General features: G+C 64.2%; 50 protein-coding genes and 1 pseudogene (1 of these 51 running past the window's edge). 16 read left to right on the forward strand and 35 right to left on the reverse strand.

All coding sequences use genetic code 11. The annotated features are described in order from the left end of the window. Together PQR02_RS19170 and rpsT are read right to left on the reverse strand one after the other, a co-directional pair. On the reverse strand, positions 1–205 hold a 205-nt coding region (locus PQR02_RS19170), incomplete at its 3' end, for a hypothetical protein (protein WP_408234181.1). 19 nt (positions 206–224) lie between these two features. Further along, complete coding sequence (gene rpsT / locus PQR02_RS19175) at positions 225–503, reverse strand: 30S ribosomal protein S20 (protein ID WP_367837942.1); 279 nt, start codon at positions 501–503, stop codon at positions 225–227. A gap of 537 nt (positions 504–1,040) precedes the next feature. On the opposite strand from rpsT, the gene murJ reads away from it, so the two are divergent. Further along, positions 1,041–2,591, forward strand: coding sequence for a murein biosynthesis integral membrane protein MurJ (gene murJ / locus PQR02_RS19180; protein ID WP_408234185.1), 1,551 nt, complete (start codon positions 1,041–1,043; stop codon positions 2,589–2,591). A 5-nt stretch (positions 2,592–2,596) separates the two neighbouring features. Next, entirely contained in the window at positions 2,597–3,439 is an 843-nt protein-coding gene (locus tag PQR02_RS19185; RefSeq protein ID WP_408234423.1) for a SirB1 family protein, read from the forward strand. 108 nt (positions 3,440–3,547) lie between these two features. Here PQR02_RS19185 and PQR02_RS19190 read toward each other — a convergent pair whose 3' ends face one another. From PQR02_RS19190 to lpxK, 5 genes are all read right to left on the reverse strand, one after another. Continuing rightward, positions 3,548–4,306 carry a 3-hydroxyacyl-CoA dehydrogenase gene (locus PQR02_RS19190; RefSeq protein WP_408234188.1) on the reverse strand — a complete coding sequence of 253 codons (759 nt, stop codon included), beginning with the start codon at positions 4,304–4,306 and terminating at the stop codon, positions 3,548–3,550. Positions 4,307–4,577: 271 nt separating this feature from the next. After that, entirely contained in the window at positions 4,578–5,243 is a 666-nt protein-coding gene (gene adk, locus PQR02_RS19195; protein WP_408234191.1) for an adenylate kinase, read from the reverse strand. A 222-nt stretch (positions 5,244–5,465) separates the two neighbouring features. Further along, on the reverse strand, positions 5,466–6,275 hold the full coding sequence (kdsB, locus tag PQR02_RS19200; protein WP_408234194.1) for a 3-deoxy-manno-octulosonate cytidylyltransferase: 810 nt from the start codon (positions 6,273–6,275) through the stop codon (positions 5,466–5,468). 138 nt (positions 6,276–6,413) lie between these two features. Beyond that, a complete protein-coding gene (locus PQR02_RS19205; RefSeq protein WP_007180583.1) occupies positions 6,414–6,617 on the reverse strand; it encodes a Trm112 family protein in 204 nt (67 codons plus the stop codon). Then, positions 6,598–7,614 (reverse strand): tetraacyldisaccharide 4'-kinase, encoded by a 1,017-nt coding sequence (gene lpxK / locus PQR02_RS19210; RefSeq protein ID WP_408234197.1) that lies wholly within the window; start codon positions 7,612–7,614, stop codon positions 6,598–6,600. The genes PQR02_RS19205 and lpxK overlap by 20 nt, the downstream gene beginning before the upstream one ends. Before the next feature lie 643 nt (positions 7,615–8,257). Here lpxK and xseA point away from each other — a divergent pair. From xseA to PQR02_RS19225, 3 genes are all read left to right on the forward strand, one after another. Next, positions 8,258–9,637, forward strand: a complete 1,380-nt coding sequence (xseA, locus tag PQR02_RS19215; RefSeq protein WP_408234200.1) for an exodeoxyribonuclease VII large subunit — start codon at positions 8,258–8,260, stop codon at positions 9,635–9,637. A 219-nt stretch (positions 9,638–9,856) separates the two neighbouring features. Next, positions 9,857–10,435, forward strand: coding sequence for a superoxide dismutase [Fe] (gene sodB / locus PQR02_RS19220; RefSeq protein WP_149671869.1), 579 nt, complete (start codon positions 9,857–9,859; stop codon positions 10,433–10,435). Between the two features lie 948 nt (positions 10,436–11,383). Beyond that, positions 11,384–11,953: a glycine zipper family protein gene (locus PQR02_RS19225; protein ID WP_408234204.1), complete on the forward strand. Its 570-nt coding sequence runs from the start codon at positions 11,384–11,386 to the stop codon at positions 11,951–11,953. A 465-nt stretch (positions 11,954–12,418) separates the two neighbouring features. Here PQR02_RS19225 and PQR02_RS19230 read toward each other — a convergent pair whose 3' ends face one another. The 3 genes from PQR02_RS19230 to clpP all read right to left on the reverse strand — a co-directional run bounded on the left by PQR02_RS19230 (position 12,419) and on the right by clpP (position 14,794). Continuing rightward, positions 12,419–13,876, reverse strand: coding sequence for an NYN domain-containing protein (locus PQR02_RS19230; RefSeq protein ID WP_408234207.1), 1,458 nt, complete (start codon positions 13,874–13,876; stop codon positions 12,419–12,421). A gap of 70 nt (positions 13,877–13,946) precedes the next feature. Further along, positions 13,947–14,090, reverse strand: coding sequence for a hypothetical protein (locus PQR02_RS19235; protein WP_408234210.1), 144 nt, complete (start codon positions 14,088–14,090; stop codon positions 13,947–13,949). A gap of 56 nt (positions 14,091–14,146) precedes the next feature. Beyond that, entirely contained in the window at positions 14,147–14,794 is a 648-nt protein-coding gene (clpP, locus tag PQR02_RS19240; RefSeq protein WP_408234213.1) for an ATP-dependent Clp endopeptidase proteolytic subunit ClpP, read from the reverse strand. Between the two features lie 262 nt (positions 14,795–15,056). Between clpP and PQR02_RS19245 the strand changes: the two genes are divergently transcribed. Beyond that, positions 15,057–16,058, forward strand: coding sequence for a sigma-70 family RNA polymerase sigma factor (locus PQR02_RS19245; RefSeq protein WP_408234216.1), 1,002 nt, complete (start codon positions 15,057–15,059; stop codon positions 16,056–16,058). On the opposite strand, the gene PQR02_RS19250 is transcribed toward PQR02_RS19245, so the two are convergent. From PQR02_RS19250 to PQR02_RS19260, 3 genes are all read right to left on the reverse strand, one after another. Next, entirely contained in the window at positions 16,014–17,288 is a 1,275-nt protein-coding gene (locus PQR02_RS19250; protein WP_408234219.1) for an EAL domain-containing protein, read from the reverse strand. The two genes, PQR02_RS19245 and PQR02_RS19250, sit on opposite strands and share 45 nt — an antisense overlap. Positions 17,289–17,530: 242 nt before the next feature. Continuing rightward, complete coding sequence (gene mdtD / locus PQR02_RS19255; protein ID WP_408234222.1) at positions 17,531–18,988, reverse strand: multidrug transporter subunit MdtD; 1,458 nt, start codon at positions 18,986–18,988, stop codon at positions 17,531–17,533. 80 nt (positions 18,989–19,068) lie between these two features. Continuing rightward, positions 19,069–20,487 carry an aminotransferase-like domain-containing protein gene (locus PQR02_RS19260; RefSeq protein WP_408234225.1) on the reverse strand — a complete coding sequence of 473 codons (1,419 nt, stop codon included), beginning with the start codon at positions 20,485–20,487 and terminating at the stop codon, positions 19,069–19,071. A 165-nt stretch (positions 20,488–20,652) separates the two neighbouring features. Here PQR02_RS19260 and PQR02_RS19265 point away from each other — a divergent pair, with 165 nt between their 5' ends. Continuing rightward, a complete protein-coding gene (locus PQR02_RS19265; protein ID WP_408234228.1) occupies positions 20,653–20,958 on the forward strand; it encodes a DUF2917 domain-containing protein in 306 nt (101 codons plus the stop codon). A gap of 197 nt (positions 20,959–21,155) precedes the next feature. Here PQR02_RS19265 and PQR02_RS19270 read toward each other — a convergent pair whose 3' ends face one another. Beyond that, positions 21,156–22,397: a citrate/2-methylcitrate synthase gene (locus tag PQR02_RS19270; RefSeq protein ID WP_408234231.1), complete on the reverse strand. Its 1,242-nt coding sequence runs from the start codon at positions 22,395–22,397 to the stop codon at positions 21,156–21,158. A gap of 140 nt (positions 22,398–22,537) precedes the next feature. Here PQR02_RS19270 and PQR02_RS19275 point away from each other — a divergent pair, with 140 nt between their 5' ends. Further along, positions 22,538–23,929, forward strand: coding sequence for a CoA transferase (locus tag PQR02_RS19275; RefSeq protein ID WP_408234234.1), 1,392 nt, complete (start codon positions 22,538–22,540; stop codon positions 23,927–23,929). 134 nt (positions 23,930–24,063) lie between these two features. Here PQR02_RS19275 and PQR02_RS19280 read toward each other — a convergent pair whose 3' ends face one another. Then, positions 24,064–24,810: a GntR family transcriptional regulator gene (locus PQR02_RS19280; RefSeq protein WP_093635740.1), complete on the reverse strand. Its 747-nt coding sequence runs from the start codon at positions 24,808–24,810 to the stop codon at positions 24,064–24,066. Positions 24,811–24,989: 179 nt separating this feature from the next. Here PQR02_RS19280 and PQR02_RS19285 point away from each other — a divergent pair, with 179 nt between their 5' ends. Next, positions 24,990–25,835 carry an aldo/keto reductase gene (locus tag PQR02_RS19285; protein WP_408234237.1) on the forward strand — a complete coding sequence of 282 codons (846 nt, stop codon included), beginning with the start codon at positions 24,990–24,992 and terminating at the stop codon, positions 25,833–25,835. Between the two features lie 56 nt (positions 25,836–25,891). Here PQR02_RS19285 and PQR02_RS19290 read toward each other — a convergent pair whose 3' ends face one another. From PQR02_RS19290 to PQR02_RS19345, 12 genes are all read right to left on the reverse strand, one after another. Next, positions 25,892–26,365 (reverse strand): hypothetical protein, encoded by a 474-nt coding sequence (locus PQR02_RS19290; RefSeq protein WP_408234240.1) that lies wholly within the window; start codon positions 26,363–26,365, stop codon positions 25,892–25,894. 368 nt (positions 26,366–26,733) lie between these two features. After that, positions 26,734–27,552, reverse strand: a complete 819-nt coding sequence (locus PQR02_RS19295; RefSeq protein WP_408234243.1) for a hypothetical protein — start codon at positions 27,550–27,552, stop codon at positions 26,734–26,736. A 283-nt stretch (positions 27,553–27,835) separates the two neighbouring features. Next, positions 27,836–30,031 carry an ABC transporter ATP-binding protein gene (locus PQR02_RS19300; protein ID WP_408234246.1) on the reverse strand — a complete coding sequence of 732 codons (2,196 nt, stop codon included), beginning with the start codon at positions 30,029–30,031 and terminating at the stop codon, positions 27,836–27,838. Next, the gene (locus tag PQR02_RS19305) at positions 30,028–30,894 is read right to left on the reverse strand and encodes an ABC transporter permease (protein WP_408234249.1); all 867 of its coding nucleotides are present in this window, start codon (positions 30,892–30,894) and stop codon (positions 30,028–30,030) included. The genes PQR02_RS19300 and PQR02_RS19305 overlap by 4 nt, the downstream gene beginning before the upstream one ends. Beyond that, the gene (locus PQR02_RS19310) at positions 30,891–31,901 is read right to left on the reverse strand and encodes an ABC transporter permease (RefSeq protein WP_408234252.1); all 1,011 of its coding nucleotides are present in this window, start codon (positions 31,899–31,901) and stop codon (positions 30,891–30,893) included. Before PQR02_RS19310 ends, PQR02_RS19305 begins: the two co-directional genes overlap by 4 nt. Before the next feature lie 31 nt (positions 31,902–31,932). Continuing rightward, positions 31,933–33,600, reverse strand: coding sequence for an ABC transporter substrate-binding protein (locus tag PQR02_RS19315; RefSeq protein WP_408234255.1), 1,668 nt, complete (start codon positions 33,598–33,600; stop codon positions 31,933–31,935). Between the two features lie 340 nt (positions 33,601–33,940). Further along, complete coding sequence (locus tag PQR02_RS19320; RefSeq protein WP_408234258.1) at positions 33,941–34,960, reverse strand: HoxN/HupN/NixA family nickel/cobalt transporter; 1,020 nt, start codon at positions 34,958–34,960, stop codon at positions 33,941–33,943. Positions 34,961–34,978: 18 nt separating this feature from the next. Continuing rightward, entirely contained in the window at positions 34,979–35,494 is a 516-nt protein-coding gene (locus tag PQR02_RS19325; protein ID WP_408234261.1) for a cupin domain-containing protein, read from the reverse strand. 205 nt (positions 35,495–35,699) lie between these two features. Further along, a complete protein-coding gene (gene fusA / locus PQR02_RS19330; RefSeq protein WP_408234264.1) occupies positions 35,700–37,805 on the reverse strand; it encodes an elongation factor G in 2,106 nt (701 codons plus the stop codon). A 298-nt stretch (positions 37,806–38,103) separates the two neighbouring features. Further along, entirely contained in the window at positions 38,104–38,613 is a 510-nt protein-coding gene (locus PQR02_RS19335) for a DUF192 domain-containing protein (protein WP_408234267.1), read from the reverse strand. Positions 38,614–38,758: 145 nt separating this feature from the next. Next, complete coding sequence (locus PQR02_RS19340) at positions 38,759–38,953, reverse strand: hypothetical protein (protein WP_408234270.1); 195 nt, start codon at positions 38,951–38,953, stop codon at positions 38,759–38,761. 424 nt (positions 38,954–39,377) lie between these two features. Then, positions 39,378–39,947 (reverse strand): pseudouridine synthase, encoded by a 570-nt coding sequence (locus PQR02_RS19345; protein ID WP_408234273.1) that lies wholly within the window; start codon positions 39,945–39,947, stop codon positions 39,378–39,380. A gap of 338 nt (positions 39,948–40,285) precedes the next feature. On the opposite strand from PQR02_RS19345, the gene icd reads away from it, so the two are divergent. After that, complete coding sequence (gene icd / locus PQR02_RS19350; protein WP_408234276.1) at positions 40,286–41,542, forward strand: NADP-dependent isocitrate dehydrogenase; 1,257 nt, start codon at positions 40,286–40,288, stop codon at positions 41,540–41,542. A gap of 176 nt (positions 41,543–41,718) precedes the next feature. Here the strand turns inward: icd and PQR02_RS19355 are convergent, their stop codons facing one another. Beyond that, complete coding sequence (locus PQR02_RS19355) at positions 41,719–41,925, reverse strand: cold-shock protein (RefSeq protein ID WP_007180614.1); 207 nt, start codon at positions 41,923–41,925, stop codon at positions 41,719–41,721. Between the two features lie 550 nt (positions 41,926–42,475). On the opposite strand from PQR02_RS19355, the gene clpS reads away from it, so the two are divergent. Together clpS and clpA are read left to right on the forward strand one after the other, a co-directional pair. Continuing rightward, positions 42,476–42,790 (forward strand): ATP-dependent Clp protease adapter ClpS, encoded by a 315-nt coding sequence (gene clpS / locus PQR02_RS19360; RefSeq protein ID WP_006050100.1) that lies wholly within the window; start codon positions 42,476–42,478, stop codon positions 42,788–42,790. After that, positions 42,787–45,084: an ATP-dependent Clp protease ATP-binding subunit ClpA gene (clpA, locus tag PQR02_RS19365; RefSeq protein WP_042321496.1), complete on the forward strand. Its 2,298-nt coding sequence runs from the start codon at positions 42,787–42,789 to the stop codon at positions 45,082–45,084. The genes clpS and clpA overlap by 4 nt, the downstream gene beginning before the upstream one ends. 147 nt (positions 45,085–45,231) lie before the next feature. Here the strand turns inward: clpA and dut are convergent, their stop codons facing one another. The 6 genes from dut to PQR02_RS19395 form a co-directional block, all read right to left on the reverse strand. After that, complete coding sequence (gene dut / locus PQR02_RS19370; protein ID WP_408234279.1) at positions 45,232–45,678, reverse strand: dUTP diphosphatase; 447 nt, start codon at positions 45,676–45,678, stop codon at positions 45,232–45,234. 16 nt (positions 45,679–45,694) lie between these two features. Further along, positions 45,695–46,711, reverse strand: coding sequence for an LLM class flavin-dependent oxidoreductase (locus PQR02_RS19375; RefSeq protein WP_408234282.1), 1,017 nt, complete (start codon positions 46,709–46,711; stop codon positions 45,695–45,697). Between the two features lie 71 nt (positions 46,712–46,782). Continuing rightward, entirely contained in the window at positions 46,783–47,997 is a 1,215-nt protein-coding gene (coaBC, locus tag PQR02_RS19380; protein WP_408234285.1) for a bifunctional phosphopantothenoylcysteine decarboxylase/phosphopantothenate--cysteine ligase CoaBC, read from the reverse strand. Positions 47,998–48,109: 112 nt separating this feature from the next. Then, entirely contained in the window at positions 48,110–48,628 is a 519-nt protein-coding gene (gene lspA / locus PQR02_RS19385; protein ID WP_408234288.1) for a signal peptidase II, read from the reverse strand. Next, a complete protein-coding gene (ileS, locus tag PQR02_RS19390) occupies positions 48,628–51,465 on the reverse strand; it encodes an isoleucine--tRNA ligase (protein WP_408234291.1) in 2,838 nt (945 codons plus the stop codon). The genes lspA and ileS overlap by 1 nt, the downstream gene beginning before the upstream one ends. A gap of 173 nt (positions 51,466–51,638) precedes the next feature. Further along, positions 51,639–52,634: a bifunctional riboflavin kinase/FAD synthetase gene (locus PQR02_RS19395; protein WP_408234294.1), complete on the reverse strand. Its 996-nt coding sequence runs from the start codon at positions 52,632–52,634 to the stop codon at positions 51,639–51,641. A gap of 116 nt (positions 52,635–52,750) precedes the next feature. Between PQR02_RS19395 and purN the strand changes: the two genes are divergently transcribed. The 3 genes and pseudogenes from purN (at position 52,751) to PQR02_RS19410 (ending at position 56,084) form a co-directional block, all read left to right on the forward strand. After that, positions 52,751–53,404, forward strand: coding sequence for a phosphoribosylglycinamide formyltransferase (gene purN / locus PQR02_RS19400; protein ID WP_408234297.1), 654 nt, complete (start codon positions 52,751–52,753; stop codon positions 53,402–53,404). After that, a complete protein-coding gene (locus PQR02_RS19405; protein WP_408234299.1) occupies positions 53,401–54,660 on the forward strand; it encodes an RsmB/NOP family class I SAM-dependent RNA methyltransferase in 1,260 nt (419 codons plus the stop codon). The genes purN and PQR02_RS19405 overlap by 4 nt, the downstream gene beginning before the upstream one ends. A 70-nt stretch (positions 54,661–54,730) precedes the next feature. Then, a pseudogene (locus PQR02_RS19410) lies at positions 54,731–56,084 on the forward strand (mechanosensitive ion channel family protein). Here PQR02_RS19410 and PQR02_RS19415 read toward each other — a convergent pair. Further along, a complete protein-coding gene (locus PQR02_RS19415) occupies positions 56,063–56,209 on the reverse strand; it encodes a hypothetical protein (protein WP_408234302.1) in 147 nt (48 codons plus the stop codon). The pseudogene PQR02_RS19410 and the gene PQR02_RS19415 sit on opposite strands and share 22 nt — an antisense overlap. 78 nt (positions 56,210–56,287) lie before the next feature. Here PQR02_RS19415 and PQR02_RS19420 point away from each other — a divergent pair, with 78 nt between their 5' ends. After that, positions 56,288–57,371, forward strand: the 5' portion of a protein-coding gene (locus tag PQR02_RS19420; RefSeq protein ID WP_408234305.1) for a DesA family fatty acid desaturase. Its footprint extends 113 nt past the window's final position; 1,084 of the gene's 1,197 nt are visible here — the first part of the coding sequence; it begins with the start codon at positions 56,288–56,290; its stop codon lies off the right edge, out of view.

Raw genomic sequence — 57,371 nt, forward strand, 5'->3', positions numbered from 1 at the left:
CGCAGGCTGGCCGGATCCGCAAAAGCAAAAACCCGCAAGCAGCGGGTTTTTTTATGCGTGAAGCGAAGGCATCAGTGGGGCGGCCGGCGCGCAACGCAACGGCCAGGCGCAGCACTTCACGCGGTCCGGTGTCTGCGTCCGGTGCAAAGCAAAAAAGCCCGCCGAGGCGGGCCTTTCCGTGCAGCGGAAACAGGAGGTAGCCCACCGAAGCGGGCTGACCGGAATTACTGCGCTGCGGACGCCTGCAGACCCTTGATGGCTGCGGCGAGACGGCTCTTATGGCGAGCAGCCTTGTTCTTGTGAACGATCTTCTTGTCGGCGATGATGTCGATGGTCTTCGACGACGCCAAGAAGATTTCAGCGGCCTTGGCCTTGTCGCCGGCGTCGATCGCCTTGCGGACAGCCTTGATAGCCGTGCGGAACTTCGAGCGCAATGCCGAGTTGTGCGAGTTTGCCTTGGCGGCCTGGCGGGCGCGCTTGCGTGCTTGTGCGGAGTTAGCCATGACGGTTCCTTATCCTGTTCCTGTTTCCAGTACCTGACCTTCAAGTGGTGAGGTGCTGCTTTTAATCCGAACTCTTGGAAGCGATTGCCCAAGAGCGCAAAAAGTGTCGAAAAATTCGATCGAACTACGCGAAGGCGTGCCTGTGTTTTCAGCTATTCGAGGACGTGGCGAGCCGGCGTTGTGCCAACCTTGGCTAGGTCCTTGAGCGCGTCCGAAAACTGAGCGAGCTTCGAAACCGGCGATTATAGCAACAAAATCAGTCACGTGGCAACGGGAATGCGTGGCCGGACTGGACCGGCCCGTGCGTCGAGGCCGGGGGGCGGTCGACAGCTGCTCGAAGTACAACGTCGCGCGAGTGTGTCTACGCGCTGCCGGAACTCGTGTTTGCGGCAGCGTCTCATGGCAGGCGCCGCGAGCCGGCAAGCCGCAAAAAGTGCGTCGATTTGCCTGCCGGATCGAACGTCTGCGCAGCAAATCGGTCCGATTCGCGTTCCGGCTCGTCGTCCGCACCTGCGGCACCCGTATAATAAGCGCCCCATGAATCTAATCCGAGCCCTGCTGACGGTCAGCGGCTTCACGCTGCTGTCGCGCGTGACCGGACTGGCCCGCGAAACGCTGATCGCTCGCGCGTTCGGCGCCAGTCAATACACTGACGCGTTTTACGTCGCCTTCCGTATCCCGAACCTGCTGCGCCGCATCTCCGCCGAAGGCGCGTTCTCGCAGGCCTTCGTGCCGATCCTCGCCGAGTTCAAGAACCAGCAAGGCCACGACGCCACCAAGGCGCTGGTCGACGCGACCTCGACCGTGCTCGCGTGGGCGCTGGCGGTCCTCTCGCTGATCGGCGTGGTGGGCGCGTCGGGCGTGGTATTCGTGGTCGCATCGGGTCTCGCCCATGAAGGCCACGCCTACGCGCTCGCGGTCACGATGACGCGCATCATGTTCCCGTACATCATTTTCATCTCGCTGACGTCGCTGGCGTCGAGCGTGCTGAATACGTACAAGAACTTCTCGCTGCCCGCGTTCGCGCCGGTGCTGCTGAACGTGGCGTTCATCGTCGCCGCGGTGTTCGTCGCGCCGCGTCTGCAAACGCCGGTCTATGCGCTGGCGTGGGCGGTGATCGCCGGCGGCCTCCTGCAGTTCATCGTCCAGCTGCCGGGTCTGAAGAAGATCGACATGGTGCCGCGCATCGGCCTGAATCCGATGCGCGCGCTCGCGCATCGCGGCGTGAAGCGGGTGCTGTCGAAGATGGTGCCGGCGATGTTCGCCGTGTCGGTCGCGCAAATCAGCCTGATCATCAACACGAATATCGCGTCGCGTATCGGCCCGGGCGCGGTGTCGTGGATCAACTACGCCGACCGGCTGATGGAGTTTCCCACCGCGCTGCTCGGCGTCGCGCTGGGCACGATCCTGCTGCCGAGCCTCTCGAAGGCTCACGTCGACGCCGATGCGGAAGAGTATTCGTCGCTGCTCGACTGGGGCTTGCGCGTCACGTTCCTGCTGGCCGCGCCGAGCGCGATCGCGCTGTTCTTCTTCGCGCAGCCGCTGACCGCGGTGCTGTTCAACTACGGCAAATTCGACGGCAACTCTGTCGTGATGGTCAGCCGCGCGCTGGCGGCGTACGGCGTCGGTCTGGTCGGCCTGATTCTGATCAAGATCCTCGCACCTGGCTTCTACGCGAAGCAGGACATCAAGACGCCGGTGAAGATCGGCATTGGGGTGCTGATCGTCACGCAGTTGAGCAACTACGTGTTCGTGCCGGTTTTCGCGCATGCGGGCCTGACGCTGAGCGTCGGGCTCGGCGCTTGCGTCAACGCGTTGCTGCTGTTTTTCGGCTTGCGCAAGCGCGGCATCTACACGCCGTCGAGCGGCTGGCTCAAATTCTTCGCGCAATTATTCGGCGCCTGCCTCGTACTGGCGGGCGTGATGCGTTGGCTTGCGATCAGCTTCGACTGGATCGCCATGCACGAGCGGCCGGTTGAGCGGATGGTGTTGCTGGGCGCGTGCCTCGTGCTGTTCGCCGCGCTATATTTCGGTATGCTGTGGCTGATGGGCTTCAAGTACGCGTATTTCAAAAGGCGAGTGAAGTGATCACGATGACGCGAGTTCTCGACTATTTCAGTACGCTCGTGGCCGAAGACGATAGCCTGCCGTTGACCGAGACGGCGCTCTCGCTCGCGCAGGACGCTTATCCCGATCTCGACCTGCAAGCCGCGCTGGCCGAGATCGACGAGCTGGTGGTGCGTCTGCAGCGCCGCATGCCGGACGACGCCGACATCAGGCAGAAGGTCGGCATGCTGAACCGGTTCTTCTTCCGAGAGCTGGGTTTCGCCAGCAACCTCAACGATTATTACGACCCCGACAACAGTCATCTGAACGCGGTGCTCAAACGCCGCCGCGGCATTCCTATTTCGCTCGCGGTGCTGTATCTGGAGATGGCCGAGCAGATCGGCATTCCGGTGCGCGGCGTGTCGTTCCCCGGGCACTTCCTGCTGCGCGTGACGACGCCCGACGGCGAAGTGATGCTCGATCCGACCACCGGCCAGTCGCTGACCGAGGCGCAGATGGTGGAGATGCTGGAGCCGTATGTGGCGTCGGCGGGCGAGTCGGTGAGCCAGGCGCTGCGCATGCTGCTGCAACCGGCCACGCGGCGCGAGATCATCGCGCGGATGCTGCGCAATCTGAAGTCGATTTATCTGCAGACGGAGCGTTGGCAGCGCTTGCTGGCGGTGCAGCAGCGGCTCGTCATTCTGCTGCCGGAAAATATCGAAGAGGTGCGCGATCGCGGCTTTGCGTACGCGCGGCTCGATTACCTGCGGCCGGCGCTCGAAGACCTCGAAAGTTATCTCGGCGACCGGCCGGATGCCGAGGACGCGACGGTGGTGGAGTCGCAGTTGCACGAATTGCGCCAACGCACTCAGCACGACGATCACGACTAGCTAAATTGCGCTGCGCACCCCGCTAAACGGAAACGCCAGCACATGATTCATGTGCTGGCGTTTTTCTCGGGCGCGCCGTAATCAGGCAACGCGCGGGAGCGGGCCTCGTTACTTCGGCTGCATGCGGATCGCGCCGTCCAGACGAATCACTTCGCCGTTGAGCATCGGATTGTCGAGAATCTGCTTGGCCAGCATCGCGTATTCGGCCGGTTTGCCGAGCCGCGGCGGGAACGGCACCATTGCGCCCAACGCGTCCTGCACTTCCTGCGGCATACCGAGAAGCATCGGTGTTTCGAAGATGCCCGGCGCGATCGTCATCACGCGGATCGCGTTGCGTGACAGGTCGCGCGCGATCGGCAGCGTCATGCCGACCACGCCGCCCTTCGATGCCGCATAGGCCGCCTGACCGATCTGGCCGTCATAGGCGGCGACCGATGCCGTGTTGATGATTACGCCGCGCTCGCCGAGCGCATTCGGCTCGTTCTTTGACATTGCCACGGCGGCGAGCCGGATCATGTTGAACGTGCCGATCAGATTGATCGCGATGGTCCGCGCGAAGGAGTCGAGCGGATGCGGGCCGTCCTTGCCGACGGTTTTTACGGCCGGTGCGACACCCGCGCAATTGACGAGGCCGCGCAGCGTGCCGAGCCTCGTCGCGGCTTCGACGGCCTGGGTGGCGTCCTCTTCGCGGCTCACGTCGCATTTGACGAACACGCCGCCGAGTTCCTTCGCGAGCGCCTCGCCGGCAGCCTGATCCAGATCGGCGAGCACGACCTTGCCGCCGTTTTCGACGAGAAGGCGCGCGGTGGCGGCGCCCAGTCCCGATGCACCCCCGGTGATCAGGAACGCATTGTCACGAATCTCCATGTCTGCTCCTTTGCTACGGTTGTTCAGTGATGTCTCGATCGAATATCTTTTCGATGGGCGATTGTAGCGGCTATGTTGCAACGCGGAAAGCGACGGTGGTTGAGGGCGCGATCTGCGTGTCGTGTGGTGGATGGTAGTCAACCGATACGGATATCTAACTAATTAATGTCGAGGCGCGCGGCAGACTGTCGATATCATGCATCGCGCACTGCAAGAAAAAACCCGCCGGCACGGGCGGGTTTTGGTACGACAGAAGCAGTCGGCAGCGAGCTTACTTCAACGCGTCGAACGCGCGCGCGCGAATTTCATCGACGCTGCCGAGGCCCGAAATGCGGCGGTACTGCGGCGCCTTCAGCGTGGTCGACGAATCGCCCTTCGTGGCCCAGTTGTTGTAGTACTCGATCAGCGGCTTGGTTTGCGCCTCATACACTTCCAGACGCTTGCGGACGGTTTCTTCCTTGTCGTCATCGCGCTGGATCAGCGGCTCGCCGGTCACGTCGTCCAGACCTTCGACCTTGGGCGGATTGAACCTGACGTGATACGTGCGGCCCGAAGCGGCGTGCGAGCGGCGGCCGCTCATACGCACGATGATCTCGTCGAACGGCACGTCGATTTCCAGCACGTAGTCGATCGCGACGCCAGCCTGCTTCATCGCCTCCGCCTGCGGAATGGTGCGGGGAAAACCGTCGAACAGATAGCCGTTCGCGCAGTCCGGCTGCTGCAGACGTTCCTTCACCAGGTTGATGATCAGTTCGTCCGTGACCAGCTCGCCCGCGTCCATGAAGCGCTTGGCTTCGAGACCGAGCGGCGTGCCGGCCTTGACGGCCGCGCGCAGCATGTCACCCGTGGAAATTTGCGGAATGCCGAACTTTTCCTTGATGAAGTTTGCCTGAGTGCCCTTACCCGCGCCCGGCGCACCCAAAAGGATCAAACGCATGTGATATCTCCAGATCTATGTGAATTCTTTGTTGACGCAGCAACCTCCCACGATTCGCCGAGGGACCCGCATCGGTTGCCGTTGCGGTGCTCGCGCTGCTCGTCGGCATCAATGTGACTACGACGGCGCTGCAAGACTGCGACCGTGCGATCGGGCAAACCCCAAGTTCGTTTGTTACGGGAGGCGCGCTGAACCGTCCGATTATGCCATGGGATTTTGTGCTCAAGACCCGAATAACGCCCGTACGCGCACGAGATCGGCGGGCGTGTCGACGCCGGGCAGCGGTACGTCGTGCGTGACGAGTACCGCGATGCGCTCGCCATGCCACATCGCGCGCAGCTGTTCGAGCGCTTCGGCCTGTTCGATCGGCGAGATCGACAGACTGGGGTAAGTGCGCAGGAATTGCGCGCGATACGCGTACAGCCCGATATGCCGGTGGACCACGGCAGGCGCGGGCGGCGCGGGCATCGACGCGACTTCGGGCCAGTGCGGCAGATAGGCGTCGCGAGCCCACGGAATCGGCGCGCGCGAGAAATACATCGCCATGCCGCGGGCGTCGAGCACGACCTTGACGACGTTCGGATTGAAAATCTCGGCCGGATCGGTGATCGGGTGCGCGGCCGTCGCGATCGCGCAGCCGTGGCTCGCCGCGAGGTGCGACGCCACGCCGCACACCAGCGCCGGATCGATCAGAGGCTCGTCGCCTTGCACGTTGACGACGATCGTGTCGTCGCTCCAGCCGAACTGGGTCGCCACTTCCGCCAGACGGTCCGTGCCCGACGGATGATCGCCGCGCGTCAACACGGCTTCGAAGCCGTGCTCGCGCGCCACATCCAACACCGCTTGCGCGTCCGATGCGACCAGCACCTGCTGCGCGCCCGATTCACGCGCGCGCTCGGCGACCCGCACGACCATCGGTTTGCCGCCGATGTCCGCGAGCGGCTTGTTGGGCAGACGTGTCGAAGCGAGCCGGGCGGGCACGACGGCGACGAACGGAGCCGCGGGAGCAGGGGTGAGATTGGCGTGGGTCATCGAAAAAACGGGCGGCGGTACGAGCGGAGGGGGCGCTCAGCATGCAGCGAGCGCGGCGCAAACGGAAACAACAGCGATGGATGCAAACCAGCGGCGCGGGCCGTGGCGGATGACGCCCGCCCGCGCGTCAAAGCCGACTCAGGCGACCGAGCCCGGATTCAGATCGACCGGCGTGCCTTCCACGGTCTGCCGCGCCTCGTCGACCAGCATCACGGGGATGCCGTCGCGGATCGGATAGGCGAGCTTGTCCGCATTGCAGATCAGCTCCTGCGCGGCACGGTCGTAGCTGAGCGGGCCCTTGCAGATCGGGCAGACGAGAATTTCAAGCAGGCGAGCGTCCACGGACTTTCTCCACAACTAATGCAATGAGGCGATGATCGAGCGCGGCTTCGACCGGGACAACCCAGATGCGCGCGTCGCGCCAAGACCCTAATTTTACCGCATCCTTTTCCGTTATCAGGATCGCATCCGCTTCGGCGTCGGCGAAAGGATTGCGCTCGAATGCATAGTGATCGGGCAGCGCGCGCGTGGCAGGCGTGAGGCCGGCGGCGCGCAGCGTCGCGAAAAAGCGCTCCGGCGCGCCGATGCCGGCCGCGGCCAGCACGCGTTCGCCGCCGAATTGCGCGAGCGGACGGCGCAGAGCGGGGTTGTCGAGATGCCACGCGTCGGCGGGGGCGAGTTGCAGCGCGAACGTGTTCGGCCACGCAGGCAGGGTGCGCGCGTAGGGATCGTTGATCAGCGTCGCGTCGCGGCGGCGCGATAGCGGCTCGCGCAGCGGACCGGCCGGCAGCAGAAAGCCGTTGCCGCCGAGCCGGTGGTCGAACACGACCAGTTCGGCGTCGCGCGCGAGGCGGTAATGCTGCAAGCCGTCGTCGCTGACGATCACGTCGACTTCGCGATGCGCGGCGCACAGCGCCTGCGCAGCGGCCACGCGGTCCGGGCAAACCCACACCGGCGCGCCGGTACGGCGCGCGATCAGCAAGGGTTCGTCGCCGCCGACCCGCGCCGCCGACGCGGGCGTAACCGGCGTCGGCGTCCTCACGCGCGCGCCGTAGCCGCGCGACACCACGCCGGGCGTGAAGCCGGCGGCGCGCAGCGCTTCGACCAGCGCGATCACGGTTGGCGTCTTGCCGGTCCCGCCGACGGTCACGTTGCCGACCACCACCACCGGCACGCCGACTCTCACGGACTTCAACCAGCCTAGCGAGAACGCGGCGCGGCGCGCGGCGGCAATTGCACCGAACACGCAGGCCAAAGGCGTGAGCGACCACGCGAACGGGCCGCGTTGTTGCCACTCCCGCGCGAGGCGGGCTTGGAGACGGTCGTTGAGCGCGTTCATGGGCAAACCGCCCGGATGAGCGGCACGCCGTTTGCAGGAAACGGGCGGCGCGGCGGCGTGGAGGCGCTATGCGCCATACGCGGGGTCAGCATCAACGCGGTCCTCCGGACAATAGTGAGGCGAAAAATCGGGCAGCGCGGCGTTTCGCGCGCTCGTGAAAAATGCGGCGCGCGGCGTGCAACGCCGCGCGTGCGAAGTGGCCATGCACTCGCCGCGCAGATGTCGTGCCATTGCCGCGCCGTTGCCGCTACAGCGCGCCCGGCAGCCGCGCGACATGCCGTCGAACCCGCCACTCTAGCGCGCGGGCGGGCCGCCCGGCAAGTCGCGCGGCGCATGCAAACCGACGAGCCGTGACTTGCGACGCTCCTCATGCCCTGTGGATAACTTTGTGGAGAACCTTCTGTTTAATCGGCTGTGAGGGCCGTGGCGAGCCTTCTGCATCGGTAATCGTTCTCATTGGTGAGACATAAACACCATTTAAATCAATGACATGACGGCCATTTATGGGATGTGGCGGGCGCTCTGGCGGAATTCGTCTGGCCCGTCCCGCCATGTGGACACTTTTAATAATCCAGCGACTACGCTAGACGCCGGTGGCCGCTCGGTCTATCGTCTGTCCGGCCAGTCACCGATACTCCCTCGCATGAATCCCGAAAGTCCCTTTTCCTCGTTGGCGGCGCCCGGCGGTGAAGTCGTCGTTCCCGTTTCCGCGCTCAATCGCGCGATCGGCACGATGCTCGAACGCTCGTTTCCACTCGTCTGGGTGGCCGGTGAAGTGTCGAACTTCACGCGCGCGGCGAGCGGCCACTGGTATTTCTCGATCAAGGACGCGCAGGCGCAGATGCGTTGCGTGATGTTCCGCGGCCGTGCGCAGTACGCGGAGTTCACGCCGCGCGAAGGCGACCGCATCGAAGTGCGCGCGCTCGTCACGATGTACGAGCCGCGCGGTGAGTTGCAACTGAACGTGGAAGCGGTGCGCCGCACCGGTCAGGGACGCTTGTACGAAGCGTTTCTCAGGCTGAAAGCGCAGCTCGAAGCCGAGGGTCTTTTCGCCGCCGAGCGCAAGCGCGCGCTGCCGGTTCATCCGCGTGCGATCGGCATCGTGACGTCGTTGCAGGCCGCGGCGCTGCGGGACGTGCTGACCACGCTGTCGCGCCGCGCGCCGCACATTCCGGTGATCGTGTATCCCGCGCCGGTACAGGGGGTGGGCGTCAGCAGCAAGCTCGCGGCGATGGTCGAGGCGGCCAGCGCGCGGCGCGAAGTCGACGTGCTGATCGTGTGCCGCGGCGGCGGTTCGATCGAAGATCTGTGGGCCTTCAACGACGAAGTGCTGGCCCGCGCGATTGCGGAAAGCGCGATCCCGGTGGTGAGCGGCGTCGGTCACGAAACCGATTTCACGATCGCCGATTTCGCCGCGGACGTGCGTGCGCCAACGCCGACCGGCGCCGCCGAACTAGTCAGCCCGCAGCGCGTGCTGCTATTGCGCGAACTCGACCACCGTCACGCGACGCTCGCACGCGGCTTCGGCAGGATGATGGAGCGGCGCGCGCAGCAACTCGACTGGCTCGCGCGCCGGCTCGTGTCGCCGGCCGAGCGTCTGACGCGGCAACGCACGCATCTGCAGCAATTGAGCGTGCGGCTCGCGTCGGCGGGCGCGCGTCCCGTGCGTGACGCGCGCGCGCGCTTTTCGTTGTTGCAGATGCGCTGGCAGCGCTGGCGTCCGGATCTCGCGGCCCATCAAACGAGGCTCGGCAATCTCGCGCAGCGTCTGGACGCTGCGCTGTTGCGCCAGCATGAACGTCAGGTCGCGCGCATCGATACGCTCGCCGCTCGGCTCGAAGTGCTGAGTCCGCAACGCACCCTGGAGCGGGGCTATGCGGCCATGATCGATGCACGCAGCGGCCGTGCGGTGCGCGCGCCGTCGTCGTTGAAGCCGGGGCGGCGCCTGACGGTGCACCTCGCCGAAGGGTCGGCCGACATCGCACTGGCCGATGTGCGGGAGCGTCTCGCCGACGGTTTCTGACACTTCGCCGACGGCCGCGCGCGCAGTAATTTTGACTGCCTGATGAGCCGGACACGCGTGATGCGAATGCACTAATTACGCTTTGTGCGCGGCCTCTTTGCCGATGCCGGGCATAAAGTCCGTTGGTTTGCGGGGTTATTCCAACTCGCCTACAATCGAGTGCTCTAAAGCGTTATCCGCAGACTCCCCCACAACAGATACAGACAGAAGGAAAGCACCATGGAACATACGCTCCCGCCGCTGCCGTTCGCGAAAAACGCACTCGCTCCGCACATGTCGGAAGAGACGCTCGAGTTTCACTACGGCAAGCATCACCAGACTTATGTGACCAACCTGAACAATCTGATCAAGGGCACGGAGTTCGAGAACCTGTCGCTGGAAGAGATCGTCAAGAAGTCGTCGGGCGGTGTGTTCAACAACTCGGCTCAAGTGTGGAACCACACGTTCTTCTGGAACAGCCTGTCGCCGCAAGGTGGCGGCGCGCCGACCGGCGCGCTGGCTGATGCGATCAACGCCAAGTGGGGTTCGTTCGACAAGTTCAAGGAAGAATTTGCAAAGACCGCGGTCGGCACGTTCGGCTCGGGTTGGGCATGGCTGGTGAAGAAGGCCGATGGTTCGCTCGACCTGGTGTCGACGAGCAACGCGGCCACGCCGCTGACCACGGATGCAAAAGCACTGTTGACGATCGACGTGTGGGAACACGCGTACTACATCGACTACCGCAATGCGCGTCCGAAGTTCGTCGAAGCGTACTGGAATATCGTCAACTGGGAATTCGCTGCGAAGAATTTCGCGTAAGACTGCTGGTTGCCGCGTGATGGAGTAGTTGACATAGCCTAATGAGTTGAGTTGGGGAATTTCGACCATCCGCCGTCATGGCGTTCGGCAATGTCAGTAAAAAAATGAAAGCCCTCGTACGCGAGGGCTTTTTCTTTTTTGGGGCTTGGATAACGAGCGGATTCGGGATCTTTGCACCCGCTGCTTGACGCAGTGACGAATGCGTCTTCTTTTTGAAGATAGCAAGCCATTGGAGACGCAAAGTTGTCACAGTTGGTAACTGCGCCACAGTGACTGAACCTGCGTCACGTGGCGCATTTTCCGCTTGCGCAGATCTTGCATGTGTGCGGATCAAGGTTGCGCCGATGCACCGCTGTCAGAATTGGCCGGCATCTGGCGCTGCCGACGGCCACGGCCGCCCCCCGTGGGCGCTGCCGAACTGGCGGGTGCCGCCGGTGGAGGATGGTTCATGTATTGAAAATTTTGCGCGATGGCGGTACTTGGAAATGTCGTCGCCGGTTGCTGGATCGCGTCGCTCGGCAGGGTCGAATTCGACTGCGCGAAAACGGGCGGGCCACAGACGGCGCAGGCTACGCTCACGGCGCATACGAGCCGGTTCATTGAGTCCTCCTTCATTTCGTCATGGACATGAGTCAAGCTCGGCACTGGCATTCAGCCAATGCGCGCATAGACGCGCAGCCGTGCATTGCCTTTACCACGCCGTGGGTGAGCGGCTTGCGCGATAATGTGCGAAGCCAGTTTAGACGGGCCGCCGTGGAATTTGATTGCCGCCGCACTTACAAGCGTTACCTGCTATGACGCCCGCAATCGCCGCGCCGAACCAACCACGCTCGCGACCACCAGACCAACACGCGTGACAAGGCGAAAAACTTTCTGTAACGATCCGGTAACCATAGTTCGCACCAATTGATCTAACGTTTGAATTCCAATGTTCTGAAGCGCACCAGCATGATCTCCAGCACTAAATCGATATGTATTGCAATACCGGCTGCCGTTGTTGCGCTCGCGCTCGGCGGCTGCGCAGTCGCACCGCCAAGCGCCCCGAGCGTGGTCGCGCTGCCGCGCAGCGGCGAAACGCTCGACCAGTTCCAGCAGAACGACTATGCGTGCCGTGACTACGCATACCGCTCCACTAACTCGTCCGGGGCTGCGCAGGCGGCCACCACGAATAGCGTAAACAGCGCGGCGTTGGGCACGCTCGGCGGCGCGGCGATAGGCGCGCTACTCGGCGCAGCGGGCGGCAATGCCGGCGCGGGTGCGGCGATTGGAGCGGGCAGCGGGCTGCTGATCGGCGGCGCGAATGGCGCGAACGGTGCCCAGTATTCCGCAGCCGGCTTGCAGGCACACTATGACGCCGCCTACGCCCAGTGCATGACCTCGAAGGGGGAAATGATCGCGCAACCGCGTGGTTACTACGCCGCGCCGCAACCGGTTTACGTTGCGCCACAGCCTTATTACGCGCCGCCGCCGGGATATGCGGCACCGCCGCCGGTTATGTATGCGCCTTATCCGTATTGATCGTTGATGTATTGATGACCTTGATCCTGGGGGCGGTTCGTTTGGAGATTCGTATCCGCCGCTTAAGGATGCGGAAGCGATGGCCGTACAGTCGCCCGGCAACGCCTATGTGAGCGGGATGAATGGCGCGGCGGTATTTGGGCTGCGGCGAGAGCATCGTGATGGCCGGCGCACGTTGCGTTCAGTAAAGCTGGAGTGAGTGGTAGGCGTGGGAATCAGTTAGCGTCGCGTGAGAGGTGCTTTCGGGATTGGTCGCGCTCGGCAATAGCTTTCGAGTTCCGTGGCTCTGATGACGTGTAGTCGATACTTCAGCGGGATCGGGTACACAGTGAAGCGGCGAAAAAAGGCCCCTGCTCGTGTTGAGCAGGGGCTTTCTGTTTAACGCTCAGGGTTTCCGGGACACTTGCATCGCCATGGTCGGCGCTGTACACCACCATTCACGACGAAGCACGTCACGTGAGCCGCTCATTCCGCGTCGTTTGTCGTCGCGGTCTTGCGCGGACGACGGCTGCGCGGCGCGGCTTTACGCGCTGGCTTTCTGGCTGCCGCAGGTGCTTCTTCCGCGCTCGCCGCCGACGCTGGTGTTTCAGCTGGCGCGGCGATCTCCGGTAGGTCGTCGATCGTTCGAGGCGTGCTCTTCTTCGCTTTCTTGGCGGCCGCTTTACGCGGTGCGCGCGTCTTTCGGCGCTCGGCCTGTTCGTCTTCCGCTTTCTGAATGTCTTCGTGGACGGCAGCGACCGGTTCCGCGACCTGTTCAACGGCCGGTTCAATCATCGATTCGGCGCCAGCATGATCCGGTCCTGACCAAGTGGCTTCCGGCTGCTCGACAACCGGCTCGCCGGTTGACGGCGTCTGCGCGTCGTCCTCCCAAGATCGCACGTTGCCATCCTGCTCGACCGTAGTTCGCTCTTCCTGAACGGCCTCCTGCTGAGCGCGGCGTGCCTTGCGATTGCCACGGCCCCTGCGACGCGACTCGTGCTTGCCGCTCGGCTCGGCTACGACCGTTTCAGCACCCTGTGCTTCATAAAATTGTTCAGCCGATTCGGATTCGGCAGGCTCATTCACATTTTCTCCAGCCACGTTCGCTGCCGTGCCGCGGTACACATACGCACCGGACTTTTCGTCGCGGCCGAATTCGAGCAGCCCGCGCGCATGCGCCTCTTCCAGCAGGTTGCCGAAGGCGCGAAATCCATAGTACGTCTCGTTGAAATCCGGTTTCCGCCGCTTGATCGCGTTCTTCAGCACGGATGCCCAGATCTTGCCGCTGTCGCCGCGTTCGGATGCGAGCGCGTCGAACGTTTGCACGGCGATCTCGACCGCCTTGGTGCGGCGTTTCTCCAGATCCTCCTTGTGACGGGTCTTGTCTTCATCGGGCGCGCGCTTGGCAGCTTGCTGGGCGGTCTGTTGCGGGCGTGAGGACTCCCGTTTGGCGACCGTGCGCTGACTCTCGCGCACGAGGTCGTCGTAAAAGAAGAACTCGTCGCAGTTCGCGATCAGCAGGTCCGACGTGGATTGCTGCACGCCCACGCCGATCACCTGCTTGGCGTTTTCGCGCAGCTTCGACACCAGCGGTGAAAAGTCCGAATCGCCGCTGATGATGACGAACGTATTGACGTGCGATTTCGTATAGCAGAGGTCGAGCGCGTCGACCACGAGCCGGATGTCGGCGGAATTCTTGCCCGATTGGCGCACATGCGGAATTTCGATCAACTCGAAGTTGGCCTCGTGCATCGCGCCTTTGAAACTTTTGTAGCGATCCCAGTCGCAGTACGCTTTCTTCACGACAATGCTGCCTTTGAGCAGCAGGCGTTCGAGCACCAGCTTGATATCGAACTTGTCGTACTTCGCGTCGCGCACGCCGAGCGCGACATTTTCGAAGTCGCAGAATAGCGCCATGCTGACGGTTTCGTTGGATGACGCCATGTGAATCTCCATTGAAGCGATCGTCGGATTCGACGAATCGCGACCATGATAGCGATTCCAGCGAAGGTGATCACTTTTTGTGTTTCGCGCGCACCGACAGGGATGGCGAAAAGCCGCCGACGGCGTGAAGTATCACGATAGGCGCCAAGTTCCGTTTTGTTTGCGGGCGCAGGGTGCCGTGCCTGAAGGCGTTGAGCGGGATCGACTGGGTCATTGAGTTCGCTTTTAGGTTTCACGTGTTCCAGACGGAAGAGCTTTCGGTCAGCGCCGCTACCTGTCATAGCGGCGAACCACGTCGCCGAGCGCCGCGCGCGTTTCGAGCACTTCGTCGATCAATCCATATCCCTTTGCCTCCTGTGCCGACATGAAGTTGTCGCGATCGGTGTCGCGCACGATTTCCTCGATGGTGCGGCCGGTGCGCTCGGCCATCATTGCATTCAGACGTGCCCGCAGATACAGCACCTCCTTCGCCTGAATCTCGACGTCCGCCGCGGTGCCCTGGCTGCCGCCGGACGGCTGGTGAATCATGATGCGCGCGTTGGGCAATGCATACCGTTTGCCGCGCTGGCCCGCGCTGAGCAGAAACGTCCCCATGCTCGCGGCGAAGCCTGTGCACAACGTCGACACTTCCGGCTTGATGAACTGCATGGTGTCGTAAATCGCGAGGCCGTCGTACACCGAGCCGCCCGGCGAGTTGATATAAAAAGAAATATCCTTGTCGGGGTTCTCGGATTCGAGAAACAGCAACTGCGCGACGATCAGACTGGCTGACTGTTCGTTCACCGGCCCGATCAGAAACACGATGCGCTCGCGCAGCAGGCGGGAGTAAATGTCGTAAGCCCGTTCGCCCCGCCCGGATTGCTCGATCACAGTGGGCACGAGGCCGAGACCGGTGGTGGATGAATATTTGGAGTGCATGGATTTCTCGTCATTGACAGCGTGGCACCGAATGCCCGGAAGCCACGGCCGGTCCAAAAGCCGCGCGCCCCATGCGCCGGTTATTGCTCTTTTGACGAAGCGGCGCGCCGCCGCGTGACAGGAATATTTTTTCGTTCCGCTGTCACATCGTCGAGCGCTCAGACGTCAAGCTGAAAAGGATGCAGACTACGGCGAGCGCCTCGACAATCCGCAGGCAGGCAAGGCGCGCTTTTTTCACCCCGCACGATCTGGAGGTCTACATATGACGGAACAAGGAATCGACAAGGCATCCAGTTTCGAGGCTGTGCGCGCACGCCTGCTCGCGCTGGCCTACCGGATGCTTGGCAGCCGCGCCGAGGCGGAAGACGTGGTGCAAGACGTGTGGCTCAAATGGCATCTGGCCGACACGCAAGCCGTACAAACGCCGGCAGCCTGGCTCACCACGCTCGCCACACGCACGGCGATCGACCGTTTGCGGCACGTGCAGCGCGAACGGGCGTCGCAGGCCATCGGCTGGCTGCCGGAACCCTGGCTGGACGAGGCGGCGCCGTCGGCGGAAGAGGCGGCGGTGCGGGCGTCGGAAATGTCCTACGGCGTCATGCTGCTGCTTGAACGCCTGAAACCTGACGAGCGCGCGGCTTTCGTGCTGCACGAGGCCTTCGATTGCGACTACGCGGAGATCGCAAAAATTCTCGAACGCACGCCGGCTGCTTGCCGCCAGATCGTCCGTCGCGCCAGGACGCGTTTGCAGCGCGCCGGGGCGCCGTTGGAACGCACGGACCCTGCCGCGCATGCGCATATCGTCGAACGCTTGCGCACCGCATTGGAGGAGCAGGATCGAACAGGCCTGTTGCAACTCTTTAGCCACGCGCCTGAAGTCGTCAGCGACGCGCCAGTTGGTTCATCTGTACGCGCACGTCAGCCGGCAGCCGCTGGGTGGGTGGAGACGGTGACGTCGCTTGCGCAACAGGCGAGCAGCGCGGAGGTGGTGTCGGTCGAGGGCGCGATGGGCATCGCCCTGTTCCTGGACGGCGAGGTCGTCGGGGTGCTCGACGTGCGGACGAACGGCGTCGCGGATGGCTCGGCCAAGATCGTCGCGTTGCACATTGTGACCAGCGCGGCGCGTTTGCATGCCGCGAATTGCGTGGTGGGCCGCGCGGCAGTCACCCAACTGCTCACGCGCATCCAGCAGAACCCGCCCACGCCCTCAGTCTCGCCCTCAATTGCGATGAGCCGCGACTTCCCAGTTGATGTCTACGCATAGCACCTGCGTACCGTGCGGCGTATGTGCGGCGATCGAGGCGGTCACACACAGGTGAGCTTCGTTGATCGACAGATAGGGCGGCGTCAGATGCACCTGACCGGGCGTGCGCATCGCCTGAATAAAGTAGGGCCGGCGTTCCCAGCTCGCGCCTTCCGAATGCAGCAGCGGCCGGAAGCGTTTCGCGCGTTGCGACGTGCGTCCCGGCGGCAGCACGTTGTCGCCGATCTGCCGGCCCGAACCGTCGAGCACGAAGCTGCGCGCCGTTTCGCCGAGCGTGAGCAGCGGCGCGGTGGCGTGGGCGATGGACTCGCCGGCAATCAGTTGCGCGGCGGCCGTCTCCAGCGCCCGGACGTAGGGTGCGAGCCGGGCGGATTGTGCTCGTTCACGTGCGGTGACCCGCTCGCGCAGGGCGGCGGAGAGAGAGTCCATCAGTCCGGCAGCCGCTTGCGGTTTCACCGGCTCGACGCTCGGGCCCGCGAAGACTGCGCCCTGCACGAAGTCCACGTTGCATTCGAGGGCGATCAGCGCCTCCCGCTCGGTGCTCAGGCCACCCATCAACACCAGTTGTCCGGATTCGTGCAGCAAAGAGACGATTCCGGGCAGTACACGTTCAATGTGCGAGTGTTCGCTGGCCTGAGCCAGAATGCCGCGGTCGAGCGTGACGATATCCGGACGCAGATTCCACACGCGGTCAATGTTCGAATGTTTCGCGCCGAAGCCGTCGAGCGCAATCAGGAAGCCGGATTTGCGCAGTGCGTCGACGATCTCGGCAAAGCGCGTGGTTTCTCCGCCAGCCTGCTCGGATACTTCGAGCACCACGCGTTGAGGCGACAGACCGAGCGCCTTGAGGCCGGCAAGCAGCGCATCGCCATAGCTGGTGTCCATCAGCGCCGCCGGGTGCAGGCTCAGGAAGAGCCATTCGTCGTGGCTGTCGAACGCGTTGAAGTTGCCGAGATGCAGCGATTCAGCCAATCGGCCGAGTTCCAGCAGATCGCCGCGCCGTGCCGCCTGCGTGAAAACTTCGTGCGACGGCACTTGCTGCGCATGTTCGTCGTGAGCGCGCAGCGACGCGTGGTAACCGATCGCGCGCCGGTGCGACACTGAGAAAACCGGTTGAAAGACGCTGAAAACGGTGTAGCTGCCGTACAGGACGGTGCGCCTGGAGCCTTCGTCGCCGGCCATTGGGCGCGGCGGCTGAAAGCCGGGAGGATCGAGTTCGATCATGCTCATCATGTCGGTCGTGTGGAAGGGGCATCGCGCCTGCATGCTGGAGACGAGAATGCACACGCGCAAAACGAGAGTTTATAGGATAGGTGAGCAAGAACTATGCGCGTGCGGAAACACAGCAGGGGCGGGCAGCAGCCACGCTCTGATACGACGATTGTGCGCCACCTCGGGTGCGAACGTGACGATTCGCACTTTGCTGGTGCGGTGCGCGCCCCGTTCCGGTACGACGGGAGGCGCGGCCCGCGTCAGGTCCGCTCTGACGGATCCGTCTTTTTTGCCGGCGTGCGGATGTCCGGCGAGAGCTGCGCGAAGATCCACGACGAGCACGCGGTGATGATCCCGACACACAGGAACGTCGCATGAAACGCCGGCAGCGAATTGATGGCGGTCACGCGTTGCAGCAGGCCGGTAAAGGTCGCAAGCAATGCGCCCGCCACGGTCACGCCGAGACTCATCGAGAGCATCTGGATCAGCGAAAACAGACTGTTGCCGCTGCTTGCGCCACCGGTGCCCAAGTCCTTGAGCGTCAGCGTGTTCATTGCGGTGAACTGCATCGAATTGACACTGCCGAAGAACGCCAGTTGCACAAGCCGCAGCCACAGCGGCTGATTGACGCTGGTCAGCGCGAAGCTCGCCATGGTCAGCCCGACCATCACCGTATTGACGATCAATACGCTTCGGTAGCTGTACTTCATGATCAGCTTCGTTACCAGGCGTTTCGACGCCATGCCCGCGGCGGCCACCGGCAGCATCATCAGGCCGGCTTCGAATGCGCTATAGCCGAGACTTACCTGCAACAGCAGAGGAATCAGATACGGCATCGCACCGCTGCCAATCCGCGCGAACAGATTGCCGAGCAGGCCGACGCTGAAGGTGTGAATCTTGAAGAGATCGAGCGGGAAGATCGGTGTGGGTTCGCGCACCGCGTGCAACGCGTAGGCGACGAAGCAGGCAAGGCTCAGAATCAGCAGCACCAGTACGGTGGCATGTTGAATGCCGAACTCGGTGCGGCCGTCCAGCGCGAACGAAATCGCCACCATGCCGACGACCAGCAGCAGGTAGCCTTTCAAATCGAACTTGCCGGTATGTTCGTTGCGGCTGTCCGGCATGAAGATGAACGTCGCGATGCAGCCCACGATACCCACCGGCACGTTGATCAGAAAGATCCAGTGCCACGACGCGATCTTCACCAGCCAGCCGCCGAGTGTCGGGCCGATCAGCGGGCCGATCAGCCCCGGAATCGCCACGAACGACAGCGCCGGCAAGTAGCGCTCGGCCGGAAAGGTACGCAGCACCGCGAGCCGCCCCACCGGCAGCAGCATCGCGCCGCCCACGCCCTGCACGATGCGAAAGGTCACCAGCTGATTCAGCGTATGCGCGTTCGCGCACAGCAACGAACCGATCGCAAATACGAGGATCGCGCTGAAGAACACGCGCCGCGTGCCGAGCTTGTCGGCCAGCCAGCCGGACACGGGGATCATCACCGCCATCGTCAGCGAATAGGCGATCACCACAGATTGCATGCGCAGCGGCAATTCGCCGAGGCTCGTCGCCATCGCGGGGAGCGCGGTGTTGACGATCGTCGAGTCGAGCGTCTGCATGAAGAAGCCGGTGGCGACGAGCCACAGCATCACGGTAAGCGAGCGAGCCGAAGGGGCAGAGGGGGCGTTGACAGCGGAGGCGGGCGGAGTCGGGGTGGACATGAAGGGCGGCTGGGCGCGCAGGGGCGGGCTGGGACTCGCTATTCTAGGGAAAAAAGCGCGGCGCCGCGCAGCCGCCACGCTCAGGCATCGCCCGGCAGTGCCGCCGCCGCATGAAAAAATGCCTGCGCTCGCGGCTCGGTGCCGAAGGCCACGTGAATCCTGATCCACGGGGTCGCTTCCATGTTCGGCCGGAAATAGTTGCCGGGCACCACCGTCACGCCCAGCGGCGCGCCGCACGCCACCAGCCGTTCGGCGTCGGCAACGTGCGGTACTCGCGCCCACACGAACTTGCCGCCAACGGGCTTTTCAAAAATCTCCCAGCCGGCATCTTCGAGCGTCTGGATCGTCGAGCCGAGCGCGTCTCGCATCCGACGGCGCAGGCGCTCCAGATATTTGCGATACGCGCCGCGCTCCAGCAGCGACACCGCGACCGCTTCGGCAAAGCGCGAGCCGCCGATGCTCGTCAGCATCTTGATGTCCACCAGGTCCTTGATGATCGCGTGGCTTGCCACCACGCAGCCGATCCGCAGCGACGATGACAGCGTCTTCGACAGGCCGCCCACGTAGATCACGTGTTCGAGTTGGTCGAGGGTGGCGAGGCGGTCGGTGAGATCGGTCTGGAAGTCGGCGTAGATGTCGTCTTCGATGATCGAAAAGCCGTGCTCGCGCGCCAGTTGCAGCAGGCGGAAGGCCACTTGCGGCGCGACCGTGGTGCCGGTCGGATTGTGGAACACCGTGTTGATGAACAGCAGCTTGGGCCGGTGCAACTTGAGCTGCGCCTGCATCACGTCGAGGTCGGGTCCGTTGCGGGTGCGCGGAATGCCGATCAACCGCACGCCGTGCAGCTTCAGCAGGCCGTACAGGTTGTAGTAGCCGGGGTCCTCGACAAAGATTGTGTCACCGGCCTTGAGCATGTAGCGCATCAGCAGATCCAGCGCCTGGCTCGCGCCGTTGGTGATCAGGATCTGCGACGCATCCGCCTGAATTCCCAACTGCGCGATCCGGCTTTGCAGATGCTCGCGCAAGGTCGGATTGCCGAGGGGCGTCGCGTACTCGACCATGCTCGCCGGGTCGGTGCGCGACACGTAGCGGATTGCTTGCGCGATGCTGTCCATGTCGCGCCAGCTTTCCGGAATGAAGCCGCTGCCGAGCTTGAGCGTTTCGCCGGGATGGTTGAATTGCTGGAGCAGATGCCCCGATTCGTCCTCGGCGCGGCGTGGGTCCGACGTGCCCTGGCAATGCGTGCCCGCCGGCTGACGGTCGGAGAGATAAAAGCCCGAGCCGTGGCGCGAATCGACATAGCCGAGCGACACCAGCCGGTCGTAGGCCTCGATCACGGGAAAGCGGCTCACGCCGAAGTCGGCGGCGAACTGGCGGATCGACGGCAGCTTCGAGCCGGGATGCGCGGCGCGCGAACGGATCCAAGCGGTGACGCCCGTGACGATCTGGTCGGTGAGCGGCACGCCGTTGTCGCGATCGAGCAGGATTTCGAGTTTCATGCGCTTGCTTCCTTTGCCGGATGACATGCGGCCGAGCAGCTACCCCAACTGTCCGGCTTTTCGACTGAACAGTTCCGATGAAAGTGTTCGGAACTGTGCATGGGACTTCGATCATCGCACGATCAATAATCGGTACAACAGATAAGCCCTTGAAGGAGAGCGGCGATGCGTGAAGTCCGGATTTTCGAGTTGGAACATGGCGAGCCTGTCGCGGCCTGGCGTGTCGCGCGTCCGTCCACCTTCAAGGTGATTTCGGGCGAGGTCTGGCTGACGATCGAAGGCTACGGCGAAGATCACTGGCTCGCCACCGGCGAGTCGGTCGAGTTGCCGCGTCGCGCGGTGGCGTGGATCAGCGCGGGCCAGGCGGGGGCACGCTTTGCGCTGGCGAGCGGCTCCGAGCGCGACGTGCCGAAGCCGGTGTCGGAGTTGCCGGTATTGAGCCGCTTACCGCGCTGGTTCGGTATGGGCTGACGAAGTTTCGATCCGCGGCCTGCAGCTGAGCGATCAGCGGCGGGCAGGCGGCGGATGAGCGGCGACGGGTAAACGGCAGATGAGCGCCGAAAGGGCAGCGGCTGACGATTGCTCGCACCGCTTTCAACCGTCGTCCGAAGCGCGTTCAACGGGCGTCCAACTGTCGCCCACCGTCCCCGCTCACGCCCCCCAGCAGCTCACCCCAATCCCACCGCCTCATACTCCCCGACATACCGCGCCCGCGGCCGGATCAACCGCCCATCGCTCGCCTGTTCCATCGCATGGGCGATCCAGCCGACCACCCGGCCTACCGCGAAGAGCGTGAACGCAGCGCCAGCCGGCAACCCGAACACCCTTTCCATCGCCGCGAGGGCGAAATCGACAGTCGGTTCCGCGCCAGTCGTGTCGCGCACCGTGCGCGCAAGCCGCAGCACGTCGCCAAGTGGTGAACGGACAGGCGCGCAGTCGGCAAGCCTCTCCAGCAACAGCCGCGCACGCGGATCGCCGTCCGGATAAAGCGGATGACCGAAGCCCGACAGCACCGGCCCCTGCGCGCCATGTTCGTGGCGCGCAAGGCGGTTTGCCAGAAAGCGGTCGAGATCGGCCGCGCGCGACGCCTCGTCGAGCAGCGCGTCGATGCGCACCGTCTCGCCGCCGTGACGCGGGCCCGCCAACGCGGCGAGTCCGCCGGCCACCGCGCCGAACAGGTGCGTCCCCGTCGACGTGATGCAGCGGACCGTGAACGTCGATGCATTCAACTCGTGATCCGCGCAGGCCACCAGCGCCGCGCGCAGCAGCCCGGCCTGCTGCCGGTTGCGCACATGCCAGGCAGAAGCCAGTTGCCGATGCAGCGGTTCGTTCGACGGTGCCGCCGAGATCATCGCGGCGGCCAGCAGCCGCATGACCGCGCACGCGGTGTCGAGTTGCGCGTCGCGGCCGAGCGCCCACACGCGCGGCATGTGCGCCGCGGCGGCGGGCAGCAGCACGAGTGCGCGATCGAGCGGCGTGCTAGCGCTCCACAGCTTGAGCCACGCGGACCACTGAGCCGCGGCGAGCGGCACGGCGGGCGCGCCGGCAATGCGCCGCGCGCTGCATTGCCACAACAACGCGGCGATGTCCTCGAGCGACGCGGTGCGTGCCAGTTCCGTCGCGTCGCGTCCGCGATACAGCAGGCGGCCGTCCGCGACCAGCGTAATCGACGATTCGAGCACCGGCACGCCCCAGTCCAGCACCTTCTGCGCGACCTTGCCGGCGCGCTTGCCGTCCGCCTTGCGACGCGCGAGGCGGCGCACCTCGGCGGCGTCGTACAGGTGGTGCTTGCCTTGCGCATCCGGCGACGAACTCAGCATTCCGCGGCTCACGTATGCATACAGGGTGGGCAAGCTGATGCCGAGGGCGGTGGCGGCTTCGGTGGCGCTCAAGAAAGTCGAGGTCGGCATGGAAACGTGGAGAAACCGAAGAAATCAATATATGTTGATTATCATAATCAAGGTTGATCGCGACGGGTCGAAAATCTAGACTCGGTTCACTTCAGGGTTCACTTCGCCATTCACTGTCCATCTGCTCCGAACCGAACGCTATGACGCCCGAACTCGCTCTCAAACATATCTGGACCGTCGCGGGATGCGACCCGGCCGCGCTGCGATCCGTGTCACTGACCGGCGCGGACCCCGGCTTGCCGTCGGTCTACCGGGTCGGCAGCCTGGCCTCGGCGACCATCGCCGCGACCGGCCTTGCGGCGGCCGAATGTCAGCGCTTGCGCACGGGGCGCAGGCAATCGGTGTCGGTGGAGATGCGGCGCGCATTGGCGGCGTTTCGCAGCGAACGCTATTTGCGCATCGACGACGGGCCGCCGCCTGCGTTGCGCGACCCGGTCACCGGCTTCTATGAGACACGCGACGGCCGCTGGATTCAACTGCACACGAATTTTGCGCACCATCTGCGCGGCGTGCTGAACGTGCTCGGCTGCGACAACGAGCGCGCTGCGGTGGCCACCGCGATTCGCGGCTGGGACGGTGCGGCGCTCGACCAAACACTCGCCGACGCAGGCCTGTGCGCGGCGTTGATTCGCACGCCCGACGAATGGGCCGCGCTCGACCAGGCGATGGCGATTGCGCGGCTGCCGCTGTTCGAGATCGAGCGCATCGGCGATGGGCCCGCCGAGCCGCTCCGCCACGGCGACGCGGACCGACCGCTCGCGGGCGTGCGGGTGCTCGACCTGTCGCGCATCATCGCCGGGCCGGTGGCCGGGCGGGCGCTCGCGCACCATGGCGCGGACGTGTTGATGATCAACGGTCCGCATCTGCCGAACATTGCGCCGCTGGTAATCGACAACGGGCGCGGCAAGCGCTCGGCGGTGCTCGATCTGCGCGCCGCCGCCGGCTGCGAAACCCTGCGCGGTCTGGCTGGCGAGGCCGATGTGTTCCTTCAGGCGTATCGTCCGGGCGCGCTGGCCGCGCGCGGCTTCGGCCCCGAGGATTTGGCGCGGGTGCGGCCGGGGATCGTGTATGTGTCGGTGTCCGCGTATGGACACGAAGGGCCGTGGGCGCGGCGGCGCGGGTTCGATAGCCTGGTGCAGTCGGCGAGCGGGATTGCCTTTACCGAGCGGCAGGCGGCGGGCGGCGCGCAGCCGAAGCATCTGCCATGTCAGGCGCTGGATCACGCGACCGGCTACCTGGCCGCGTTCGGCGCGATGACCGCGTTGACGCGGCGGGCCGCCGAAGGCGGAAGCTGGCACGTGCGGGTTTCGCTCGCGCAAACCGGGCGGTGGTTGCAGTCCTTCGGCCTGCTTGCCGATGGCTGGCGCACCGCCGATGTCGCGCTCGATGACGTGCGCCATTGCATGGCGGGCGTGCAGTCGGAGTTCGGCGGCGTACTGGCGGTGCAGCCGGCCGAGCAGCTAGCGCAGACGCCCGCTTTTTATGCGCTGCCACCGGTGCGGGTCGGCGCGCACGAGGCGAGATGGGAGTGATCGTTTCGGTCTTTGCGGCCGCACGAGTCGTCGCCGAACGAACGCGGCGCGAGCAGGGCGCAAGCGCGAAACAAGCGCGAATCGAGCGCGAAACAAGCAGCACTCGACCCCCGTCACCCGCTACGCCCAACCCGCTACTTCCTCAACTCCGCAACGAAATCGTAGTAATCGTTGCGGCAGTAGGTGTCGGTCAATTCGATCGCCCGCTGATCGGCGGTATAGCCGACGCGGGTGATCAACAGCAGCGCTTCGTTCGGCGCAATGCTCATCTGCTGCGCGATTTCGTCGTTCGCGTTCACCGCGCGAAAATGCTGCAGCGCCCGCACGATCGTCAGTCCGCGATTTTCCAGGTACGTATACAGCGAATCGCCAATCGCCTGCGGGTCCGGGATCACCGCCGCCGGAAACGTGGAGTTCTCCACCGCCATCACGATGCCGTCGGCGAGGCGCAAACGCCGCAGCCGCGTCACCGCCGCGGCCGGCGACAAGCCGAGCTGGATCACCTCGTCGCGGTTAGCCGGCGAGATCTCGCGCGACAACCACTTCGAGCTTGGCGTAAAGCCGCGCCGCCGCAGCATTTCGCTGAAGCTCGACAGACGCGACAGCGGATCTTCATAGCGCGGCGTGATGAAACTGCCCGCGCCCTGAGTGCGGCGGATCAAACCCTGTTCGACCAGCAGCGCAATGGCCTTGCGCGAGGTGATCCGCGATACGCCGAGCGCCTCCGACAGCACGCGCTCCGAGGGCAGCGCTTCGCCGGCGTTCCAGCGGTTTTCGTGGATGGCGCTGCCGAGCTTGCGAGCAAGTTGCAGATATAGCGGCGTGTCGTTTTCCGGGTCCGGGCGCAGGTCGCGCCAGCGGTCTTCCGAGGCAGAGGTCATGGGGCTCACGCAAGATAGGCAAGCGGCAATTCTATGACATCGGCGCGTCGCGTTATAGCGGGCTTTTGCCTGGGGGGCAGTCGGATGCTCATCGAGGCGCTAAACTCCTCGCTAAGATTTTCGTAGCCGGCGCCGCGCGCCATTGCATCCGTTGAATCGAGCCACTTCGAGGAGTCAGCATGACGAGTGATATTGCAAGCGTGAGCTTGCCCGACGGCGAGCGTATTCCCGCACTGGGACAGGGGACCTGGGACATGGGCGAAGTGCCGGCGCGGCGGACGGAGGAAGTCGCCGCGCTGCGTTGCGGCATCGAACTGGGCATGACGCTGATCGATACCGCGGAAATGTACGGCGACGGCGCGACCGAGACGCTGCTCGGCGAAGCGCTGGCCGGCTTGCGCGACGAGGTGTTTCTGGTCAGCAAGGTGTATCCGCACAACGCCAGCCGACGCGGTGTGATCGCGGCCTGCGAACAAAGTCTGAAGCGTTTGAAAACCGACCGGCTCGATCTGTATCTGCTGCACTGGCGCGGTTCAGTGCCGCTTGCGGAAACCGTCCGCGGGTTCGAGACGTTGCGCGCGGCGGGCAAGATCCGGCATTGGGGCGTCAGCAATTTCGACACCGACGACATGGAAGAACTCGTGGCCACGCCCGGCGGCGACACGTGCGCGACCAATCAGATTCTCTACAACATCGCGCGCCGCGGAGCGGAATTCGATTTGTTGCCGTGGCTCGCCGCGCGCAATATGCCGGCGATGGCCTATAGCCCGGTCGATCACGCTCGCCTGCCGAAACGTTCGCCGCTCGACGACATTGCCGGCGCGCGTGGCGTCTCGGTGTTTCAGGTGGCGCTCGCGTGGGTGTTGCTCAAGCCCGGCGTGTGCGCGATTCCGAAGGCGGGCCGCGTCGAGCATGTGCGCGACAACCATCGCGCGTCGCAGCTGCGCTTGACCGGTGATGAACTCGCCGCACTCGACGCTTACTTCAAACCGCCGCGCAGCAAGCGTCCACTCGAAATGCTGTAGCCGCGGTGGCGCTCGCTTGCGGCACGGCGGCACAGTGGCTCAGCGTGCGTGTGGGCTCAGGTGCAGGCGTGATGCATATGCACGGAGCCCAGCACCGCGACTTCGGCGGGGGTGTGCTTGAGGGCATCGTCGTCGACCTGGGCGGCGTCCGCGAGGAAGTCGTCGACGATCGTCGATACGGGTACGTCGCGCAGACACAGCGACACGCGCTGCGTTTCGTTCGCCGGGAGCGCGGTGCGCTGGCCGAGGAACAGCACGCCGTACTGATAGCCGTGAATGATGCCCCGGATCGCGCCGACGCACTGGCCTTGCGCGGCGTTGTCGTTTCTCTGTTTGCAGGTCTGGACGAGGGAGTAGGCCGAGAAGGTGGGATCGACGGGCGGCGCGGCTTGCGACATCGTCGGCGGCATCGGCCGCGCCGCTTGGGGCGCCGGCGTTTGTGCTTGAGCGAGCGATGCGAGGCCCAGCGCGGCAACCATCAGCAGGCCAGTGGCCGCGCGCGCCGCCCAAGGGTGAACGTTTCGTTGCATGTTGTGGGCCCTCATATCGAACGTTGAATTGGATATGAGGCGATCGCCTCGGATTGGTTCCACAACACGTGTGCGCGGCTAGTTGTTTTATGCGCTTTCACGGACTTCGCGCGGCGGGCGCGCTTGACGTATGGTTTACGCGCAGCTTGCGGCAAGTCAAAGCCGCTCGACAGCGGCTTCACTCGGCGTTCGTGGCGATGGTCCGGGCGCTGCCCGCGGCGATCGTCGAAAGCAACCGGCCTCGGGCGGTGACGCTCGACCGGGGATCGAGACATCACCGCCGATGCCGGCGGATCGCGACGGCATGCCGGGAGCGTGTCGCCAGCGGGGGCAGGGTGCAGGGCACTCTGCCTGGGACAGGGCGAGTCCTAGTGCCCGTTCCCTCCGCCATTGCCATTGCCACCGCCATTGCCGCCGCCACCCTTGCCGCCGAGACCGCCGCCGAAGCCTCCGCCGAAGCCTCCGCCAAAGCCTCCGCCGAAGCCTCCGCCAAAGCCTCCGCCAAAGCCTCCGCCAAAGCCTCCGCCAAAGCCTCCGCCAAAGCCTCCGCCGAAGCCGCCACCGAAGCCACCACCAAAACCACCGCCAAAGCCACCGCCAAAGCCACCGCCAAAGCCACCGCCAAAGCCACCACCTTTGCCACCGCCCGGGCCGCCGCCGGAGCCTCCGCAACCGCAGCCGCCGCTCCCGCCGCTGCCATTGCCTCCGCCTCCGCTACTGCCTCCACCGCTGCTGTTTCCCTTGCTGCCGGCGCTCGCTCCGGCACTTCCGCCAGCTCCGCCTGAGCCAGCCGCCACGGCGCCGCTATTGCCGCTCGCTCCCGAGCCGCCATTGCCGGCGCTCGCCGCGCCGTTGCTTCCGCCGCCGCCAGCGTGGCGTCCGCATCCGGCACTCGCGCCGCCGCAGTCACTGGGCATGAATACCGCGGCCGCATCGTCGGCGGCGGTCACTTCGCCGGGCGCGCTGCCTGTCGCCAGCGCGCCTGACGACCCGCCATCGTCCTGCGAGAGTTGCATCGGTGCGTGCTCCGCGTAGCCGGCCACCGACGCATCGGCAAGCACCATCCACCGGGGAATCACCTCGGTCGATGCCGGGTACGCCGCCTCGGTCGCCAGTACCACTACGCCTGTCACGATCATCGCTTGCCGAATAACCCCGCAGTAGTACTGATTGAATCTTGTTTTCATTGCATCTCTCCCCGACCGAACGACGGCGCCTCGTTGCCGCCATCTGTTGTGTCGAAAGCGCGGCGGCGGACCGATCTGAACGCGGGCCTTGTCGCCCCCCCGAATCTGGTTTGCCGAGTCGCTTCACGTATCGTTCGGCTCAACCGTAATTAGCGATATCCATGCCACGGCTCGCGAAGCCTTGCCGCGACACCCGTCAGATAGGGAGATGCGATGCACACGATGAAAAACCACGTGAACGTTTCGGCGATGAAACGCACCACGGAAAATCACGTTAAAACGCTTATACGTTGCGGCCAGCGCTCTGCGGCGCGTTTGCGGAGCGTTCGGGCGAGACGTCGCCAGGGCCTTCGCCCGGCGTGTCGTGTGGGGCGGTTTGCAGCACGCGCAGCGTGGCAACCGGGATGTGGCAGCGGATTCGATGCACGGCCGGCTGCGCCGCGTCGCCTCCCTGACCCGCATCGAGAAAGGGAGGCTCCTGCTGTTCGCAGATCGCGCCGAGCTTGCGCGGACAGCGCGTGTGAAAGACGCAGCCGGAAGGCGGCGACGCCGCGCTCGGCAGCTCGCCGGAAAGACGGATGCGGGCCGGCCCGACGTGTGCGCCGAGCGTCGGCACGGAGGACAGCAGCGCCTCGGTATAAGGATGCTGCGGGCCGTCGAACACCGCGGCGGCCGGTCCGATTTCCAGCAGCCTGCCGAGATACAGCACTGCGATGCGATCCGCGAGATAGCGCACCACGTGCAGATCGTGCGAAATGAACACGTAGCTCACGCCGCGCTCGCGTTGCAGATCGGCGAGCAGATTGAGGATCGCGGCCTGCACGGAGACATCGAGCGCGGAAGTCGGCTCGTCGCAGACCACCACGCGCGGCGCGCCGGCAAACGCGCGGGCAATCGCCACGCGCTGCTTCAAGCCACCCGACAACTGCCGCGTGCGTGACCCGAGATAGCGCTCGGGCAAGCGCACGGCAGCCGTCAGCATGGCGAGCCGTGCGTCGAGCGCGGGGCCGCGCAATGCGGTGACGCGCGACAATGCGCGGCCGATCAGCCGCTTCACCGAATGCGCGCGATTGAGCGCCGAGTCGGGGTTCTGGAACACCGTCTGCAAGGACTTCAACTGCTCGTCGCTGCGCCGCGTGACTCGCGCGGCGAGCGGCGCGCCGTCGAGTTCGAGCACGCTGCCCGCATCGGGGGTGAGCAGCCCGAGCATCAGCTTGGCGAGCGTCGTCTTGCCGCTGCCCGATTCGCCGACCAGACCCAGCGTCTCGCCGCTGGCGAGATCGATCGACACATCGTCGAGCGCACGCAGCGGTGCGCCGGATACGTGGAACGTCTTCGAGAGTTTTTGCGCGCGCAGCACGGGCGTTGCAGGCGAGCCGTCCGGCGAACCGCGCTGATTGCCGGCCAATGCCTGCGGGGTCGCGCGCGGCAATTCGATCGCGCGCTCATGGTAATAGCAGCGCGACATCTGATCGCCGCGCGCGGCGATCAGCCGGTACGGCGGCGGCGCTTCGCGGCGGCAGCGGTCGTCGGCGAGACGGCAGCGCTCCGCGTAAATGCAGCCTTGCGTGACCGAGCCGGGCGGCGGCAGGCCGCCCGCGATCGTATCGAGCCTCCCGTTGTCCTTGTTGCGCCCCACCGTGGGCAGGCAGCGCAACAGTCCGACCGTGTAGGGATGACGCGGTCGTGTGAACACGTCCTCAGTCGCGCCTTCCTCGACCAGCTTGCCCGCGTAAAGCACGCCGACGCGCTCGCACATCCGCCCGATCACCGCGAGATTGTGGCTGATGAAGAGCACCGCGGTGCCGAGTTCCTCGCGCAAAGCGGCGACCAGGTCGAGCACTTCCGCTTCGACGGTGGCGTCGAGTCCGGTGGTCGGTTCGTCGAGAATCAGCAGCGCGGGGTTCGACGCGAGCGCCATCGCGATCACCACGCGCTGCTGCATGCCGCCCGACAATTGATGAGGATAACTGTCCATCACGCGTTCGGGCGACGCGATGCGTACGCGTTCGAGCATGTCCCGCGTGCGCCGCAGCGCATCGTCACGCGCGGCGCCTGCGGCTTCGAAGGCTTCGGAGACTTGTCGCGCGATCGTCAGCGACGGATTGAGCGCGCGCGCCGGGTCCTGATAGACCATCGACACCGTGTTCGCGCGCAGGTTGCGCAACGCATCGGCGTCGAGCTTCTGCACGTCCGCGCCAGCGATCATGATCCTGCCCGCCTTCACCTTGCCGTTGCGCGGCAGATAGCGCAGCGCCGCCATCGCGACCGTCGACTTGCCGCAGCCCGATTCGCCCACCAGTCCATAGGCTTCGCCGCGCCGCACGCGAAACGACACATCCTGCAGCACTTCGCGATCGCGTCCGCGTATCCGGTACGTGACCGTCAGGCCGACCACGGTCAGCGCGTCCGTGCGATCGCTCTTCGACACGTCGAAGGCGGCGAACGGCGTGGCGGGGGTGGGCGGTGCGACGCTCATCGGTCGAGCACTCCCTGCACGCTGTCGGCGATCAGATTCACCCCGACCACCAGCGAGGCGATCGCGCCGGCCGCGAACACCACGGTCCACCAGGCGCCGCCCGCCATCAGCGTGTACGACTCGGACAACGCGAGACCCCAGTCGGCCGAAGGCGGCTGAATGCCGAAGCCGAGAAACGACAGCGTGGCGACCGCGAAGATCGCATAGCCGAGCCGCACGGTCGCCTCGACGATGATCGGCGGCAGCACGTTGGGCAGGATCTCGACGAACATGATGTAGGGCGCGCGTTCGCCCCGCAGTTGCGCGGCGGCCACGTAGTCCAGATGCCGTTCCGCGAACACCGCGGCGCGCACGGTGCGCGCGGTGATCGGCGTGAAGGTGATGCCGATCACGAGGATCACGGTGAAATTCGACGCGCCGACCGCGGCCAGCGCGAGCAGTGCGACGATCACGAGCGGCAGCGCGAGCACGGCGTCGATCGCGCGGCCCACCACGTTATCCACCCAGCCCTCGAAGTAGCCGACGAGCAAACCGAGCGCCGTGCCCGCGACCGTGCCGAGCAGGGTCGCGAGCGGCGCGATGGTGAGGATGTCGCGTGCGCCGACGATTACGCGCGAGAACACATCGCGGCCGAGCTGGTCGGTGCCGAACCAGTGCGTACGATCGGGCGGCAGCAGCGAATTGAGCGGATCGGACGCATAGGGGTCGAGGCGCACGATCCAAGGACCCGCGAGCGCGCACACCACCCACCACACGACGATGAACACGCCCACCACGAAGGTCGGCGAATGCAACAGCTCGCGCAACTGCTCGAAGCGCGGCTCGGCGGGTGAGGCTTGAGTCGGCGGAACGACGGCGCTCATTCTGCGCTCCTGACTCGCAGCCGCGGATTGAGCAGCACATGCAGCGCATCGGCAACGAGATTGGCGAGCGTATAGACAACGCCGATCGTCAGCACGCCTGCTTCGAGCATCGGAAAGTCCTTCGCCTTGGCGGCGTTGTAGATCAGCGAGCCGATGCCCTGATAGTGGAACAGTGTCTCGACCACCACGAGGCCGCCGATCATGTAGCCGAGCTGCGTCGCGGCGACGGTGATGGTGGGCAGCAGCGCGTTGCGCAACACGTGCCGCCAGATCACGATGTGGCGCGGCAAACCCTTGAGGATCGCGGTGCGCGTGTAGTCCGCGTCGAGCGCTTCGACGGTGCCCGCGCGCGCCATTCTCGCGATGTAGCCGAAGAACACCAGCACCAGCGGCAGCACCGGCAGAACCAGATGCCTTAGCTGTTCGAACGCGCTGGCTTCGGGCGGATACGACGCTTCGATCGGCAGCCAGCGCAGCCATACGCCGAACACCAGAATCAGCACGATCGACGAAACGAATTCCGGCACCACAGTCGCCGACAAACCGGCAATGCTGATCGTGCGATCGAGCCAGCGCCCCGCGTGCATCGCCGACCACACGCCGCCCGCGATGCCGAGCGGCACGACGACGATGAACGCGAGCAGCCCGAGCTTCGCCGAATGCGCGAGCGCGTCCACGATGAACGGCGCGACCGGCTCGCGATACGCGTACGAAAGCCCCATATTGCCGCGCAGGAAATGCGTGATCCAGTCGACGTATTGCGTGACGAGCGGCCGGTCCGCGCCGAGCTGATGGTTGAGCGCGGCGACCGCGCGCGCGTCGGCGAGCGGTCCCAGCACCGCGCGGCCGATGTCGCCGGGCAACAGCTGCCCGCCCGCGAACACGATCACCGACAACAGCCATAGCGTGATCAACGACAAGCCCACGCGCGCGCCTAGAAAGCGCGCAACGCGGCCTGCGTTGCCGCTCGATACGTTGGAGGCCGAAGGGGGCGCCGTGGCCGACATCGTGGGCTCCTGTCGCAGGCTGCGGCGGTGCTTACGCGCTCAGCACCGCGCGGTCGAAATAGAGTTGCGCGAGCGCGGTGAAGCGCACGCCGTTCACGCCTTTGCGCATCGCGATCAGCTGGTCGTAGAAGAACGGGATGATGACGGGCGTTTCGTCGAGCAGCAGCGTCTGGATCTGCGCGGAGATTTTCTTCTGTGACGCGAGGTCGATGGCCGCGACGAACTGCGCGACCAGTTGATCGTATTGCGGATTCCTGAAGTGCGCGGCATTCCACGTGCCGGTGCTGGTGAGCGGCGCGTTCAGGAACACGTTCGGCACGCCGCGATGGCCGTAGTCGGTGATGCCGAGCGGCGAGTCGAGCCAGTCGGATTTGCCCGGCGTGCCCGCGCCGTAATACAGCGACTGGCTCTCGACCTTCAGATTGATGCGCACGCCGATCGCCTTCGCCGCGTTCTGCACGACCACCGCGAGGTCGGGAATCTCCATGTATTTTTCGGTGGTCAGCGTCACGTCGAAGCCGTTCGCCACGCCAGCCTGTGCAAGCAGTTGCTTCGCCTTCGCGATGTCGATCTTGCGTTGCGGCACGCCCGCATCCGATGACGGAAACACCGGCGCGAACGGACTGTCGTTGCCGAGTTGTGCGCGGCCCTTGAACAGGCCGCGCACCAGCACGTCGCGATCGAGTGACAACGCCAGCGCCTGACGCACACGCTTGTCCTTGAACAGCGGGCTGTCGTTGCGCATGTGGATCTGCCGATGCGCGCTCGACTTCACCCCGACCGCCTTGAAGTCCGGATTGTTCAGGATGCCGGCGCCGCCCTGCACGGTGAAGGTGCCCATCACGTCTGCCTGATGGCCTTGCAATGCGAGCAACTGGGCTTGTTCGTCGGCATAGAAGGTAAACTGTACGCGTTGTGGTAACGCTTTTTCGCCCCAGTAGTCGGGATTGCGCACGAACGATGCGCCGACCTTGGGCTGAAATTTCTCGAACCTGAACGGACCCGTGCCGATAAAGGTCTTTTCATAACCGCCCGCGTAGTTCGCGGGCAGGATCACGGCGTTGTAATTGTCCGACGAGACGTAGTACGGGAAGTTGCCGTTCGGCGCGTCGAGATGAAACGCGACCGTGTGATCGTCGACCGCTTTTGCGCCGCCTTTCGACAGCACGCCCTTGAGCACGGAGAGCGCCGCCGAACCGCTTGCGGGGTCGGCGAGGCGGTCGAAAGTGGCGACCACGTCTTTCGCGGTGAACGGCTGGCCGTCGTGGAATTTGACGTTCGGGCGCAGCGCGAAGGTCCACACGTCGCCCTTGTTGTTCGGCTTCCACGACACGGCGAGCGCCGGTTTCAGCATGAGCTTCTCGCCGTCGTCGTCGATCAGGAACTCTCCGGTCTGGTTCAGGAGCGCGAGACTGGCGGCATCGGTCACGGTGAGCGGATCGACCGCGCCGGCGGGCGTCAGGTGAGCGACGCGGATCGTCTGACCGGATGCGCCAGGCGCTCCTTGCGCCCGCGCTCGCGGCGCGTTCAGCAGCGCACCGCCGCCGGCGAGCGCCAACCCGATCACGCTCGCATGGCGCAGCAGTTCGCGGCGCGTGAGGCGGCCGGCGAGGAATTCGTCGATGGCGTGTTTGCCGTAGGCGTCGGCGGTGAGGCGGGCTGCGTCGAGTGCGAGAAATCGGTCCACGGGATTTTTCATCGATGGAGAGTCCAGTCCGTTCTGTTGCCGGTTCTGACAAGCCGCGCTGGATGCGCGCGGCGCGGCGCACGCCTTTGACACGCGCCTGTGATGATCGGCGCGAAAGCCTGCGCAAAGCGGTTCAGTTTAAGCGATTGCTCATGGGTCCGGCGCGCCTGAGGCGTTGCCGGCGCGCCGATTGGCCGATAAAAGAGCCGCTGTGTATCGTGGCCACAACGCTCGCCAACCCTCATCACGACGTTCGACGCCTGCGACTCATAGGCCGCCTCCGCCGTCACGGACGAATCGCCGATGCCGCGCCGGCCTCTTTAGCGGCTGCGTCGCGCGCGAGGGATCGGACTTACCGCGCGACCCCAGCCGGGCGCCGCCAGCGCTGAAACAGCACTGAACCGATCCAGCACGCCATGAAGGCGGCAACGATTCCATAGCCGAGCGCGCCGAAGCGCTCGTTCACGCTCGCGACCGCGTCCCATATGCCGCCGTTCAATCCGAGCTTGTCCGACAGCAGCCCCAGCGCTTCGACGCCGCCGATCACGATCGCCACCAGCGCCGACACGAACGTGATGCTGGCGTTGTAGTAGAGCTTGCGCTTCGGATCGTCCATGGCCCAGCCGTAGGCGTGGACCATCAACACGTTGTCGGTCGAATCGACCAGCGTCATGCCCGCGGTGAAGAGCGCGGGGAACACGAGGATCGAATACAGCGGCAAACCGGTGCCGGCCTGGGACGCTGCAATCGCCAGCAAGCCGATTTCGGTCGCGGTGTCGAAGCCGAGTCCGAACAGCACGCCGACCGGGTACATGTGCCAGCTTTTCGTGACGAGCCGGAACAGCGGCCGCAATGCGCGCGACAGCAGCCCGGCCGGTGCGATCGAATCCGCTGTTTGCGCAGTCATTTCGCCGTCGCGCTGAACGTGGCGATAACGGCGCCACACGTCGCGCAGAATCACGAGGTTGACGGCCGCGAGCACCAGCAGGAACGTCGCCGAAACGACTGTGCCGAGCGTGCCGCCCACTTCCTTGAAGGTCTCGAAACGGCCATGCAGCGAATGCGCGGTCCACGCCATGCCGATCGTCGCGGCGATCACGATCGTCGAGTGTCCCAGCGAAAACGCGAGGCCCACGCCGAGCGGCCGCTTGCCGGTCTGCATCAGCTTGCGCGTGACCGCGTCGATCGCCGCGATGTGGTCCGCATCGACCGCATGACGCAGACCGAACCCATACGCGAGCAGCGCGGTGCCGAGCAGCAGCGGGTAATGGCGAAACCCGATCAGCGCCCAGCCCCAGGCGCCGAGATTGGCGGCGATCAGCACGGCGTACAGCGAAAGCAGGCGAGGGCGCAGCGAAGCGGTCGGCGTCATGAGTCGCGGGGCAAGGAGTTAGTGATCGTGCGGATGCTTGTGAATCGGATCGACCCAGTAGACCGTTTCAGGCGCTTCCACCGCGTCGATGTTCAGGTTGACCACCACCGCCTCGTTGTCGCTGCGCACCAGCACGCATTCGAGCGGGTCGTCGGTGCTCGCATTGATCTCCTGATGCGGCACATAAGGCGGCACGAAAATGAAGTCGCCCGGGCCGGCCTCCGCCGTGAACTCCAGGTGTTCGCCCCAGCGCATGCGAGCCTGGCCGCGCACCACGTAGATCACACTTTCTAATGCGCCGTGATGATGCGCGCCGGTCTTCGCGTTCGGATGGATCGTCACGGTGCCGGCCCAGATTTTCTGCGCGCCGACCCGCGCGGCATTGATCGCGGCGGCGCGATTCATGCCCGGCGTTTGCGCGGTATTGCTGTCGAGCTGGTCGCCCCTGATGACCTTCACGCCGTGCTCGCGCCAATCGACCGGCGCGGCCGGTTGGTCGGCCCGGTAGTGCGGGTGTTCGTGATCCTGGCTCATGATGTCTCCTCCTCGGCGTGGCTTTTGCGTCGATCGGCGCGGCGCCGTCCAGCATTTTTGCACGGTCAAAAAACGCTTGGGTAGACACGCCGCGCGAGCGGCGCGGGCGCACGAAAAAAAAGCCCGCTCACGGGGAGCGGGCTTCGAGTCGCCAGCTTGGAGCAGCCTTGACCGCGCGCGGCCGGCGACGTGTTCATTGCAGCGTTTACTTCTGCTTCGCGTTGATCACGGCCTCGGCGACGTTGTTCGGCGTTTCGGCGTAGTGCTTGAACTCCATCGTGTAAGTCGCGCGGCCCTGCGTGGCCGAGCGCAGCGACGTCGAGTAGCCGAACATCTCCGCGAGCGGCACTTCGGCGCGCACCAGCTTGCCGCCGCCGCCGGCGATGTCTTCCATGCCCTGCACGAGTCCGCGACGGCTCGACAAGTCGCCCATCACGTTGCCCATGAAGTCTTCCGGCGTTTCCACTTCGACCGCCATCATCGGTTCGAGCAGCACGGGCTTGGCCTTGCGCATCGCGTCCTTGAACGCCATCGAGCCGGCCATGCGGAACGCGTTTTCGTTCGAGTCGACATCGTGGTACGAACCGAAGGTCAGCGTCACCTTCACGTCGACCACCGGATAGCCCGCCAGCACGCCGGCCTTCAGCGTTTCCTGGATGCCTTTGTCGACCGCCGGGATGTATTCGCGCGGAATCACGCCGCCCTTGATCGCGTCGACGAACTCGTAGCCCTTGCCTTGCGGCGCCGGCTCGAGCGTGAGCACCGCGTGGCCGTACTGGCCGCGACCGCCCGACTGCTTGACGAACTTGCCTTCGACGTCCTCGACCTTGTTGCGCACTGTCTCGCGATACGCGACCTGCGGCTTGCCGACGGTCGCCTCGACGCCGAACTCGCGTTTCATCCGGTCGACCAGAATTTCCAGGTGCAGCTCACCCATCCCGGAGATGATCGTCTGGCCGGATTCTTCATCCGTTTGCACGCGGAACGACGGGTCTTCCTGTGCGAGACGATTCAGCGCGATGCCCATCTTTTCCTGGTCGACCTTGGTCTTCGGCTCGACGGCCTGCGAGATCACCGGTTCCGGGAAGATCATCTTTTCGAGGATGATCACGTGGTTCGGATCGCACAGCGTGTCGCCGGTGGTCGCTTCCTTCAGGCCGACCGCCGCGGCGATGTCGCCCGCGTAGACTTCCTTGATTTCCTTGCGCTCGTTCGCGTGCATCTGCAGGATCCGGCCAAGGCGCTCTTTCTTTTCCTTGATTGCGTTGTAGACCGTGTCGCCCGAATTCACCACGCCCGAATACACGCGGAAGAAAATCAATTGGCCGACGAACGGGTCCGTCATGATCTTGAACGCGAGCGCGGAGAACGGATCAGTGTCGTTCGGATGACGCTCGATTTCCTTGTCGTGTTCGTCGTGACCGGTAATCGCCGGCACGTCGACCGGCGACGGCAGGTAGTCGATCACCGCGTCGAGCATGGCCTGCACGCCTTTGTTCTTGAACGCGCTGCCGCACAGCATCGGCACGATTTCATTGGCAATGCAGCGCGCGCGGATGCCGTGCTTGATCTCTTCTTCGGTCAGCGTTTCGCCGTGCAGGTATTTGTCCAGCAACGCCTCGTTCGCCTCGGCGGCGGCCTCGACCATCTTGTCGTGCCACTCCTTCGCGGGGGCCGCTAGTTCCGGCGGAATATCGCGATACTCGAACTTGATGCCCTGGTTCTCTTCGTCCCAGAAGATCGCCTTCATCTTGACCAGATCGACCACGCCCTGGAAGTGTTCTTCCGCGCCGATCGGAATCTGGATCGGCACCGCGACACCCTTCAGCCGGTCGCCGATCTGCCGCTGCACGCGGAAGAAGTCCGCGCCGACGCGGTCCATCTTGTTGACGAACGCGATACGCGGCACCTTGTACTTGTTCGCCTGACGCCACACCGTTTCGGACTGCGGTTGCACGCCGCCGACCGAGTCGTACACCATGCACGCGCCGTCGAGCACGCGCATCGAACGCTCCACTTCGATCGTGAAGTCGACGTGGCCCGGGGTGTCGATGATATTGATCCGATGTTCGGGATAGTTGCCGGCCATGCCTTTCCAGAAGGCGGTGGTGGCCGCCGACGTGATGGTGATGCCGCGCTCCTGCTCCTGTTCCATCCAGTCCATCGTCGCCGCACCGTCGTGAACCTCGCCGATCTTGTGGGTCACGCCGGTGTAGAACAGGATGCGTTCAGTGGTGGTGGTTTTGCCGGCATCGATGTGAGCGCTGATGCCGATATTCCGGTAGCGCTCGATGGGAGTCTTGCGGGGCACGTGAACCTCCTTGGAATAGCGCGCCTGAAACGCTTGCCGGACGGCAGTCTGTGCTACCCGGCGAGCCTGGGTGCTGCTTTGCTGAGACTACTAGAATAGCGCGTCGGCCCGGCTTTTGCAGGAATCTTGCCAGGCGGCGCCAGGGCAGGCTGGTGGGGGCTTTGGTCGGCCGCGCCGGGGGCGCCAGGGGCGAGCGCGCGGCGCCCCCGCAACGAAAAAAGCCGGTGCCCTGACCAGGGCACCGGCTTTTTCACAATCGGGGAAACGAAGCGGTGCGCGCCGTTGTGCGCCAGGCGGCTTATTGCTGAACGGCTGGCAAGCCCTGGATCTGCATCCCCGGCTTGATCCCCTTCGACGTGAACCAGCCCTTCGGCATCTCCAGCGCAAACACGCCGTTGTGCGTCGGGCAGTGGTTGTTGGTGGTCTCGGCCTGCATCTCGTCGATGTCGGTGATCGTGCCGTCCGCGCGCATGAACGCGATCGACAGCGGGATCAAGGTGTTCTTCATCCAGAAGCAATGTCCGGCGTTTTCGTTGAAGACGAACAGCATGCCTTCGTTCGGGCCGAGCTTCGTGCGATACATCAAACCTTGTTCACGGTCCGCGTCGTTGGCCGCGACGGCGGCGTCGATCACGAACATGCCCGCGGTCAGTTTCACGCGCGGAAATTCGCTGGGCTGCTTCGCGCCAGGCGGCATCTGCTGCGCATGAGCAGGCGCGGCAGTGGTGGCGGCGAACGACAATGCAGCGAGCGGCAATGCAATGGCAACGGCGAAACGCGCAATCAACGAGCGCATGGAAAATCGCACGACATGACTCCTTGCTGGAAATTAACCCGGGAATGTTACGCGAGCGCGTCAAAAACAAAAAGGCAGATCGCCTTGCGGTGATCTGCCTTACAACGCCGTAAGAACGGCGGCGAAGCTAGTTCTTGACTGCGTTTTTACAACAAACTTACTCCGATGCTGCCGAAGCTGCAGCAGCAGATGCTGCCTTCTTGTGCGACTTCTTGTGAGCGTGCTTCGTGGTCTTCTTTGCCGACGAAGCTGCTGCTGCCGGAGCTGCCGAAGCTGCTTCCGGTGCCGAAGCTTGTGCGAATGCTGCCGTTGCGAAAAGGCCAGCGACCAGAGCGGCGATCAGTTTGTTCATTTTGTGAATCCTCAGCTTTAGTTAATTAACCAAATGACCCGGCTATATGTAGAGTCATGTCGGTAAACGTGCCATCCACCTTTCGGTTGACAGCCGCATCGAACAAAGTTTTTTTTCGACACGTCTGTTTAGCGCTCAGACTCCCTGCGCTCACCGCGCGAGCGGCTTGTGCAAAGGCCCTTAAGGCTGAATGCCGGATAGCTTCGGGCGGCATCTGCGTCGAATAACGCGTGAGCTTGCGCAGCGGTTGACGCGAAATTTGCGGAAAATTTGCATCGCGACAGCGCGATGCAAATGCATGTTTGTTTCACGCTTTTATCGCGATGGTTTCACGCGTGATTTTGTTTGCCGATACAACGGCTTAGCGGTCTCTTCGCAAAGAAAAGCCGCGACGTGTGACAGTTTTTTATGACAACGCGTGCGTTCAGACGACGCCTTCCCACGGCGCCTTCGACGGCAATTCGACACTTTCTCCCGGCTGAAGTCCGAGTGAAAAAATGTCGAGTGCGCCGATGCCCACACGCACGAGGCGCAGTGTCGGAAAACCGACTGCGGCTGTCATGCGACGCACCTGACGGTTCTTGCCTTCGGTGATCGACAACTCGATCCATGTGGTCGGTATCGCGGCGCGATAGCGAATCGGCGGCGTGCGTGTCCAGAGTGTGTCGGTCGGCTCGACATAGTCCGCGCGACAGGGCCGTGTCACGTAATCGCCGAGATCGACGCCGCGCGCGAGCTTCTTCAACGTGGCGGGATCGACCGCGCCTTCCACTTGCGCCCAGTAACGTTTGACGAGCTTGTGACGCGGCTCGGCGATACGCGCTTGCAGTGCGCCGTCGTCGGTGAGGAGCAGCAGGCCTTCGCTGTCGGAGTCGAGGCGGCCCGCCGGATAGACGCCAGGCACCTTGACCCAGTCGGCCAGCGACGCGCGGGTCTCGTGCGGTGAGAATTGGCAGATGGTGCCGAACGGTTTGTTCAGTGCGAGAAGGCGCATAGAGGAAGTGGATCGAGGGCGCGGACACCGCCGCGGCTGAAGCGTCGCGAAGGCTTCAGAAAAGCCGCCGCTTTGGTGATGAATGGCGCGATGATAATGCATAAACTGAAACGGCCATTCTCATGTCTTATAAAAGACATGAGAGGCAAGGACACGGCCGGTGGCGGGTTTCGGCCATGTTGGAAAACCCCGAGCCGTTGCGGGCTCGTCGTGGCGAGCACGTGGGCTAGAATAGCGGCCAGACCGCCTGCGCGGCGTCTGGCATTGCGCGTAGCGAGGAGCGCCCGTTTTCGCAGTCTCCCATCTGCTTTCTGCACAGCCTTCACTGGAGTCCGATCATGTCGTATCAGCACATCAAGGTTCCTACCGGTAGTGACAAGATCACTGTCAACGCCGACTACTCGCTCAATGTTTCCGACCAGCCGATCATTCCGTTCATCGAAGGTGACGGCACGGGTCTCGACATCACGCCGGTCATGATCAAGGTCGTCGATGCGGCGGTGGAGAAGGCCTACGCAGGCAAGAAAAAGATCCACTGGATGGAGATCTACGCGGGCGAGAAATCCACCAAGGTGTACGGCCCGGACGTGTGGCTGCCGGAAGAAACGCTGCAGGTGCTCAAGGAATACGTGGTGTCGATCAAGGGGCCGCTCACCACGCCGGTCGGCGGCGGCATCCGGTCGCTGAATGTCGCGCTGCGCCAGGAGCTGGACCTGTATGTGTGCCTGCGGCCGGTGCAGTATTTCAAGGGCGTGCCTTCGCCGGTGCGTGAGCCCGAGAAGACCAACATGGTGATCTTCCGCGAGAACTCGGAAGACATTTATGCGGGCATCGAATGGCCGGCCGAATCGGAACAGGCGAAGAAGGTCATCAAGTTCCTGCAGGAAGAGATGGGCGTGAAGAAGATCCGCTTCCCGGAGTCGTCGGGAATCGGCATCAAGCCGGTGTCGCGCGAAGGCACCGAGCGCCTGGTGCGCAAGGCGATCCAGTATACGATCGACAACGATCGCCGCTCGGTCACGCTGGTGCACAAGGGCAACATCATGAAGTACACCGAAGGCGCGTTTCGCGACTACGGCTATGCGCTGGCGCAGAAGGAATTCAGCGCGGAACTGATCGACGGCGGTCCGTGGATGAAGATCAAGAATCCGAAGACGGGCGGCGACATCGTCGTGAAGGACGTGATCGCCGACGCGTTCCTGCAACAGATCCTGCTGCGCCCGGCTGAATACGACGTGATCGCCACGCTGAACCTGAACGGCGACTATGTGTCGGATGCGCTGGCCGCGCAGGTTGGCGGTATCGGGATCGCGCCGGGCGCGAACCTGTCGGACTCGGTCGCGATGTTCGAAGCGACGCACGGCACCGCGCCGAAGTACGCGGGCAAGGACTACGTGAATCCGGGCTCGGAGATTCTGTCGGCGGAGATGATGCTGCGCCACCTCGGCTGGACCGAAGCGGCGGACCTGATCATCGCGTCGATGAAAAAATCAATTCTGCAAAAACGCGTCACCTACGACTTCGCGCGGCTGATGGAAGGCGCGACGCAGGTGTCCTGCTCGGGCTTCGGGCAGGTGCTGATCGAGAATATGTAGAACGAAGCTATGCAGCGATGCGAACGGGACGACCCAGTTCGCATAAAAAACCCCGGCGCCGCGAGGTGAGCCGGGGTTAATTTTTGAGCGTCGAAATGCCCGATATTTGGGATTCGGCGACCCCAAAAAAGAAACCCGGCGTGAAGCCGGGTTTCAAAGGACGGGAACGAACAGCCTCAGGCGGGTGCCTGAATGTTCGATGCCTGTTTGCCTTTCGGGCCTTGCACGACCTCGAAGGTCACCTTCTGGCCTTCCTTGAGGGTCTTGAACCCATTCATCTGGATGGCCGAGAAGTGTGCAAACAGATCCTCGCCCCCTTCATCGGGTGTGATGAATCCGAAACCTTTTGCGTCATTAAACCATTTGACCGTACCAGTTGCCATTCCAACTTCCCCTGTAACTCATGTCACTACCACGAGCCCTCGAAAAGCTCCGCGACCGCGCGAGCAGCCGCTCCCTCCTCACAAGCTCACCATCGGCATTTTTTCGAATTATGGCTCAGTGAAAAAAGTGCCAGTTTGATTGTTGGGGCTCTTTATTCGAGTGTCAAGAAAATTTTGAGATGTCGTTGTCGCGTTGCAAACAGGCACTTTCCAGGGGTTTTTCCCGCTTCCGTTATGTGCGGTTGCGCAAGCGGGCGGTCTTGAAAAGTCGCATAATCGACGCACATGCTGTGCTAACGGCCGCCCGCCGCAGCAAGGCCCAGGCGAGCGCCATCAGCCAGTTCCGGCAGGTTGTGCGATACTCGATCCGACTGCGGTGCAACACAGCCGCGCTGCATCACTGGATAGGGGCCGGCTCCGCAATCGGCTCGTCGAATCGCGTATGCATGGCGGGTCAATACCCCTCAGGCGGCAGCGAACGGGCTCATCGGCCGGACGGCCGGGTTTTAGACAGGATTGCGGGCCTGTCCTAGTTGTTTAGAATGGGTGTATGGCGATTATCCCGGACAAGCAGGACGGCACCGTATTGGAGCGGCAGGAGAAGAAACTCAAGCCGCCGTCCATGTACAAGGTGGTGCTGCTGAATGACGACTTCACGCCAATGGAATTTGTCGTGATGATCGTGCAGGAATATTTCAATAAAGATCGTGAAACCGCAACGCAGGTGATGTTGAAGGTGCATCGCGAGGGCAGGGGAGTTTGTGGGGTCTATACGCGGGACATCGCGTCGACCAAAGTCGAGCAAGTCGTTACCCACGCACGGCAGGCCGGGCATCCGCTGCAGTGTGTGATGGAGGAAGCATGATTGCCCAGGAACTGGAAGTCAGCCTGCACATGGCGTTCATGGAAGCACGCCAGGCGCGGCACGAGTTCATAACGGTCGAACATCTTTTGCTGGCACTGTTGGACAATCCGACGGCGGCTGAGGTGTTGCGTGCATGCGCGGCCAATATCGAGGATCTGCGCCAGAACCTGCGCAACTTCATTCATGACAACACGCCTACCGTGCCCGGCACGGATGACGTCGACACGCAGCCCACGCTGGGATTCCAGCGTGTGATCCAGCGCGCGATCATGCATGTGCAGTCCACCTCGAATGGCAAGAAGGAAGTGACCGGCGCGAACGTGCTGGTCGCGATCTTCGGCGAGAAGGATTCGCATGCGGTGTACTACCTGCAGCAGCAGGGCGTCACGCGTCTGGACGTGGTGAATTTCATCTCGCATGGCATCGCCAAGACGAGCAGCACGGACGCCGCGAAAGCGAGCGACGCAAATGCCGAGTCCGACGAGGCCGCCGCGCAGAAGGAAACGCCGCTCGCCCAGTTCACGCAGAACCTGAACCAGATGGCGAAAGACGGCCGTATCGATCCGCTGATCGGGCGCGAGTCGGAAGTCGAGCGCGTGGTGCAGGTGCTATGCCGCCGCCGCAAGAACAATCCGCTGCTGGTCGGTGAGGCCGGCGTCGGCAAGACGGCGATCGCCGAAGGGCTCGCGTGGCGCATTACGCGCGGTGAAGTGCCGGACATTCTTGCGGACGCGCAGGTGTATTCGCTCGACATGGGCGCGCTGCTCGCCGGCACCAAGTATCGCGGCGACTTCGAGCAACGCCTGAAGACGGTCCTCAAGGAATTGAAGGAACGTCCGCACGCGATCCTGTTCATCGACGAAATTCATACGCTGATCGGCGCGGGCGCCGCGTCGGGCGGAACGCTGGACGCATCGAACCTGCTGAAGCCGGCGTTGTCGTCGGGCACGCTCAAGTGCATCGGCGCCACCACGTTCACCGAATATCGCGGCATCTTCGAAAAGGACGCGGCGCTGTCGCGTCGTTTCCAGAAGGTCGACGTGACCGAGCCTACCGTCGAGCAGACGGTGGCGATCCTGCGTGGCCTCAAGTCGCGTTTCGAAGAGCATCACGGCGTGAAGTATTCGTCGGGCGCGCTCTCGGCGGCGGCTGAGTTGTCGGCGCGCTTCATCACGGATCGTCATCTGCCGGACAAGGCGATCGACGTGATCGACGAAGCGGGCGCTGCGCAACGCATCCTGCCGAAGTCAAAGCAGAAGAAGACGATCGGCAAGAACGAGATTGAGGAAATCATCTCGAAGATCGCCCGTGTCCCGCCGCAGAGCGTGTCGCAAGACGATCGCAGCAAGCTGCAGACGCTCGATCGCGATCTGAAGAGCGTGGTGTTCGGGCAAGACCCGGCCATCGACGCGCTGTCGGCCGCGATCAAGATGGCGCGTGCGGGCCTCGGCAAGCTCGACAAGCCGATCGGCGCGTTCCTGTTCTCGGGTCCCACGGGCGTCGGCAAGACGGAAGTGGCGAAGCAGCTCGCGTTCACACTGGGCATCGAGCTGATCCGCTTCGACATGTCGGAATACATGGAGCGTCATGCGGTCAGCCGGTTGATCGGCGCGCCGCCGGGCTATGTCGGTTTCGACCAGGGCGGTCTGCTGACCGAAGCCGTCACGAAGAAGCCGCATTGCGTGCTGCTGCTCGACGAAATCGAGAAGGCGCATCCGGACATTTACAACGTGCTGCTGCAGGTGATGGACCACGGCACGCTGACGGACAACAACGGCCGCAAGGCGGATTTCCGCAACGTCATCATCATCATGACGACGAATGCGGGCGCCGAGGCGATGGGCAAGTCGGTGATCGGCTTCACGAACCGCCGGGAAGCCGGCGACGAGATGGTCGACATCAAGCGCATGTTCACGCCTGAGTTCCGTAACCGTCTGGACGCGACGATCAGCTTCCGTTCGCTCGATGAAGAAATCATCATGCGTGTGGTCGACAAGTTCCTGATGCAGCTGGAAGATCAGTTGCACGAGAAGAAGGTCGATGCGCTCTTCACCGACGCTTTGCGCAAGCATCTCGCCAAACACGGTTTCGACCCGTTGATGGGCGCGCGGCCGATGCAGCGTCTGATCCAGGACACGATCCGTCGTGCGCTGGCCGACGAACTGCTGTTCGGCAAGCTGATGAACGGCGGCCGGGTATCGGTCGACGTGGACGCGGAAGACAAGGTGCAGTTGACCTTCGACGAGCATCCGGCGCCGCGCAATCCAAATCCGGAAGCGGTCGAAGTCGAGTAAGGCGTCGAATAAGCGCGAAGTTTGCGTTGAGTTTGATCCGAAAGCAGAACGGCGCGGGTTCAACCCCGCGCCGTTCTGCTTTTTACGTTCTGACTTTTGCGCTTCGATTCGCCCCGGCCCGCGCCTGACGAACCGAGGCGAACGCGATCAATGCTTGCCGGTGCTGCCGAAGCCGCCCGCGCCGCGTTCGCTTTCGTCGAAGTCGTCGACGATGTTGAACTTCGCTTGCATGACCGGCACGATCACCAGTTGCGCAAGTCGCTCCATCGGATTCAACACGAACGTCGTCTCGCCGCGATTCCAAGTGGAGATCATTAGTTGGCCTTGATAATCGGAGTCGATCAGGCCGACCAGATTGCCGAGTACGATCCCGTGCTTATGGCCCAAGCCCGAACGAGGCAGAATGAGCGCCGCATAGCCGGGGTCGCCGACGTGAATCGCGAGACCGGTGGGCACGAGCGCGGTTTCGCCGGGCTTGAGCGTCAATGGTTCGTCGAGACAGGCGCGCAGGTCGAGACCCGCACTGCCGGTGGTGGCGTAAGCCGGGAGTTGCTCGCGCATGCGCGCATCGAGAATCTTCAGGTCGAGTTTCATGCAGATTGAAGTGAGGTTAGGGCGTGGTGTTTGAGCCGAGCTGGAACGCATCGGCGAGTAGTTCATAAGAGCGCGTCCGCGCGCGATAGCTGCCCGCGACGGTGAGCACGATCAGTTCGTCGGCCTTGAACTGTTCCTGCAGCGCGTGCAGCCGTTCGGTAACCGACTCCGGCGTGCCGATGATGCTGCGCTGCTTTTCCCGGTCGACGATGAGCTGTTCGCGCTCCCCGTACTCCTGCCCTATGCCCTGTTCGATGGTCGGAATGGGTTCGTTCAGGCCATACGCCATTTGCACGCGGCGCAGGTCGACGGCTTTTTCGAGATTGGCGGCTTCCTGCTCGGTATCCGCGCAGATCACGAAGACGGCGGCGGCGAGGTACGGTTGCGTCGCTTCCTGACTGGGCTGGAAGCGATCGCGATAAGCGAGCGCAACTCGCGCGCCGAAATGCGGGTTGATGAAATGCGCGAACGAGAACGGGATGCCGAGTTGTGCCGCGAGCAGTCCGCCGAACTCGCTCGAGCCGAGCATCCACACTTTCGGACGCGTGTCGATTTGCGGCTGCAGCAGCACGCCTCGCGCGATATGGCCTTCAGGCAGCGAGCCGTGCATCAGGCCGAGCAGATCGGCCACCTGCTGCGGAAAAATGTCGCCGCGATTGTATTCGCCGGCGGCGACCGCTTGCGCCGTGCGCATGTCGCCGCCTGGCGCGCGTCCCACGCCCAGATCGATTCGACCGGGGAACAGCGCTTCCAGCATCATGAATTGCTCGGCGAGTTTGAATGGGCTGTAATACGGCAGCATTACGCCGCCTGAGCCGAGGCGAATGCGCCGCGTCACGCTGCCGAGGCGCGCCAGCATCACCTCGGGGGCCGGATTCGCGACGCCGCGCAAGCCGTGATGCTCGGCGCACCAGTAACGCGTGTAGCCGAGGTCGTCGGCGAGTTGCGCGAGGTCGATGGTGGAGGCGATCGCGTCCGCCACGGAGCACCCGGCGATCACAGGCGTTTGATCGAGCACGGAAAGTAGCGTCATGTCAGTCAGCCTCCAGATGATTCCATGCGTCCGAGCGACGCGCGGCGCCTACGTCGATGCGCCGGTCCGAGTCAGCGAATCAGGCTCGTGTCCGGCAGGCGCCTCGCGATTTCCGCGATCAGCGCACGTGCGAGCGTCAGCTTGTCCGCGCGCGGCAGCTTCGTTGCGCCGCTGGCCTCGAACAGGATCACTTCGTTATCGTCGAGACCGAAAGTGAGCGGGCCAAGATTGCCGATCAGGAGCGGCACGTTTTTGCGCACCCGCTTTTGTTCGCCATGCACTTCGAGGTCGCCGCTCTCGGCCGCGAAGCCGACCGCGAACGGCGGATGCGGCAGGTTCGCCACCGAGGCCAGAATGTCCGGATTCTCGACGAACCTGAAGCTCGGCAACGCCTGTTCGGCGGTCTTCTTGATCTTGTGCTCGCTCGCATGATCGACGCGCCAGTCGGCCACCGCGGCGACGCCGATAAAGATATCGGCGTCCGCGACCGAGCGCATCACTGCCTCATGCATCTGCTGCGCGGTTTGCACGTCCTCGCGGAACACGCCCCACGGCGTTTCCAGCGCCACCGGACCCGCCACCAGGTGCACTTCGGCACCTGCCTGTTGCGCGGCGCGGGCCAGTGCGAAACCCATTTTGCCGCTGGAGCGGTTGGTGATGCCGCGCACCGGGTCGAGCGGTTCGAAAGTCGGCCCGGCGGTGAGCAGCACGCGCCGGCCGGACAGAATCTTGGGCGAGAAGAACGACGCGATCTCTTCGTACGTGGCCGCGGCTTCGAGCATGCGTCCATCGCCGATTTCACCGCATGCCTGCGGGCCCGAGTCGGGCCCCAGCACTTCGACGCCGTCCGCGCGCAGTTGCGCGACATTGCGCTGCGTCGCAGGGCTCTGCCACATTTGCCGGTTCATCGCCGGGACCACCAGCAGCGGACAATCGCGCGCGACGCACAGCGTGGACAGCAGGTCGTCGGCCATGCCGTGCGCGAGCTTGGCGAGGAAGTCGGTGGACGCGGGCGCAATCACGATCGCGTCCGCTTCGCGCGACAGATCGATGTGCGCCATGTTGTTCGGCACCCGCCCGTCCCACTGGCTAGTGTAGACCGGCCGCCCCGAGAGCGCCTGCATCGTGACGGGCGTGATGAACTGGGTGGCCGCTTCGGTCATGACGACCTGCACGGTCGCGCCGGCCTTGGTCAGCAGACGCGTGAGTTCGGCGATCTTGTAGCAGGCGATCCCGCCCGTCAAGCCGAGGACGAGGTGTTTTCCTGCGAGTTCTGCGGTTGCCAACGAAAGCCTCCGACTAAGCGTGGTGGCGGGCGGCAGGGCGGGGCGTTGCACCCCGCCGCCGCGTCTTTTAAAGCGGACGCAAGCGCGGACCCGAGCGCTTGCCTGAGCCGCGTCAGCGCGAGCCGCGCACGCGCCGCAGCTCGTCGAGCACGAGCAGGATCGCGCCGATCGTGATGGCGCTGTCGGCGAGATTGAATGCCGGCCAGTGCCACGTGCGCACGTGGAAGTCGAGGAAGTCGATCACGTGCCCATAGGCGAGCCGGTCGATCACATTGCCGAGTGCGCCGCCCAGGATCAGCGAGAGCGCCGTGCAGAACATCTTCTGCCCGCTATGGCGCTTGAGCAGATAGCAGATCACCAGTGCGGCCACCACGCCGAGCGCGGTGAACGCCCAACGTTGCCATCCGCCCGCCATCGCGAGGAAGCTGAACGCCGCGCCACGGTTGTACACGAGTACCAGGTTGAAAAACGGCGTGACCTCATGCGCGACGCCGTAGGCAAACACCTTCTGCACCGCGATTTTCGTCAACTGGTCGAACAGGATGACGATCAGCGCGATGCCCAGCCAGGGTGCCAGCGAACTGCTGCCGGCGGACGTCTTCACCGAGGTTTTCGACATGGTTCTCGACATTATGCCGCGCTCCTCGTTTCACCGTTGCCGAACAGGTTGCTCAAGCAGCGGCCGCACAGCGTGGGGTGCTCCGCGTTCGCGCCGACGTCCGCGCGATAGTGCCAGCAGCGTTCGCACTTCAGGTACTTCGAGGCGATGACTTCGACGTCTTCTTCCGCTTCGCTGTCGACCTTCACGACGTTCGCGGCCGACGTGATCAGCACGAACTTCAGGTCGTCGCCGAGGCTCGCGAGCGCGTCATAACGCGCGCCGCTCGCGCGGATTTCGACTTCCGCCTGCAACGACGAGCCGATCAGGTTCGCGACGCGCGCTTCTTCCAGCGCCTTCGTCACGTCGCCGCGCGCGGCGCGCAGCAGCGTCCACTTGTCGAGCAGCGCGCCGGCCTCCGGCACGGGCGGGAACGCATGATACGTCTCGGTGAAGATGGTTTCGCTGTCCGGCTGGAACACCTTCCACGCTTCTTCCGCGGTGAACGACAGGAACGGCGCCATCTGACGCAGCAGGCCGTGCGCGATGTGGTACAGCGCGGTCTGCGCGGAGCGGCGCGCGACGGAGTCCGCCGCGGTGGTGTACAGGCGGTCTTTCAGCACGTCCAGATAGAAGCCGCCGAGGTCTTCCGAGCAGAACGTCTGCAGCTTGGCGACCACCGGGTGGAACTCGTACTTCTCGTAGTGCGACAGGATGTCGTTTTGCAGATTCGCCGACAGCGCTACCGCGTAGCGGTCGATCTCCAGCCAGTCTTCCACCGGACGCGCGTGTTGCGCGAAGTCGAAGTCCGACAGATTCGCGAGCAGGAAACGCAGCGTGTTGCGAATGCGGCGATAGCCTTCGGTGACGCGCTTCAGGATCTCCTCGGAGATCGCCAGCTCGCCCGAGTAGTCGGTCGACGCGATCCACAGGCGGATGATCTCCGCGCCGAGGCGGTTCGCCACTTCGTGCGGATCGATGCCGTTGCCGAGCGACTTGCTCATCTTGCGGCCTTCGCCGTCGACGGTGAAGCCGTGCGTGAGCAGCGCGTTGTACGGCGGGCGGCCGTCGAGCATCGACGCGGTCAGCAGCGACGAGTGGAACCAGCCGCGATGCTGGTCCGAGCCTTCCAGATACAGGTCGGCCGGGAATTGCAGTTCGTCCTTGTGCGAGCCGCGCAGCACATGCCAGTGCGTGGTGCCCGAATCGAACCACACGTCGAGCGTGTCGCGGTTCTTCTCGTACATGTTGGCGTCGTCGCCGATCAATTCGCGCGGGTCGAGCGTTTGCCACGCTTCGATGCCGGCCTGTTCGACGCGTTGCGCGACCTGTTCGAGCAATTCCAGCGTGCGCGGATGCAGCTCGCCGGTTTCCTTGTGCACGAAGAACGCCATCGGCACGCCCCATTGGCGCTGGCGCGACAGCGTCCAGTCCGGGCGGTTGGCGATCATGCTGAACAGACGCTGCTTGCCCCACGCCGGATAGAACGCGGTGTTCTCGATGCCTTCGAGCGCGGTCTCGCGCAGGGTCTTGTCGGTGTCGTTCGGCTTCACGTCCATGCCGGCGAACCATTGGGACGTCGCGCGGTAGATGATCGGCGTCTTGTGGCGCCAGCAGTGCATGTAGCTGTGCGTGTACTTCTCGGTGCGCAGCAGCGAACCGGCGCCCTGCAGCGCTTCGACGATCTGCGGATTGGCCGCCCAGATCGACAGTCCGCCGAACAGCGCGAGCGATTCGATGTAGCGGCCGTCGCCCATCACCGGGTTGATGATGTCCGAGTCGGCCATGCCGTGCGCCTTGCAGGACACGAAGTCTTCCACGCCGTACGCCGGCGACGAGTGCACGATGCCGGTACCGGTTTCGGTCGTCACGTAGTCGCCGAGGTAGACCGGCGCGGTGCGCTTGTAGGCCGGGTGCGCGGACGCGAGCGGATGGTTGAAGCGCAGGTTGACGAGCTTCGCGCCCGGCGTGGTGGCGACGATCGTGCCTTCCAGCCCGTATAGCTTCAGGCACGCCTCGACGCGTTCCTGTGCGAGGATCAGCAGGCCGCGCGGCGTGTCGACCAGCGCATAGACGATTTCCGGATGCAGGTTCAGCGCCTGGTTGGCGGGGATGGTCCACGGCGTGGTGGTCCAGATCACGATGCCGCCTTCATTGCGCGGCAGCGCATTCAGCCCGAACGCCTGCGCGGTCTTTTCCGGCTCGGCGAAGCCGAACAGCACGTCGATGGTCGGGTCGGTCTTGTCCTTGTACTCGACTTCCGCCTCAGCGAGCGCCGAGCCGCAGTCGAAACACCAGTTGACCGGCTTCAAGCCGCGGAACACATAGCCCTTTTCCATGATCTTCGCGAGCGCGCGGATTTCGCCGGCTTCGTTCGTGAAGTTCATCGTCTTGTACGGGTTGTCCCAGTCGCCGAGCACGCCCAGACGGCGGAAGCCGACCTTCTGCTTCTCGATCTGTTCGGTTGCGTAGGCGCGCGCCTTCTGCATCACTTCGGCCGCCGGCAGCGACTTGCCGAACTGCTTTTCGATCTGGATTTCGATCGGCATGCCGTGGCAGTCCCAGCCCGGCACGTAGACCGCGTCGAAGCCCGCCAGATTGCGCGCCTTGACGATCATGTCCTTGAGGATCTTGTTGACCGCGTGGCCGAGGTGGATGTCGCCGTTCGCATACGGCGGGCCGTCGTGCAGGATGAACTTCTTGCGACCGTTGGAGGCGGCGCGGATCTTCTCGTAGATCTTGCGTTCCTGCCATTCCTTGACCCATTGCGGCTCGCGCTTGGGCAGGTCGCCGCGCATCGGGAACGGCGTGTCGAGCAGGTTCACCGGGTAGCGTGACTGTGGTTTCGAATCGGCTTTCTTGTTGCTCATGATGTGGTCGCGGTGAACTCGTTCTATGCGCAGCGGGGCGCGGGTTGCGCGCGATGCGCGGGGGCGTTGTTGGGCGCGCCCGGCAGGCATGTCGTGATCGTGCTCCACGGCCGCCTTTCGATGCGCGCAGCGACGGTACGCGTGGCGCCAGGCGCCCGCCCGTACCGCGGCGGCTATCTAATTCGGTCGGTGGCCGAGGTGGCGAAACCGGTGGAACGGCTGCCCGGCGTGCCGGCGCCGGCGGCCGCGAACCACGCGCGCGCATTGGCGACGTCGCGTGCAATGGCGGCGGTCAGCGTTTCGAGGTCGACGTACTTCTCCTCGTCGCGCAGCTTCTTCAGAAATTCGACCCGCACGAGTTTGCCATACGCGTCGCCGTGCCAGTCGAGCAGGTGCACTTCGAGCAGCACGCGGCCGGAGTCGTCGACGGTGGGGCGCAGGCCGAGGCTCGCGACACCCGGCAGCGGCTCGTCCGCCACGCCGTGCACCCGCACCACGAAGATGCCGGCGAGCGCCGGACGCTTGTGCGCGATCGGCAGGTTGAGCGTGGGGAAACCGAGATCGCGACCGAGCTTCATGCCGTGCACCACATGGCCGCTGATCACGTAAGGGCGGCCGAGCGCGGCGCGCGCCGCGTCGAGGTCGCCCGCCACCAGCGCCGCGCGCACGCCCGAGCTGGAAATGCGCGCGCCCGACGGATCGGCGACCGTAGCCATCTGCTCGACTTCGAACCCGTACTGCTCGCCCTTGGCCCTCAGCGACGCGAAGTCGCCCGCGCGTTTCGCGCCGTAGCGGAAGTCGTCGCCGATCATCACCCAGCGCGTATGCAAGCCGCTCACGATGATCCGCTCGACGAACGCGTCCGGCGACTGGCTCGCGAACGTGTGATTGAAGTGCTCCACCACCACCCGGTCGACGCCGTTGGTGCGCAGCGCCTCCAGCTTGTCGCGCAGCATCGCGATGCGCGGCGGCGCGCCGGCCGGATTGAAGAATTCGCGCGGGTGCGGCTCGAAGGTCATCACGCAGACGGGCAGGCCGCGCGCATCGGCGGCCGCGCGCACATGGGCGAGCAAAGCCTGATGGCCGCGGTGGACACCGTCGAAGTTGCCGATGGTCAGTGCGCAGGGCGCACGGCTTTCGGCATTGGGAAGACCGCGGAAGACTCTCACGATAGCGGGTTGCAGTAGGGCGGCCGGGATGCCGCAAAACAAACGATTATAAACGCTCGGCGCAATGGACGGCGGCGCGTCGCGGTTTGGGTGTTGCCGAATGATAAAATCCGCCCATGAAAAAACTCGTCATCCTGATTTCGGGGCGGGGAAGCAACATGGAAGCCATTGTCCGGGCCTGTTCGGACGAAGGCTGGCCGGCGCGAGTCGCCGCCGTGATTGCCAACCGCCCTGACGCCGCGGGCCTTGCGTTCGCGGCGTCGCATGGCATTGCCACTGCGGTGGTCGACCACCGCCAGTTTTCCGACCGCGACAGCTTCGACGCCGCGCTCGCAAAAGAAATCGACGGTTTTGCGCCGGACCTGGTGGTGCTCGCCGGCTTCATGCGAGTGCTCACGGCCGGCTTCGTCGACCGTTACGCCGGGCGCATGCTGAACGTGCATCCGTCGCTGTTGCCGAGCTTTCCGGGTCTCAAAACCCACCAGCAGGCGCTCGACGCGGGCGTGCGGCTGCACGGCGCGTCGGTGCATTTTGTCACGTCGCAGCTGGATCACGGGCCGATCGTCGCGCAGGCGGCCGTCCCCGTCGAAACGGGCGACACCCCCGCCATGCTCGCCGAACGCGTGCTGGCAACCGAACACATCATTTATCCACGCGCGGTACGCTGGTTCGTCGAAGGGCGTCTTGCGCTCGACGGCCTGCGTGTCACGCTTACGCCGCCAGAGCCGCAATGGCTCTTTGCCGGTCACACCGCCGGAGAGGGCGCATGAGATTGCATGGTTTTCTGATTGGACAAACCGAGACTTTGCTGGCTGAAGTCCTGAGGCTCAACGGCCCCGCCGACGCCACCACCAGCCGGTTCTTCCGCGCGCATCCGAAGCTCGGCCACGGCGAGCGCGGCGTGATCGCCGAGGCGGTCTTCGCGGTGCTGCGCCGCCGGATGGAATTCGCCCACCTCGCGGAAAGCGGCGCGGGCAGCCCGGCGCGGCGCATGGCCTTGCTGGGCCTGATGCAGACGGCGGGGCGCTCGGCGCTCAAGCCGTTCGTATCGGACGCGGAGTCGAAGTGGCTCGAACATGTCGCGATGATCGACCCGGACAGCCTGCCGCTGCGGATTCGCCTGAATCTGCCCGACTGGATCTATCAGGCGCTGAGCAAGCGTTTCGAAGCCGCGGAACTGGCGCAGCTGGCCGCCGCGCTGAACTACCCGGCGCCGCTGGATCTGCGCGCGAACCCGATCAAGGCGAGCCGCGACGACGTGCTGAACGCGCTGTCGAAAGCCGGCATCGAGGCCGGCGCGACGCCGTTCGCGCCGTTCGGCGTGCGCGTGGTCGGCAAGCCGCCGCTCACCAAGCTCGACGCGTTCCAGCACGGCTGGCTCGAAGTGCAGGACGAGGGCAGCCAGTTGCTGTGCTCGCTGGTCGCGCCCAAACGCGGCGAGATGATCGTCGATTTCTGCGCGGGCGCGGGCGGCAAGACGCTGGCGCTGGGCGCGGCGATGCGCTCCACCGGGCGTCTGTATGCGTTCGACATCTCCGAGCGGCGTCTGGCCAAGCTCAAGCCGCGCCTCGCGCGCAGCGGGCTGTCGAACGTGAATCCGGTGTTGATCGACAGCGAGCACGACGCGAAGATCAAGCGCCTCGCAGGCAAGATCGACCGCGTGCTGGTCGACGCGCCGTGTAGCGGCTTGGGCACGCTGCGCCGCAATCCCGATCTGAAGTGGCGCCAGTCGCCGGAATCGGTCGCCGAGCTGGCGCCGAAGCAGGCGTCGATTCTGGCGAGCTCGGCACGTTTGGTGAAAAAGGGCGGCCGGCTGGTCTACGCCACCTGCTCGATTCTCGACGCCGAAAACGAAGCAGTGGTGCAGCAGTTCCTCGCCAATCATCCGGATTTCGCGCTGGTGCCCGCACGCGACGTGCTGGCCGAGCAGCGCATCGACCTGGAGATGGGCGACTACCTGTCGCTGTGGCCGCACCGTCACGCGACCGACGGCTTCTTCGCCGCCGTGCTGGAACGCCAGAGCTAAGCGCAATGGGCTTTGACCGGCACGCCGGGTTCGTTGACGAACCCGGCGTGCCGATGATTCCGGCGACATCATGGAAAACCGCATTTTCTCTCGCATGTTCGGCGACCTCGCGCGCGACTTCGGCCAGCCCGTGATGCTATGGCAGGCCGGCATCCTGCTCGCGATGCTCGCCCTCGCGTGGCTGCTCGCGCGTCTGTTGCGCCGCACGCAGGAACAGCGCCGGCAGTCGCGCTACCAGACCCTGCAGTTCGGCGCGGAAAGCCTGAACCGCGCGGCCTTCCCGCTGACCGGCGCGGCGCTGGTGTGGCTCGCCCGGGCGATCACCCGCCAGTTCATGCACACCTCGCTGCTCGATCTGGCGCTGGTGCCGCTGTTCGGCATCGGCCTGATCTACATCGTATTTTTCTTCGCGCGACGGGTCTTCAGCCGGGACGGCGAGATCCATCCGTGGCTGTTCCTCGTCGAGAAGGTCGTCTCGGCGGTCGTCTGGCTCGGCATGGTGCTCACCGTGATGGGCATTCAGGACGACGTGATCGCGTGGATGGGCAGCGTCCATTTCCGGATCGCCAATGCGCACATGACTCTGCTCTCGCTCATCACGGGGCTGCTGTGGGTGGGCGTCACGATGATCGTCGCAATGGGCTCGGCTCCGCGTTCGAAGACCGCCTGATGCGCGCGAAAACGCTCGACGCGAACCTGAGAGTGGTGGTGGCGCGGGTCGGGCGGGCGGCCTTCGTGCTGGCGGCCGTGTTGATCAGCCTGTCGCTGGTCGGCATCGACATCACGGTGCTGGGTGTGTACGGCGGCGCGCTGGGCGTGGGGCTGGGCTTCGGCATGCAGAAGATCGCCAGCAACTACGTGTCGGGATTCATCATCCTGCTCGACCGGTCGCTGCGTATCGGCGACACGATCAACGTGAGCGGCCTGCAAGGTAGGGTCACGCAGATCCGCACCCGCTATACGGTCGTGCGTGGATTGGACGCATCGAGACGCTGATTCCGAACGAAAAGCTGATTACGGATGTGGTGCAGAACCAGTCGTCATATTTGACGCGCGGCTATGCGAAGGTGGTCGTGCAGGTCGCGTACGCGTCCGACGTCGAGCAGGCGATGGAGTTGCTGGCCCGCGCCGCCGAGGGCGTGCCGCGGGTGCTGCGCGAGCCGGCGCCGACGCCTTATCTGGCGAGCTTCGGCTCGGACGGCATCAATCTCGAGCTGGGCTTCTGGATCGAGGACGCGGCAACCGGGACTTCAGGCGTGCGCTCGACCGTGAACCGTAATATCTGGCGCCTGTTCTCAGAACACGGCATCTCGATTCCGTTCGCGCAACGCGAAGTGCGAATCGTCGGTAACGCGGCCGATGCGACGTTGATGCCGGTAACAATGACCGCTCCGGCGGCCAATCAGGCGGCCAGCGCCCGCTGAGTGGGCATGACGAGCCTGTCGGCAAGCTGGTATTTAGCGCCGGCGGGTTCGATGCGCTTGATACCGCACAAAAAATCCCTATTTGTTACAAACACTTGGAACGCTTCAAGTAGAATATCGTCCAATCCCGCTGTATGCTTTCACTTTATTGACACGCGCCTTTTGCGTGTGCCTCGTATCTCTTGTTCCACAGGTAAATTGCCTTGTTGAATTCCTTGCTTGATTTCCTTGCCCACGGCCTGCTGCACTTTTCGTGGTGGCAACTCGTCGTGTACACGCTGCTCGCGACGCACATTACGATTATCGGGGTAACGGTCTATCTGCACCGCTGCCAGGCGCACCGCGCGCTGGAGCTGCACCCGATCGCCAGTCATTTTTTCCGCTTCTGGCTGTGGATGACCACCGGTATGCTGACCGGCCAGTGGGCCGCGATTCACCGCAAGCACCACGCCAAGTGCGAAACCGAAGAGGATCCGCACAGCCCGCAGACGCGCGGCATCTGGAAGGTGTTGCTCGAAGGCGCGGAACTGTATCGCACCGAAGCAAAGAACGAAGAAACGATGCGCAAATTCAGTCACGGCACGCCGAACGACTGGATGGAGCGCAACGTGTACACCAAATACCCGATTCTCGGCGTAAGCCTGATGATGGTGCTGAACGTCGCGCTGTTCGGCGTGGTCGGTCTGACGATCTGGGCCGTGCAGATGGTGTGGATTCCGTTCTGGGCCGCGGGTGTGGTCAACGGCCTCGCGCACTTCTGGGGCTATCGCAACTTCAATTCGTCGGATGCGAGCACCAACATTTTCCCGTGGGGCATCATCATCGGCGGTGAAGAGCTGCATAACAATCACCACACGTATGCCACGTCGGCCAAGCTGTCGAACAAGTGGTACGAGTTCGACATCGGCTGGATGTACATCCGCATCATGTCGGCATTCCGTCTGGCCAAGGTGAAGAAGGTCGCGCCTACGCCGCGTCTGACCACCGGCAAGCTGGTGCTCGATCAGGACACGCTGCAAGCCGTGCTGGCGAACCGCTATGAAGTGATGGCCCGCTACGGTAAGGCGCTTAAGCGCGCGTATCGTCAGGAACTCGCGCATGTGAAGGAAGTCGGCGCGCGCGAGAAGTATCAGGTCATGCGCGGTGCCCGCAGCTGGTTCCATAAGGAAGAAGCGGGGCTTGACGAGCCGCAGAAGCGTCTGCTGCCGCAGATTTTCGCGAACAGCCAGAAGCTCAAGACCTACATCGACATGCGCAATGAACTCGCGGCAATGTGGGAGCGCTCCA

Source organism: Paraburkholderia sediminicola, from assembly GCF_046026895.1.
Classification (GTDB): domain Bacteria; phylum Pseudomonadota; class Gammaproteobacteria; order Burkholderiales; family Burkholderiaceae; genus Paraburkholderia; species Paraburkholderia sediminicola_C.

Bases quoted from the DNA above. Each gene is read 5' to 3' on its own strand.
- ileS (WP_408234291.1), bottom strand. From the start codon at position 51,465: ATGAGCAACAAGAAAGCCGATTCGAAACCACAGTCACGCTACCCGGTG.
- PQR02_RS19185 (WP_408234423.1), top strand. From the start codon at position 2,597: ATGACGCGAGTTCTCGACTATTTCAGTACGCTCGTGGCCGAAGACGAT.
- PQR02_RS19375 (WP_408234282.1), bottom strand. From the start codon at position 46,711: ATGACGCTACTTTCCGTGCTCGATCAAACGCCTGTGATCGCCGGGTGC.
- PQR02_RS19230 (WP_408234207.1), bottom strand. From the start codon at position 13,876: ATGGCGTCATCCAACGAAACCGTCAGCATGGCGCTATTCTGCGACTTC.
- PQR02_RS19355 (WP_007180614.1), bottom strand. From the start codon at position 41,925: ATGGCAACTGGTACGGTCAAATGGTTTAATGACGCAAAAGGTTTCGGA.
- PQR02_RS19280 (WP_093635740.1), bottom strand. From the start codon at position 24,810: ATGACCTCTGCCTCGGAAGACCGCTGGCGCGACCTGCGCCCGGACCCG.
- PQR02_RS19300 (WP_408234246.1), bottom strand. From the start codon at position 30,031: ATGAGCGTCGCACCGCCCACCCCCGCCACGCCGTTCGCCGCCTTCGAC.
- PQR02_RS19290 (WP_408234240.1), bottom strand. From the start codon at position 26,365: ATGCAACGAAACGTTCACCCTTGGGCGGCGCGCGCGGCCACTGGCCTG.
- PQR02_RS19405 (WP_408234299.1), top strand. From the start codon at position 53,401: ATGAGATTGCATGGTTTTCTGATTGGACAAACCGAGACTTTGCTGGCT.
- lpxK (WP_408234197.1), bottom strand. From the start codon at position 7,614: ATGAACGCGCTCAACGACCGTCTCCAAGCCCGCCTCGCGCGGGAGTGG.
- PQR02_RS19265 (WP_408234228.1), top strand. From the start codon at position 20,653: ATGCGTGAAGTCCGGATTTTCGAGTTGGAACATGGCGAGCCTGTCGCG.
- PQR02_RS19245 (WP_408234216.1), top strand. From the start codon at position 15,057: ATGACGGAACAAGGAATCGACAAGGCATCCAGTTTCGAGGCTGTGCGC.
- clpA (WP_042321496.1), top strand. From the start codon at position 42,787: ATGATTGCCCAGGAACTGGAAGTCAGCCTGCACATGGCGTTCATGGAA.
- murJ (WP_408234185.1), top strand. From the start codon at position 1,041: ATGAATCTAATCCGAGCCCTGCTGACGGTCAGCGGCTTCACGCTGCTG.
- PQR02_RS19315 (WP_408234255.1), bottom strand. From the start codon at position 33,600: ATGAAAAATCCCGTGGACCGATTTCTCGCACTCGACGCAGCCCGCCTC.
- kdsB (WP_408234194.1), bottom strand. From the start codon at position 6,275: ATGACCCACGCCAATCTCACCCCTGCTCCCGCGGCTCCGTTCGTCGCC.
- PQR02_RS19250 (WP_408234219.1), bottom strand. From the start codon at position 17,288: ATGAGCATGATCGAACTCGATCCTCCCGGCTTTCAGCCGCCGCGCCCA.
- PQR02_RS19225 (WP_408234204.1), top strand. From the start codon at position 11,384: ATGATCTCCAGCACTAAATCGATATGTATTGCAATACCGGCTGCCGTT.
- PQR02_RS19320 (WP_408234258.1), bottom strand. From the start codon at position 34,960: ATGACGCCGACCGCTTCGCTGCGCCCTCGCCTGCTTTCGCTGTACGCC.
- PQR02_RS19295 (WP_408234243.1), bottom strand. From the start codon at position 27,552: ATGAAAACAAGATTCAATCAGTACTACTGCGGGGTTATTCGGCAAGCG.
- PQR02_RS19305 (WP_408234249.1), bottom strand. From the start codon at position 30,894: ATGAGCGCCGTCGTTCCGCCGACTCAAGCCTCACCCGCCGAGCCGCGC.
- mdtD (WP_408234222.1), bottom strand. From the start codon at position 18,988: ATGTCCACCCCGACTCCGCCCGCCTCCGCTGTCAACGCCCCCTCTGCC.
- PQR02_RS19285 (WP_408234237.1), top strand. From the start codon at position 24,990: ATGACGAGTGATATTGCAAGCGTGAGCTTGCCCGACGGCGAGCGTATT.
- purN (WP_408234297.1), top strand. From the start codon at position 52,751: ATGAAAAAACTCGTCATCCTGATTTCGGGGCGGGGAAGCAACATGGAA.
- PQR02_RS19345 (WP_408234273.1), bottom strand. From the start codon at position 39,947: ATGCGCCTTCTCGCACTGAACAAACCGTTCGGCACCATCTGCCAATTC.
- PQR02_RS19235 (WP_408234210.1), bottom strand. From the start codon at position 14,090: ATGACCCAGTCGATCCCGCTCAACGCCTTCAGGCACGGCACCCTGCGC.
- lspA (WP_408234288.1), bottom strand. From the start codon at position 48,628: ATGTCGAGAACCATGTCGAAAACCTCGGTGAAGACGTCCGCCGGCAGC.
- sodB (WP_149671869.1), top strand. From the start codon at position 9,857: ATGGAACATACGCTCCCGCCGCTGCCGTTCGCGAAAAACGCACTCGCT.
- icd (WP_408234276.1), top strand. From the start codon at position 40,286: ATGTCGTATCAGCACATCAAGGTTCCTACCGGTAGTGACAAGATCACT.
- clpS (WP_006050100.1), top strand. From the start codon at position 42,476: ATGGCGATTATCCCGGACAAGCAGGACGGCACCGTATTGGAGCGGCAG.
- PQR02_RS19270 (WP_408234231.1), bottom strand. From the start codon at position 22,397: ATGCCGACCTCGACTTTCTTGAGCGCCACCGAAGCCGCCACCGCCCTC.
- PQR02_RS19190 (WP_408234188.1), bottom strand. From the start codon at position 4,306: ATGGAGATTCGTGACAATGCGTTCCTGATCACCGGGGGTGCATCGGGA.
- PQR02_RS19275 (WP_408234234.1), top strand. From the start codon at position 22,538: ATGACGCCCGAACTCGCTCTCAAACATATCTGGACCGTCGCGGGATGC.
- dut (WP_408234279.1), bottom strand. From the start codon at position 45,678: ATGAAACTCGACCTGAAGATTCTCGATGCGCGCATGCGCGAGCAACTC.
- rpsT (WP_367837942.1), bottom strand. From the start codon at position 503: ATGGCTAACTCCGCACAAGCACGCAAGCGCGCCCGCCAGGCCGCCAAG.
- PQR02_RS19310 (WP_408234252.1), bottom strand. From the start codon at position 31,901: ATGTCGGCCACGGCGCCCCCTTCGGCCTCCAACGTATCGAGCGGCAAC.
- PQR02_RS19340 (WP_408234270.1), bottom strand. From the start codon at position 38,953: ATGAACAAACTGATCGCCGCTCTGGTCGCTGGCCTTTTCGCAACGGCA.
- PQR02_RS19325 (WP_408234261.1), bottom strand. From the start codon at position 35,494: ATGAGCCAGGATCACGAACACCCGCACTACCGGGCCGACCAACCGGCC.
- PQR02_RS19260 (WP_408234225.1), bottom strand. From the start codon at position 20,487: ATGAAACTCGAAATCCTGCTCGATCGCGACAACGGCGTGCCGCTCACC.
- adk (WP_408234191.1), bottom strand. From the start codon at position 5,243: ATGCGTTTGATCCTTTTGGGTGCGCCGGGCGCGGGTAAGGGCACTCAG.
- xseA (WP_408234200.1), top strand. From the start codon at position 8,258: ATGAATCCCGAAAGTCCCTTTTCCTCGTTGGCGGCGCCCGGCGGTGAA.
- clpP (WP_408234213.1), bottom strand. From the start codon at position 14,794: ATGCACTCCAAATATTCATCCACCACCGGTCTCGGCCTCGTGCCCACT.